We start from the raw sequence: 56,571 nt of genomic DNA, 5'->3' as shown, positions 1-56,571 counted from the left end.
TGCGTTCATCGAGAATATCGTCGGCTTCAAGGCGCATCTGGATCCGTGCCCGATGCTGCTGGTGCAGCCCAAAGACGAGGCGGTCGAGGCGTTCAGTAAAGAGCGGATCACGCCGTTGATCCGGTCGACGCCCGCCCTGCGGAAGCTGATCGGATCGAAGAAAAGCCGGTCGGCCGACGAGACGTTGACCTACAAGGCATTTCCGGGCGGCTTCCTCGCGATGGTGGGCGCGGGGTCGCCGGACAATCTGGCGCGCCGGCCTGTCGCGGTGACGCTGTACGACGAAACCGACAAATATGTCATCACGCGGGAGGGCGATCCGATCGGCCTGGGCGACGAGCGCCAGGCCACCTTCGCCAATTACCTGTCGGTGCGCGCCTGTTCGCCGACGATCGAGGGCGAAAGCCGCATCGAGACCTCCTATCTCGATGGCGACCAACGGCAGGCGTCGGTCGAATGCCCGCACTGCCAGCACCGCAATTTCCTCGAATTTTTCCGCCATGTCGAATGGGACAAGGACGCCGACAGTGGCATCCATTTCCCGAAGACCGCGCAGATCTACTGCGAAGCGTGCGGGACCGGGTGGAGCGAAGGCCAGCGACTGAAGGCGCTGGCGACCACGCGCTGGCATCAGACGCGGCCGTTCCTGTGTTGCGGCAAGCATCAGGACCCAATGGCCGCCTATGAGGAGGCGTGGAAGGCGCCGGCGGAACAGCGACCGGCGGATCCGGTGGCCATCGTGTGGGACTGGTGGGACAGTCATCGGCACGGCGTTTATCGCGCACGTTGCAACGATTGCGGCAAATGGGTGGTCGACAATGAGCACGCCAGCTTCACGGCCGGCAAGCTGTTTTCGCCCTGGCCGAAGGATGCGCCGTCCAAGCAGGCAGCCAAGTGGCTTGCGGCGAAAGATGATCCGGACCTGCGTGTTGTGTTCGACAACACGCAGCGCGGCAGACCGCACAAGCGGGCGAACGGCAAGGACCTGAAGGCAGACGTGCTGGCGGCGCGTGCCGAGCACTGGCCCGGCGAGGTGCCGGACGGCGTCGGCATCATCACCGCCGGCGTCGATACGCAGGACGACCGGTTCGAGATCGAATTTGTCGGCTGGGGCGGGAATGAGGAAAGCTGGACGCTCGGCTATGTGATCATTCCCGGCGATACGTCGACCGACGAGATGATGGCGCAGCTGGATACGCAGCTGCTTCGCTTGTTCCGGCGGGTGGATGGCCGCGAGTTCGCGGTCGAAGCGGCATGCATCGATTCGGGCGGTCACCGGACCAACGAGGTCTATCGCTTCGCCCAGGCGCGGCTCGGCCGCAAGGTGTGGGCGATCAAGGGCGCGTCCGAACGGAACGGCACGCGCGCGCCGGTGTGGCCATCGGTCAAGCCAAAGGCACGCGAGAGGTCGAAGTTCAAGCCGGTGCAGATCGGCACCAATGCGGCGAAGGATACGATCCGATCGCGCCTGGCGCTGCTGGAGCCGGGGCCGGGCTTTTGCCATTTCCATGCCCGGCGCGAACTCGCCTGGTACGAACAGATGCTGTCCGAGCGGCTGACGCTAAAGATCATGGCGGGGAAGCGGTTCACCGTGTGGGATTGCCCCAAGGGCAAGGCCAACGAGGCGCTGGATTGCCGGGTTTACGCCTATGCGGCCCTGCAGGGCCTTATTCATTTTGGCCTTCGCCTGAACGATCGCGTCGCGGAAGTCGCGGTGCGGTGGAATCCTGAACCCGTCATTGCCGAACCCGAGCACGAGAGCTGGGGCGAAAAGGGCGGCGGCTGGATTGGTGGCGGCGAGGGTAGCTGGCTTTAGGAGGAATAAATGACCGACCCACGTCGTAGTCATGAGCTGATCCTTCAGATCGGCGCCGACACCAAGCGAGACCTCGTTAATGCGCTTCGTCAAATGGCGCTGGAAATCGACATGGATCAGCTGACGGCGGGCGTAAGCGGCGGTTACTCGTCGGGCGCGATCTATGCCTATCAACATGACCCTGCGATCACGCATGATGCCTATTTCGCAGCGCTTGAACAGAAGCTTAGAGATGCAGGCGCTCGCTGATGCCATTTTCCCAGTCCGACATCGATCAGCTCAAGACCGCGATCGCCACCGGGGCGATGCGCGTGCGCTATGCCGACGGGCGGGAGGTGCTGTATCGCACGCTTGCTGAAATGCGCGAGACGCTGCGCATGATGTCGGACGAGGTCGGCGCCGCCAGTTCGGGCGGCGCGCGCGGGTTCCTGGCGAAGTTTTGACATGACCTGGCTGGACAGCGCGATCAGCTGGCTTGCGCCGGTTTCAGGCGCGCCATGCGCTGGAGATCGTGCGCGCCTATGACGGGGCGAAGCGCGACCATCGCACGTCGAGCTGGCAGGCGACCGGCACGAGCGCCAACGGCGAAATCGCGTCTGCCGAGGAGATCGTCCGCAATCGATCGCGCGATCTGGTGCGCAATAATGGCTATGCCTTGCAGATCGTCGAGACGATCGCGGATCATGTGGTGGGCACCGGGATCGTCTCCGCGCCGCAGGGCCTGAAAGGCCGGAACCTGCAAAAGGCGAAAGATCTGTGGACCGCGTTCATCGAGACGTGCGACTGGGACGAGGATCAGGATCTTAATGGCCTGCTCTGGTCGGCCGAGAAGGGCCAGCGGGAAAGCGGGTCCGCGATCATCCGGTTCCGGCGCCAGCGTTTCGACGGGTCGACCAAGCGCGCGCCGCTGAAATTACAGCTGCTGGAACCCGATTTCATCGACACGATGAAGACCGGCACGACGCCGGGGGGCGGCTGGATCGATCGCGGGATCGAATATGACAGTGAAGGCCGTCGCGCGGCCTTCTGGCTGCTGCCCGCCCATCCCGGCGACGTCGCGACCTGGCGCGCCTTTTCGATGACGAGCGAGCGGGTGCCGGCGAACGAGCTGGCCTATCTGTTCGACAAGCTGCGCCCCGGTCAAGATCGCGGCATGCCGGTACTGGCCCCGGCGATCATGACGCTGCAAAATCTGCGCGGCTATTTCGAGGCCGAGCTGGTGCGCAAGCGCATCGCCGCCTGCATGGTGGGTTTCATCACCAGCCAGGACGAGAATATCAACGTGACGGCCCAGCACGAGGGTAAGACGAAGGACGGCGCACCGACGCAGAAGATGGAGCCGGGGCTGCTGCAGCGTCTGCGGCCCGGCGAGGATATCACCTTCAACTCGCCTCCCGGTGATTCAGGCGTCGATGCGATGGCCACGCAATATCTGCGCGAAAGCGCAGCGGCGGCGGGCGTCATGTTCGAGCAGGCGACGGGCGATTTCAGCCGGATCAACTATTCCAGTTTTCGCGCCGGCGGGCACGGCTTCAAGCGGCGGACCGAGCGGCGGCAATGGGCCTTCGTTCATAAGGTCAGCAATCCGGTGGCCGCACGCTTCACCGAGGCGGCAATGGCGGCGGGGCTGCTGCCGGCGGCGATCGGTAGCTGGCGGCACACGCCGCCCGGCTTTATTTCGGTCGATCCAGACAAGGATGCCAAGGCCGACCTCGCCAATCTGCGCATGGGCAAGGTGGCGCTGAGCGAGCTCGTAGAAGAGCGCGGTTGGGATTATGTCGAGCATCTCGACCGCGTCGCGGCCGATCTGGACGCCGCAGACAAGGTGCTGAAAGGCGCGATGTTCGATGGCGATCCGCGCAAAGTGCTGAACCAGGCGAAACCCGAGAGCGACGCCAAGGACAGCAAGCAGGACGACGCCGCGCAGGCGGCCTGATCTTCTGGAGATATCATGACCGACAAACCGAAGGCGCCGCCGGTGTCCGCGCGGACCTGCGCGCCCAACGTCACCCTAGACGGACGCCCCGTTGGTCGAATCGACATTCTCGACGTCGGCCGCGATCGGGCGATGCGCGCGCTGCTGACCCGCAGCCCTGCACCGGAGGGCGGCGACCCGGAGGAGCGCCGCCAGCCCATGGTCGGCGGGCGCGGGGTGCGCAGCCTGTCGGTGTCGCCGGGCAGCTATGACGCCGCGGCGCGCACGGTCGAGGCGATCCTGTCGGCGGGCACCGCCGTTCGCCGCTACTGGTTCACCGAAGAGCTGGAGATCAGCGACGAGGCGATCGACAGCGCGCGCGTCGCCGGTGGCGTCTGCCCGTTGCTCGACACGCACAATCAGTATCAGCTCGATGGCGTCATCGGCCGCGTTCTTTCCGTTCGGATCGAAGACGGTCAGCTGATCGGCGTTCTACACTTTTCCGATACGCCAGCGGGTCGCGACATCGAGGCGCGCGTCGCCGCCGGGGAGATCCGCGCGATCTCCATCGGCTATCGCGTCATCAAATGGCAGATCACCGCCACCGACGACACCGACCACGAGACCTGGCGCGCCGTCGCCTGGGAATTGCTGGAAGCCAGTTTCGTCCCCGTTCCCGCAGATCCGAACGCCGTGGTTCGATCCGCACCGCAGGACCCTTCGCACGGAAATCAAGAGGAAGACGATATGCGACGCAACCTGACCGGTGGCGCGGCTGCGCCCGCGCCTGCCGCCACGACTGCAACCGAACCCGCTCCGGCGACCCGCTCCGAACCCGCCGCGCCCGCCGCTGCTCCCGCACGTTTGCCCTTGATTAACGGGCGAAGCGATTTGGTCACTGCGGCCGGGCTCTTCACCTCGTGGCCAATCCCATCGGCATAAGCGTAGATCTCTTCGATCCGCTGCCGCAGCCTCTTTGCAGTTTCGACCGCTCCGCACGCTTCGATCGCCTTCAGGCGCTGGAGCACCATTGCCTTTGTAATCTGGCTCAGCGGCACCGATCCCAAATGCGGGAAAATATCCTTCTCCAAGCTCGCCCTCACTCCGTGCGCGTGTTTGCCGCTCCACCGGGGGCGCTGCTCTTCGAGCCAAGCTTCGGCCATCGACCGTAAGGTGGCCGCTGAATCGACCAATTGCGCAGCCGCCCGTTGCTTCTTCGCTATGGAAGGGTCGATTCCCTTCGCGATCAACCTGCGCGCCTCGTCGCGCGCATCCCGCGCCTCCTGCAACGTCATGACGGGATAGCTGCCCAACACAAGGCGCTTTTCACCTTGGCGATCCAATATCCCAAACGCCATGAGCGATGGCCGGTCTTGGAAACATAGAGATAAAGGCCCAAAGTATCCGCAAGACGGTAAACTTCGCCTCGCGCGACCGCTTTCCTGTTTCCTGCAGGCGAGATCGCTCAACATTTGACGATGACCCCGCGTTTCGCGCCCGGTGTCCCGAGCGTGCCCCCAAATTGATCGCGCTTGCTGGCACCACCATGCTACAGAATGCGACACTAATATCCTCGCATTGGCACGGTTTTCGGTCGAAATGCAACGACTTGCATCGTGATGCTACAGCAGATTGGCGGAAGAGGTGGGATTCGAACCCACGGACGGGTTGCCCCGTCGCCGGTTTTCAAGACCGGTTCCTTAAACCACTCGGACACTCTTCCACGCCGTTTCGGGGCTGGCAGCTTACGACAGGCTTATGGGCGAAACTGCCCGGCAAACCTGACCTGCACTAACCCCTTGTAACCATACTCCTATTTCCGCGCACAGGCCACAAGCTCCGGTAGCTTTCAAGACCGCGGCAATCGGCATTCCGCTACCCTTCCGCCAGGCGCTAACTAGCGAAGCCGCCCAGCAAGCCAAGCATAAAATCACGCGAAGGGGAACGGTGCGAGCGGTTCGGGAGTGCGTCCCCCGTCACAAGGGATGACGAGGGACGCATCCGGAGGGCTGTCGGGCGCTCTGGACCAGCGTTCCCTAGGGTCAACCGGAAAATTTGTCATCCCCTATTTCGGCTAAAACTATGAACTTTCGGTCACATTGTTTCAATATAGGCAACGGCTCCATGCTATGCCTAATGTGCATTAACCTTTGTTGTCGGATAATTTCAACCGATTGAAATTATCTGTTAACGACGGCAATGGTCCGCCGGAACTCGGCGGCGCCCGGCTTCCCCCGGTCCTCGCTTCGTCGTTCGAAATGAATAAGGCAATTCACCTTCCCTTACGCCTGTGCGAGAACGGGCGGCAGGGAGATTCTTGATGCGTTCGCCGATCCTGTTTCTGTTGCTGGGCATGGCCGCCCTATCGGCCGGCGGACTGGCGACCCACAGCGTCATGGCGCAGGAAGGTGGCGATTTTCGCTCTTATCTGGAGTCCCTACGTTCCAAAGCGCGCGCCATGGGCATTCGGGATGCGACGCTGGATGCGGTTTTTCCGACGCTCACGCTCAACCCGCGTGTCGTGCAGCTCGATCAGACCCAGCCGGGCGGGGGGGCTTATTCGCCGATCCCCAATTTCGAACCTTATCGCAGGCAGCATGTCGACGCCGCCCGCATCGCGCGCGGCCGCACCGCCTATCTCGCCAACCGGACCCGGCTCCAGCGGATCGAGGCGCAGACCGGCGTGCCGGAGGAGATCATGGTCGCGATTTACGGCCATGAGACCAATTACGGTTCCTATACCGGGGATTTCGACCTTATCCGTTCGCTCGCGACGCTGGCGCATGAAGGTCGCCGCCGCGCGCTGTTCGAACCGGAACTTCTGGCGACGCTCAAGATGCTGGACGATGGCGTGCCACGCAGTCGGCTCGTGGGCAGTTGGGCGGGGGCGACCGGCTATCCCCAGTTCCTGCCATCAGTATATCTGCGCGTTGCCCGAGACGGAGACGGCGATGGGCGAGCGGACATCTGGACCAGCGAGGCCGATGCGCTGGCGTCGATCGCCAATTATTTCGTCAATGCCGGGTGGCGGCGCGGCGAGCCATGGGGCGTCGCGGTGTCGGTGCCGGCCGGTTTCGACCGGGCGCGGGTGTCGGCTCGCACGGACCCCGCCCGCTGCCCGCGCGTGTTCAACCGTCATAGCCGCTGGCTGACCATGGCGGAGTGGCGCAAGCTGGGCCTGTATCCGGCAAGGGGTGCCTGGCCCGGCGATATGATTATGGCGACCTTGCTGGAGCCGGATGGGCCGGGCAAGACCGCCTATCTGTTGACGGGCAATTATCGGGCGATTCTCGACTATAATTGCTCCAATTTCTATGCGTTGTCGGTGGGGTTGCTGGCTGATGCGATCAAGCAATAAAATCATGCGGCCTCTGTTCGGCCTGTCCCTGTTCCTCGCCCTGCCGGGCGTCGTGCAGGCAAAAGGGCCGCCTCCGCACGCCGCAGCCGGGCAGGGCGGCGCGATGGTGGCTGACGAGCCGGTGCAGATCGGCGCGCCCTATCAGGTCGGGAACAAGACCTATACGCCGGAGGATACCGCCGGTTATGACGATGTCGGCCATGCGCGCATCTATACCCCCGATACCGCAGATGAGACGACAGCCAATGGCGAGCGTTTCATCGCGGACGGGATCACCGCCGCGCACCGGACATTGCCGTTGCCCAGCTATGTCGAGGTGACGTCGCTCGATACCGGCAGGACCATCCTCGTGCGGATCAATGATCGCGGACCCATGACGGGCGAGGGGATCATCGCCCTGTCGCCGGGCGCAGCGGAGCAACTGGGCATGGCTGGTGACGCATTCGCGCCGGTACGCATCCGCCGGGTCAATCCGCCCGAGCAGGAACGCGCCGTCCTGCGCGCTCATGGCCGCGCCGCCGAGCGCATGGACACGCCTGCGTCTTTGCTCGTCGTGCTGCGTCAGCGTCTGGCTCCGCCAGCCCTTGCCGCCGCACCCGTCGCCAGTACGATTGCGCCACGGGGCAAGCCCCGCCCCGGCGCCACCTTTACGCCGCCGCCCGTCCGGTCCTCGCCGCCCGTCGCCGCGCCGAAACCGGCGCAGGCTGCGTCCGACCCGTTCGTCGTCGAAGGGGAGGGCGCGTCACCGCCTTCGCCGTCGCACGCGCCAGCGCCAGCGCGGATTTCTCCACCCGCTGCTCCCCGGACAAGTACGGGCAGCTACGTGGTTCAGGTCGCCGCCTTCTCGACGCAGGCCCGCGCTGAGGCGCTCGCCCGCAAGGTCGGCGGAAGCACGACACAGGCAGGCAAAATCTGGCGCGTGCGGCTCGGTCCCTTCGCAACGCAGGCTGCGGCGCAACAGGCTGTGCGCTCTGTTGCCGCCAAGGGTCTTGAGAATGCCCGCATCATGGCTAATGACACGCCATAAGCATCCGCGTCCTGTGCGAATCCATCCCGTTTTGAAGGCAGTCCCATGAACAAGACCCTCGCCGCAGCCCTTGCCCTCGCAGCCATGGCCCAGCCGCTGACGGCCGCCGCGCCGCCCTATACGAGCGAGGCGCCGATCGCTTATATGAAGGACCTGTCGTCGGGAGCGGTGCTCTATGACAAGGGCGGCGAGACGCGGATGCCGCCGGCGTCCATGGCCAAGATGATGACCGCCCATGTCGCCTTCCGCCTGATCCAGCGCGGCGAGCTCAAGCTCGACACCAAATTCACGGTGCGCCCGGAAACCTGGAAACAGTGGCACGGGCCGCAGGCGGGATCCACGATGTTCCTTTCCGTGGGCGAGCAGGTTTCGGTCGAAAATCTGCTGCATGGCATCGTGACCTTGTCGGGCAATGACGCTTGCGTCGTGCTGGCCGAGGGGATTGCCGGGACCGAACAGGCCTTCGTCGCGCAGATGAATGAGGAGGCCAAGCGCCTCAAGCTGACCAACAGCCATTTCGGCACCAGTAATGGCTGGCCCGATGAAGGCGTCACCTATGTCACGGCCGAGGATCTTGCCCGGCTGGCGCAGGCGACGGTCGAGGAAACGCCGGAACTCTACAAGAAATTCTACGCCACGCCTTCCTTCACATGGGGCAAGACCATGGGCGGGACGGACATCCAGCAGGCGAACCGCAACCCGATCCTGGGCAAGATTCCCGGCGCGGATGGCCTAAAGACCGGACATACCGAAGAGGCCGGGTTCGGCTTTACCGGATCGGCGGAACAGGATGGCCGGCGCATCGTGATGGTGGTCGCGGGCCTGCCCACGTTCAACAGCCGCATCAGCGAATCCGTCCGCTTCATGGACTGGGGCTTCAAGGCGTGGAAGGCGCAGCCCCTGTTCAGGAAGGGTGCGACCGTCGAAACCGCCGAAGTGCAGCAGGGCAGCGCCAGCACCGTCTCGCTCGTCGCGCCGCAGAATATGGCGGTGACTTTGCCGCGCAGCGCATCATCCAACATCTCGGTCAAGGTCGCCTATACCGGCCCGATCAAGGCGCCCATCGCCAAGGGGCAGAAGATCGCCGAACTGATCGTGTCCACGCCCGACACCCCGCCGCAGGTCATGCCGCTGGTCGCCGGGGAAGATGTCGCCGCCGCTGGCGTATTCGGCCGGCTCTGGAACGGTTTCAAGTCGCTGTTCGGGTGACGCCGGGCCGTTTCATCACGCTGGAAGGGGGCGAGGGGGCCGGAAAATCGACCCAGCGCGCGGCGCTGGCGGCTGCTTTGCGGGGCCATGGGCTTGAGGTCGTGGAAACCCGCGAGCCGGGGGGCAGCACTGGCGCGGAGGCAATCCGCGAGCTGCTGCTGACGGGGGTCGCGGATCGCTGGAGTCCCCGCACCGAAGCGCTGTTGTTCGCGGCCGCCCGCGCCGATCATGTCGAACGAACAATCCTGCCCGCGCTCGGTCGCGGGGACTGGGTCGTGTCGGATCGTTTTCTCGACAGCAGCCGCGCCTATCAGGGCATGGGCGACCTGACCGATGCCGATATTCTAACCCTGCATCGCATCGGCAGCGCGAATGTGCTGCCGGATCGAACGCTGGTCCTGACCCTGCCCGAAAATGAGGCGGAGGCCCGCGCCAATGCGCGCGATGGCAACGCCGCCGACCGGATCGGCGGACGGGATCGCATCTTTCATCGCCACGTCGCGCAGGCTTTCGGCCAGATCGCCGCGATGGAGCCGGAGCGGGTGAAGATGATCGACGCGGCGGGGGAGGCGACGGCGGTTACGGATCGCCTGCTTGATGCGTTGGCCGATCTTCTGCCATGACGGCGCTCATAGGCCATGACGCACAGGCCCGCATGCTGCTGGCCGCGGCGGCGGGCGATCGTCTGCACCATGGCTGGATATTGAGCGGGGCGCGGGGCATCGGCAAGGCCGCTTTCACGCGCTCTATGGCCATGCGCCTGCTGGCCGACGCAGCCGGGCCACAGGTTACGGGCGAGGGGCTGGAGGTGCCGGTGGATCATCCGGTTCGTCGCCTGATCGAAGCGGCGGCGCATCCCGATTATGCCGAGCTTGCGCCGCTGGAAAAGGACGGCGTGACCGCCCGGAACATCAGCGTGGATCAGGTGCGGGGATTGGGGCGGCTGATGCAATCGGCGCCTTCGCTATCGAACCGGCGGATCGTCGTCATCGACAGCGCCGACGATCTGGAGCGCGGGGCGGCCAATGCGCTGCTCAAATCGCTGGAGGAGCCGCCCGCCGGCATGTTGTTCCTGCTGGTCAGCCATGCGCCGGGGCGATTGCTGCCGACCATACGGTCACGCTGCCGTTCGCTGCGGTTCGATGGCTTGTCCGACGAGGCGATGGACGCCATCCTGCGCGCGGAGGCGCCTACGCTGTCGACCGCGGAGATCGAAGCGCTCGTCCGTGCGGGCGAGGGCTCGCCGGGTCGTGCGCTGCGTTATGCAGGTCTCAGCCTCGCAGAGATCGAGAAGGCGCTGCTTGCGCTTGCCTCGCACGGCGATGCGGACAATCGCGAACGGCTGGCCCTGGTCAAGCAATTGTCGCTCAAATCGGCACGCCCGCGTTATGAAGCTTTTCTGGAACGCGCACCGGCCTTTATCGCGCAGGCGGCGCGACACAGAACAGGCGCCGCGCTGGGACAGGCGCTGCACCATTGGGAGGCGGCGCGGAAACTGGCCTCAGGCGCGGTGATTTTGGCGCTGGAGCCGGGAGCGGTGATATTTGAGCTGGCGGGGCATGTAGCGGCGCTGGCGCGTGACGCTGGTTGAACTGAAGCCGTCGCGCGGGCGCGACGCGGGCTGAAAAGCGGCTTTGCGCTGCTGGCTTCTGCCGCTAGGGATGGGCCATGTCAGAGCCATTCACGATCACCACCGCCATCAGCTATCCCAATGGCCGTCCCCATATCGGTCATGCCTATGAGGTCGTCGCCACCGACGCCATCGCCCGATTTCAGCGGATGATGGGCCGGGACGTATTCTTCCAGACTGGCACCGACGAACATGGCCTGAAAATGGCGCAGGCTGCGCGTGGGCGCGATATGGAACCGCGCGCTCTCGCGGATGAAATGTCGAGCCATTTCAGGGAAATGAACGAGAGGTTGAATATCAGCCATGATCGTTTCATCCGCACGAGCGAACCCGATCATCATCGCGCGAGCCAGGCGATCTGGCGGGCAATGGAGGCCAATGGCGACCTGTATCTCGGTCGCTACGAGGGCTGGTACTCGGTCCGCGACGAAGCCTTTTATGATGAAAAGGAAATTGTGGACGGAGAGGGCGGCGCAAAGCTGTCGCCGCAGGGCACGCCGGTCGAATGGACGATCGAGGAAAGCTGGTTTTTCCGCTTGTCAAACTATCAGGAAAAACTCCTGCAACTCTATGAAACTCAGCCTGATTTCATTCGACCGGAAAGCCGCCGGAACGAAATCATGCGCTTCGTCGAGGGTGGACTTTCCGACCTCAGCATTTCGCGCACCAGTTTCGACTGGGGCGTCCCGGTGCCGGGCACAGATGGCCATGTCATGTATGTGTGGGTCGATGCGCTGACCAATTATCTGACCGGCTGCGGCTATCCTGACGACGACGCGCGGATGGCGCGCTACTGGGCCGAGGGTGGCGACATCACGCATATCATCGGCAAGGATATCGTGCGTTTTCATGCCGTTTACTGGCCAGCTTTCCTGATGAGCGCAAAGCTGCCCTTGCCCCGGCAGATATTCGGCCATGGCTTCCTGCTGAACCGGGGCGAGAAAATGTCGAAGTCGGTCGGCAACGTCGCCGATCCGATCGCGCTCGCTGACCGTTTCGGCGTCGACCAGCTCCGCTATTTCCTGTTGTCCGAAGTCACTTTCGGCAATGACGGCAGCTATAGCGCGGAGGCGATCGTGCAACGCTCTAACAGCGACTTGGGCAACGCTTTTGGCAATCTGGCGCAACGCACGTTGAGCTTCATCGCGAAGAATCTGGAGGGGCGGCTACCCGCAATCCATGGTGCCGATCCGGCCGATGCTGATTTGCTGGCGCTGATCGATCGCGTCGTGCGGACCGATATTCCCGCCGCCATGAACGATCTGGCGCCGTCGATCGCGATCGACGCCTGGTTGCGCGCGGCCTTCGCCTGCAATCAATATATCGATGCGCAGGCGCCCTGGGGCCTGCGCAAGACCGATCCGGAGCGGATGGAAACCGTGCTGGCGACGCTCTATATCGCCATCGCCCGGCTGGCCGTGGCGATCCTGCCCATCATCCCGGCCAGCGCCAGCGCCCTGCTCGATCATATGGGCGTGCCGGCGGCGCAGCGCGGCTACAGCGCGATCGGCGATGATTGGTACGGCCCGCTTCGCGACAGCGGCTTTACGCTGGCCCCACCCAAGCCGCTATTCCCGCGTCTGGAACTGACGGAAGCGGATGCCTGATCCGATGTTGCCTGACCCGATATTGATCGACAGCCATTGTCACTTGAATTACAAGGGCTTGGTGGAGGATCAGCAGAATGTGCTGGAACGTGCGCGGCATGCCGGCATCGGCCTGATGCTGAATATCGCCACGCGCGAAAGCGAATGGGACGCGGTGCTGGCAACGGCGGTGCGCGAACCCGATGTCTGGGCCACGGTCGGCATCCACCCGCATGAAGCGGACGAGCATCCGCACATCGACACCGCCAAGCTGGTCGAGCGCGCCACCCATCCCCGCGTCGTCGGGATCGGCGAGACCGGCCTCGATTATTATTACAACCATAGCGACCGGGACCGGCAGCGCGGCAGTTTTCGCGCCCATATCGCCGCCGCACGCGAAACCGGCCTGCCACTGATCGTCCATACGCGCGAGGCGGAAGAGGACACGCTGACCATCCTGCGCGAAGAAATGGGGAAGGGGACCTATAGCGGCGTCATCCATTGCTTCACCGCGAGCGGGGCCTTTGCCGACGGCGCGCTTGACCTTGGTTTCTACATCAGTCTTTCAGGGATAGTGACCTTTAAAAGCGCGAAGGACCTTCAGCAAACGGCCGCGCGCCTGCCACTCGACCGGCTGCTGGTGGAAACGGATTCGCCTTTCCTCGCGCCCGTGCCGCATCGCGGCCGCCCCTGTGAACCCGCCTATGTCGCCGACACGGCTCGCTTTCTCGCCGGTTTGCGGGGCGAGAGTGTTGACGAACTGGCGGCGGCGACCTCCGCCAATTTCCACACGCTGTTCTCCAAAATTGGAGGAGGGGCGCGCCGATGAGCTTCAAGCTCACGATTTTGGGCAGCGGCACATCCTCCGGGGTTCCGCGCATCGGCAATGACTGGGGCGATTGCGATCCCACCGAACCGAAAAACCGGCGCACCCGCGTCTCGATCCTCGTCGAAAGCCCGACCACGCGTATCCTGGTCGATACGTCGCCCGACATGCGCATGCAGTTGCTCGATGCCGATATCATTCATATCGACGCGATCCTGTGGACCCACGATCATGCCGATCACAGCCACGGGCTGGATGATGTGCGCCAGCTTTATCATCACCGCCGCGCGCCGGTGCCCGGCTATGCCCGCGCCGAAACGCTCGCGCTCCTGCGGCAGCGCTTCGCTTACGCCTTCGATGGGCGCAACGGCTATCATCCGACGATAGAGCCGCATATCCTGCCCGACGGCCTGCGCATCGGCGATATCGACATAAGCTGCGTCGATCAGCCCCATGGCGATATCTATTCCACCGGCTTTCGCTTTTCCCACAAGGGCCGCTCGATCGGCTACGCGACCGATTTTCACGCCCTGACGCCGCAGATGCTGGCGCTGTATGACGGGCTGGACATATGGGTGGTCGATGCGCTGCGGATGAAGCCGCATCCCACCCATCCCCATCTGGCGCTGACCCTCGATGGCATCGCCGCCGCGCGCCCCGGCCAGGCGATCCTGACCCATATGGACCAAAGCATGGATTATGCGACGCTGCGGGCCACATTGCCGCCGGGCGTGGAGCCGGGATATGACGGCATGGTCGTCGATCTGGCCACGGCGGAGGGCCGCGGCTGATGGCGACGGATCAGACGATGTCGAGCCTCTGGTACATATTGGCGCTCGTTATCGTCGGCTCGGCCTTGATCGGGCGCAGGATGCCGCTGGGCGGATTGTTCCGCATGGCGCTGCTGTGGGTCGTGATCTTCGGCGCTTTGTTCGGCCTGTTCACGCTGGGGCAGAAACATGGGTTTTTCCCGGCCGACAGGATGGTCGACCGGGGTGAACCAAAGGATGGGCCACCAACAGTCATGCCGCAAGCGCGGGCGCTCGGGCAGGCACTGCGCATTCCGGTGGCGCCCGACGGTCACTATTGGGTCGAAGCCACGGTCAATGGCGCGCCCGCCCGTTTTCTGATCGACAGCGGCGCCAGCATCACGGCCCTGTCCGTCAACAGCGCGCGGGCGGCAGGTCTCAATTTCGATCTCAATGCACCCGGCGTGCCCATGTTTACCGCCAATGGACGGGTCGACGCCAAGCGTTCATCCATATCGACGCTCACGATGGGGCCGATCGGGATAAGCGACCTCGATGTGGTGGTGTCGCCCAGCTTCGGGGAGGTCAATGTGATCGGCATGAACATGTTGTCGCGGCTGAAAGGCTGGGGCGTGCAGGATGGCCAGATGGTGCTGACGCCGTGACCCCCACCGATGCGGTGCCCGCGCCCAGCCAACGCCAGCGGCTGAAAGCGATTATCGGCGGATCGACGGGCAATCTGGTCGAATGGTATGACTGGTATGCCTATTCGGCCTTCACCCTCTATTTCGCCCCGCATTTTTTCCCGAGCAAGGATCGTACCGCGCAATTGCTGAGCGCGGCGGGGATTTTTGCAGTGGGCTTTTTGATGCGACCGATCGGCGCGTGGCTGATGGGCGTCTATGCCGACCGGCATGGTCGCAAGAGCGGCTTAACCCTGTCGGTCGCGCTGATGTGCGCGGGGTCTTTGCTTATCGCGGTGACGCCGGGCTACGAACTGATCGGGGTAGGGGCGCCGGCACTGCTCGTACTGGCGCGCCTAATGCAGGGGCTTTCCATCGGGGGCGAATATGGGGCGAGCGCCACCTATCTCTCCGAAATGGCGGGGCGCAATCGGCGCGGCTTCTATTCCAGCTTTCAATATGTGACCCTGATCGCCGGGCAACTTGTGGCGATCTGCGTGCTTCTGGCGCTGCAATCGATCCTGGCCCCCGCGCAACTCGATGCTTGGGGCTGGCGGATTCCGTTTCTGATCGGCGGAGCGCTGGCTGTCGTGGTGTTCTGGCTGCGGCGCGGCCTTGCCGAAACGCAAAGCTTCCACACGGCCAGGGCCGCAGGTGCGCCAAAATCGGGGTTCGTCGAACTGGTTACCAAGCATCCGCGCGAGACGATGACGGTGATCTTACTGACCGCCGGGGGCACGATCGCCTTTTACGCCTACTCCATCTATATGCAGAAATTCCTCGTCAACACGACCGGCCTTAGTCGAGAATCGGCGTCGGAAATTAATGCAGTAACACTGTTTATTTTCATGCTGTTGCAACCTTTGGCGGGAGCCTTGTCCGACCGGATCGGGCGAAAGCCGCTGATGATCGGCTTCGGGATATTGGGCATGGCCTTCACCTATCCGATCTTTTCGGCGCTGGCGGTCGCAAAGGATGCTGTTACCGCAGGTCTGCTGGTGATGGCGGGCCTGATTATCGTGACCGGCTATACCTCCATCAACGCGGTGGTGAAGGCGGAGCTTTTTCCGGCGCATATCCGGGCCTTGGGCGTGGCTTTGCCGTATGCGCTGGCCAACACGCTGTTTGGCGGCACGGCGGAATTTGTCGCTCTGTGGTTCAAACAATCCGGCATGGAATCGGCTTTTTACATATATGTCAGCGCGATGATCGGCATATCGCTCATCGTCTATGTCCGCATGCGCGACACACGGACGCATAGCCTGATCCAAGAAGATTGAGGTTCAGCGACACCACGCGACGAATAATTTAACATAATATATATTATCGAACATTATTTAATAATGATCCGAACTTGCCGCCCTCCGATCAATGTTCATAGAATATGCGACACAAGAGATGCATATGGCGACAGATGAGCCGTTCGACTCGGGAAATTACTCGGTTCACGGACGCGCCCGCTTCGCCGTAATGGAGAAATGACGTGCCCGAGTTCGTAATTGACGAGCAAAAACAACTGGTTCGGGCGACGCACCTTCAGGACGGTCTGCTTACGGTGGATGATGTCCAACGGTTCAACACCAATTTCGATCAGTTGATCGCCGTTGCAGCAAAGCGTTTCCCGAGGCTCCTGCTGCTTATTGATGCCAGCAAAATGTCCGTGCAACTGCCCGAAGTCATGGAACATTTTACCCGGCCGGAGCGGATGCTCAGGGGACCCGACGATCGTTTTGCGCTGGTCGTCGGATCAAATCTCGCCAAGCTTCAGGCGCGCCGCGTTCTGGGCGACGATAGCCGCCTTGGGGCCTTCCTTACCCCGGAAGAAGCGGAAAACTGGCTCCGGATGGCAGGCTGACGGCTAATCACCCGGCGCTGGCCGGCCCCTCACGCCCCTGTCCTATCACGACTTTCATTATCAACGCGCGTTTCCTGTCTATTTCGGTCGGCCGCCTCAAAATGAGCGATCTGATCAGCCGAGGCCTTCTTGAATGCAGCACGGCCCGTCACGCGCGTGACATAAGCTTCGGTCGCGGGTCGGTTGCCTACAGCGCGGACGTCCGTAATGCGCAGCGTATCCGCCATCACCAGATCTGCGACGGTAAAGCGCGCCCCAGCAAGCCATTCCCGCTCGCCGAAAATTCTTTCCATATGGTCAAGGCGCTGCCCCATCCACTCGGTCAGGCCGTTATGAGCGTCGCCATATAGCTTCAGAAACCACCACGGCACGGTAACCATCTCGATCGAATTGAGCGCCGCGATCGTCCATTGCAATGTCTCGGCCTCTCCGACGGGATCGCGCGGCATCAGGGTGTCGCTTTTCCGCGCTAGGTAAAGCAGCCCGGCACCGCTTTCGAATATCTCTACGTCCCCGTCCTTCAGAAAGGGGACCTGGCCAAATGGCTGATCCGCCAGATGATTGGTTTCGCGGCCATCGAACGCAACCGTTCGCACCACATAGGGAAGGCCCGCTTCCTCACACGCCCATCTGAGTCGCAGGTCGCGCACGAAACCACGCGCGCCTTGAGGAACCCAATCGAAGGTCCAGATGGTAAGCCCGCTCAAAGCCCCTTCCTTTCGGTTCCGGATGACGACAATTTCGTCAGATGATGAACGCTAGCGTAACGAGTTATACTCATCTGACGGAAGGAATTTGGGGCGCAAATTGTTCCACGGGGATAAGAATAATAAGGGAGAGACCCATGCAGCAGGCGACGCCTTATCGATTGAAGCCAGAGTGGCGCAAGGAACGGCGGCAATCTGCGAGCATCTCATGCACCGTTCTGTGGGACGGCTTGTACGAATACGCCACGATTCGAGATATTTCCATCTATGGCGCTCAGTTGGAGGGTTTCTGCTTCCCGCCGGTTGGCACCCGCATATCGATCATCGCCGAGGGGCTGGAGATATGCGCCACGATCATCTGGCTGGGCGACAATAAATGCGGCGTTTTGCTGGCGCGTGAGGTCGATCCGGTGGCGTTCATTCGCCGCCATTCCATTCGCGAAATCTCCCCGCGCGAGCCGTCACCGGTAAATATCACGCAGATTTCGTTCCGGCGATATGCCTAGCGTACCAGCAACTGCGCACTATGCTCCTTGGTTACCGGGCTTCAAACAGTATATAGGACCTAGGGATTTGCACGCACGTGCGATGGGTCTATAGCGTCGCATCGTCGAGAGCGCTCGCGGGTGAGTCCGGTTAGCAAAGGAATATGTCTCTATGAACGCCTATATCGTGTCTGCTGTTCGAACCGCTGGCGGACGGCGCAATGGACGCCTGTCTGGCCGCCATCCGGTTGAGCTGGCCGCCGAGGTTTTGAACGCCGTGGTCGCGCAGACAGGCATTCCCCCCGAAGTCATCGATGACGTCATTCTGGGCTGCGTGACGCAATATGGCGAACAGTCGCGCCAGATCGCGCGCTTCGCCGTGCTCGCCTCGAAACTGCCGGACTCCGTGCCGTCGGTGACGATCGACCGCCAGTGCGGCTCGTCGCAGCAGGCGGTCCAGTTCGCGGCGCAGGCGATCATGTCGGGCACGCAGGATGTCGTGATCGCGGCCGGGGTCGAGAGCATGAGCCGCGTCCCGCTGGGCGCCGCGACCAACAGCGCCGAAGGCAAGACGCCGATGGTGCAGGCGATTCGCGACCGCTATGGTGTGAAGGATTTCAGCCAGTTCGGCGGCGCGGAAATGATCGCCAAAAAATGGGGCTTCACGCGCGAGGATCTCGATGCGTTCGGGCTGGAAAGCCACAAGCGTGCGATGGCTGCGACCACCAGCGGCGCCTTCGACGCCGAAATCGTGCCGATTGCGATTACCCTGGCGGATGGATCGGCGGACATCCACGTCAAGGACGAAGGCATTCGCTGGGATGCGTCGCTTGAAAGCATGGCCACGGTAAAAACGGTTCTGGACGGCGGCCTGATCACGGCGGCCACATCGTCGCAGATCACCGACGGCGCTTCGGCGGTCATGATCGTGTCGGAAAAGGCGTTGAAGGAATATGGCCTGACGCCGATCGCGCGGATCGCGAGCTTCACCGTAACCGCGGGCGACCCGATCATCATGCTCGAAGAACCGCTCTATGCGACGGACAAGGCGCTCAAGCGCGCGGGCATGCACATTAATGATATCGACCTGTTCGAGGTCAATGAGGCGTTCGCGCCCGTGCCACTCGCCTGGCTGAAGCATACGGGCGTCGATCCGCTCAAGATGAACGTCAATGGCGGCGCGATCGCGCTCGGCCATCCGGTGGGCGCTTCGGGTGCGAAGCTGATGGCGACCCTCGTGCATGCTTTGCGTGCGCGGGGCGGCAAATATGGCCTGCAAACCATGTGCGAAGGCGGTGGCCAGTCGAACGTCACGATCGTCGAAGCGCTGTAATGCTATGCAGGCCAGCGTCCGCGCAATGGATCGCGGACGCTGGCCTGTACCATGAGTGATGCCCGGTTATCGATGAGTCGTCCCCTAAGCCGGGATTTCCGATCCGATGACCCAAGGCTACTGCTCCTCTTGCGCGAAAGGCTCGCCGGTCGCGGATGCCAGCCTTCGTTCAGCATCGCGCGGCGCGCGGCTTCCAGGCCGTGATCGGCAAGAAGCTGACGCGCGACCTTCGGAATTTACGCGCTATTTTCCAGGGCATTCCCTCGCGCCTCTCGGGCTTGCGGGCTGGTCATAGCGGTCTCCTTGCATAACGGAGACTCTCTCCATATGGCCGCGATCAGCGGAGACCATCTCCTAATTTCAGCGGCGTTGCTGCACGCGTAAATGCGTTCGGAACAACGCGGCAGCCAATGCCTCAGGATATTTCATGTCGAAAAAACAAATGCTTATCGGTATGCACCTTGGCAATGGCTATGGTTCTCAGCCCGGCGCGTGGCGCATGCCGGGGGTCGATCCCAAAGGCTATACGAACTTCGACAATGTCGTGCGCTATGCGCAGGCGGCCGAAAGGGGAAAGCTGCAATTCCTGTTCCTGCCCGATTTCCCGGCGTTGATGGGCGATATCGCGACTGAAGCGCCGATGGTTACGCTCGATCCCATGCTGACATTTGCGGCGATCGCGCGCGAAACTGCGCGAATTGGCCTGGTCGCCACAGGATCGACCACATTCACCGAACCCTATAATCTCGCGCGACAGTTCAAGGCGTTGGACATTATGAGCCACGGACGGGCCGGCTGGAATGCCGTGCCGACCGGCGATCCGATCGCCGCCGCAAATTACGGCCGGGACCTGCCGCCGCGCGCGGAGAAATATGAGCGGCTGCACGAGACCATTCAACTGGTGCAGGCGCTGTGGGGAAGCTGGGGACAGGACGCCTGGATCCATGATGCCGCTTCGGGGCGGTTCGCGGACCCCGGCAAAATTCAGCCCATCAATCTGCGCGGACGTCATGTCGGGTCGCGCGGCCCCCTGCCCCTGCCCCCATCCGAGCAGGGCCAGCCCGTGATCTTTCAGGCCGGCGGGGGCGCGAACGGGGCGGAGGTTGCGGGCCGCTATGCCAGTGGCGTCATCGGCGCGACCTATACGATCGAGGATGCCCGCGCCCAGCGCGCCACACTTCGCGAGGCCGCCGCACGGGTGGGGCGCGACCCGGACCAAGTCAAATTCTTTGCCGGCGTGATGTCGACTATAGCCCCCACAAAGCGCGCGGCGCTGGATCGGCGGATTGCGCTCACCCAGCAGACTTTCCCGCAGCGGATCGCCTATCTCGGGCAGATGCTCAGCCTCAACCTCGATCATCACGCGCTGGACGAGCCGCTTTCGCAGCCGCAGTTGGCCGCCGCCCGCCCTTCACCCTTTGATCCCCGTTCGGCCAATGCCTTGGAAATCGCGCGGCAAGGCTGGTCGCTTCGCGATATTCTCGCGCATGGCGTGATCGATTATCACCCGGCCATCACCGGCCCCGGATCCGATGTCGCGGACCATATGCAGCAATGGTTCGAAGCGGGCGCGGTGGATGGTTTCTGGATTTCGGTGGATGTGTATGAGGACGGCGTCGACGCTTTCGTCGACGAAGTGGTGCCGATCCTTCAACAGCGCGGGCTGTTCCACGGCGATTATGAGGGCGCGACTTTGCGCGACCATCTGGGCGCGAAACCGCAATATGGGATCGATCCGCGCATTCAGCGCTAACGGATGTCCGCGCAGGGGGGGGCAAGCGCGCTTGAAATGCGCCTGCCCCCTGCCCCTGCCGATTAGCCTCGCCGCCTATCGGTAGCTATCGCCGTTTCACTCCGCAGCCTTGACGTCTTCCGGCGCGAAGGATTTGCGCAGCGTCTTGTGCGCGATCAGCCAGGTGCCGTCGATCTTCACATACTCATCTTCATATTTGACGTGAAAACGCAGCCGCTCGCCACTTTTGCGCTGAGTCTCGACCAGGGCGAAAGCAGTGCCGCGTGCTGTCGTCGGCGTGAGATCGACGACGATCTGGTTCGTCATAAGATGGACGATAGTGTCGACATTGGCCACGAGTTTCTCGCCATACGCCCGGATCGCATCGCGGCCCTCAAAGCGTGCATCGGCAAAAAAAGCGCTTTCGTCGAGAACGCCGTTCGGCGCGAATATGTTGGCCCAGTTCTCCGGCTCGAAACTATCGACATAATAAGCGTATTTATAGTTCAGCTCTTGGATCGCCAGGCGGTCATCTGCGCTCATCTTCACCTTCTCCTTAAATTCCTGTTCTTGCGTCAGGCGCCGTCAAGATGGCTACCGCTCAATGGAGCGCCAAGGCAGCGAAAACGCATTAGATATTCCGATCTGGTTGCTGCGGGCGCGCCGCCGGCAAGCAAGTGCCTATCTGACCCGGCTAAATGCATTTCTATCGACGTCGAGAAGCTCCTCAACCGCCTCATGCAGCTTGGAAATATATGTCTTGCTCGCATAGGGCTGAATAAGGCTGATATGATGAATGCAACAGTCATAGATCGCGATCAGGCCATCACAATTTTCATCATGACCTGATCTCGCGGCGCCCAGACGGTTCACCCAGATAGCCCACATATTCTCGCCCAGTATCTTCGGGCTGTTGGGAGCGGTAAATGGCGAAATTTCGCCACAGGCTATCGCATCCTCGATCCGCTGGATGGAGCCGGAGATCGCGGTTGCCATGATCCTGCGATAGCTTTCGGCAAGATGAGGATCGGTCGCCGTAAAGTAGGTGAGCGATTCAAAGAAGAAATGATAGCGCCACATCAGGCTGAAAAGCTGCACGATATATTCCGCCAGCGGCCGGGCGCCCGGCACGCGAGGCGCTGCGAACACCTGCGCCGCCTCGATTTCCAGACGATCTATCAGCGAATAGATGATGTCCTGCTTTTTGGCGAAATGATAGGTCAGGTTTCCAGGGCTGATCCCCAGGTTCGACGCGATCTTGTAAATGGCGACGCGGTCCACGCCGTTGCTGTTGAAAAGCTTAAGCGCGGTCGATAAAATGCGTTCAGGAGTGGATTCGCCGCTCAACCAATTATCCCGTCGCGGTTAGTGTTTAGGACCTAGTCATATCATACGCGCCCGGCGCGTCAACCAGAGGGTAGCGGCGGCTGGCGGTTGCGTAAAGGTCGTCTCATCGAAACAATATTGAACGGACGCTCTTAGAATTCTAGGGAAGAGGAATGGCCCCGCTCCTCGCGCGACGCGACGGTGATCGGTGGTTTGGATTTCATGGTGGAGAGAATGCCTGTGGCTAAGGTGTATAGATTTTCAGGATATCATCAGGGCAAGGTCAACGGGAATATCGAGGACGTTTGGGCGCTTGTGACCGACTGGGGCAGCCTCGCCTGGTATGAAGACGACACCAATCCCGACCATCTCAAGATGATGGATAGCTGGCTGGAAGGCGAGCCAGGCGCGGTGCCACGCACGCGGGTCATGTCGCGCGGTGAAGGCGCGGTCAAGAATGGCGGGCCGGAAGAAAATCGCGAAGTCCTGCTGGTCGAAGACAAGGTTGCGCATAGGCTCTATTATGACGCGACCGACGATTTCGTACCGGGAATTCGCAATTATATGGCGACCTGGGCATTTGACGAAACGGACGATGGCGGTTGCATGATGACCATCTCTTCCAATTTCGACGTCATTCCGGCCGAAAATGGCGAGTTGTACGGCTCGACGTTGCAGGGTGTTTATGTCTCGATCGCCAACAGTCTGGACAAATATTTCACGCGCGCGAAGGCCGCGAAAAGCGCCGCCTGAGGCGACTTAGCCGATCAAAGTTTTTCAGAGCGAGAGGATGTGGCCCGATCGGATCGGACCACATCCTGTAAGTGCCGGAATTTGAAGATGGATAGTCGTTCCGGCGAAATCGCCGAGCTATGTGATCGTCAGCAGATTATCGACGTCATTCATCGATACTGTCGGGCGGCCGACAGGCTGGATATTGCTCTTTTCAAAACCACATTCTGGGACGAGGGCAGGTTTCACGGCGGACCGGCCGAAGGACCCGCGCTGACGATAATACCGCATCTGTTTGAAACGCTGATCCCCAATATGCGGGAGGCGAGCCAGCACAGCATTTCCAACATTCTGATCGAATTCGCGGGGGACACGGCGTTCGTCGAATCCCATTTGACGGCCTTTCATCTATCCCATCCGACCCATGAGAGCCGCGCAGCCCTGATGGGTGAAGCCAATGCGCTAGCCGCCGGTTTTAAAAATGATGACGTGATCGAATTTACGTTCGGCGGTCGCTACATCGATATCTTCGAACGCAGGCAGGGCGAATGGCGCATCATGGAGCGCAAGATCGTCCCTGAATGGAACCGGGCGTTGCTGTATACCGGGATCAGGCACAGCGGGCAGTATGACCTGCTGCAACACCGCTCATCCAGAGACAGGAGCGATCCGGTCTATGCGCGGTAACGGCTGAATCGAACGGCCGTATCATTACAGGAAGATGACATCTGCGCTTGTGACCGCCCTGTCAGACAGAGCGTAATGCGCGGGTGCCCGTCGATAGCAACACCAACCGCAGAGACATCTCAACCACCGAGCAGATAAGCCTGGCGCTCTGACGGGCGGGGGACGAAAGACCGTGACGACGGCCCTGCCCTCGCCCGCGAGGAACTATTGAGCCGTCAGCCCGCCATCGACCGGAAGAGCTGCGCCCGTCACGAAGCTGGCCGCGTCCGAGGCCAGGAAGGCAAACACACTGGCGATTTCAGACGGCTCAGCGCCACGATTCAGCGGCATCCGGGCGATGAAAGCGTCCCCGTCCGCCCCCAACCGGCTCATCGTGTCCCTGACCATCGGCGTCAGCACCACCCCGGCGTGAACCGAATTGACCCTGATCTTCGATGGCGCGAATTCGATGGCGGCGGCCTTGGTCATGCCTGTCACCGCGAATTTGGAAGCGCAATAATCGAGATTGTTGGCCGCTCCGACCAGCCCATAGCCGGAAGAATTGTTGATGATGGAGCCGCCACCCGCGCGGATCATCGATGGCAGAACCAGCTTCATGCCCAGGAATACGCCGTCCTGGTTGATCGCGCACACCAGGCGAAATTCTTCCAGCGCCAGTTCCGACGCCGGCTTCCAATGACCCGAGTGACCCGCATTGTTTACCAGAACATTCACCGGCCCAAACGCCGCTTCGGTTTCCTCGATCGTGCGTTCCCAGTCGGCTTGCTTGCTGACGTCCAGGCGCGAAAAACGGACCCGGTCGCCCAATTCGCTGGCGAGCGCCTCGCCAGCTTCGGTCTGGATATCGCCCAGGGTGACGCTCGCACCCAATTCGTGGAACATGCGGACCGCAGCCGCGCCGATGCCGCTCGCACCGCCGGTGATGATCGCAACCCTGCCTGTAAGATCGAACATGGACGGCCCTTTTGTAATTCAGTTCTGATTATGGATCTTACTTCGCGGTAAACCCGCCATCTACGACCAGCGCGCTGCCGTTGCAGTAGAGCGCATCCTCCGACGCAAGAAAGGCGATCGCCGCCGCCATGTCCGATGCCTGGCCCAGACGGCCAGCGGGGATACTGTTGACGACATCAGCAAAATGGCCTTCGTCGGTCGCGTCCCCCAACATGGCCGTCGCGGTATAGCCAGGGTGCACCGAATTGACCCTGATGCCATGTCGGGCCGTTTCGATCGCCAGCACCTTGGTCAACATCTCAACGGCACCCTTGCTCGCGCAATAGGCGCCGCCGGTTTCGCCCGCCACGATCGACGCGGTCGAGCAAACGTTGACGATCGCACCCCGCGTTCCGGTCGCCTGCATTTCGCGCGCGGCCATCCGGCAACCCAGGAAGGTCATGCCGCCATTCACGTCGATTATGTGGCGCCAGTCGTCCAGAGTCGTGTCGACGATCGGACTGACCTTGCTGATCGCAGCGTTGTTTACGAGAATATCGAGCGCACCGAATTCGGCCTTGGTCGCGCGCAGCACTTCATCCCACGCGGCTTCATCCGTGGCGTCATGGGCCAGCCCAATCGCCCGGTGGCCTGCCTGCTGCAATTCGGCCGCCCGCTTCATCACCTCGGCATGATTGATGTCGGTCAGGACGACGCGGGCGCCCTCCTCGGCCAGCCTGGTCGCGGTGGCAAAGCCCATCCCGATGGGAGACGCCGCTCCGGTTACTATCGCTACCTTATCCCGCAAGCCACGCATGGTCGATCCTCTTCCATATTGTTCTGGCCGCTGGCCATATGCTTGCCAACGACGGTCTCGAAGCCATCTTCCCGCCTGCAATAGTATGCGTGTCCTAGTCAAGTCAACACCATTGCCTTGCGGACCCGAGCGACGGTTGCCGGGCCGCTTGACACTATCGCAGCGGGCTTAGTAATCCTTCCTCCGACGTTGGCCGTGCCTCCGGGCGAGCGACGAATTTAATGGCCGCGGTGGGACTTTTGATTGCTGTCCTGGGAGATCGCGGCGGCCCCATAAAATGGAGTTGTGGATTGAAGATCGGCCTATCCATTCCCAACAACTGGGGTATCGCCGACGTCAGCGAACTGATCGAGATCGGCGTGCTGGCGGAACAGCAGGGGTTTCACTCGCTCTGGACCTCGGAGCATCTCACCAACGTCAGCTATGTGCGTGATCGCATCGGCGAGGCTCCCTATTACAGCGCCTTGTCTGTCCTTTCCGCTTTAGCGGTGAAAACGTCCCGTGTGATGCTCGGCACCTCGGTCCTCGTCATTCCATTCCATAGTCCGTTTTTCGTGGCCAAATATTTTGCCACGCTCGATCACCTCTCAAAAGGACGCGCCATCCTCGGCGTGGGCATCGGCAATGTGCCGGAAGAATTTGAGGCGCTCGGCATCCCCTGGAACAAGCGAGGCGCGCTGACCGACGAGGCGATCGCCATCATGCAAAAGCTGTGGTCGCAGGAATCCGCCGATCATGCGGGTAAGAACTGGGCATTTTCGGATGTGCATAGCTCGCCCAAACCTTATGGCACGGCCATACCGATCTGGGTGGGCGGGATCAGTCCAGCCGCCTTGCAGCGGACGGCGCGCGTCGCCGAAGGGTGGCAGGGGGTCGCCGTCACCCCGGACGAATTTGGGCGCATGCTCGGGGAAATCCGGGCACAAGCCGCCGCGATCGGCAGGCCAGCGGACTCGATCGCGGCCAGCATGCGCATCAATATCGCCTTTGCGGACGAAGGCATGACCGAAAGCGAACGGAAAGCAGCGATCGACGTCGACCGGCCCGGCGATATCGAGCAAGTGGTCGAACATTATCAGGCGGCGGGCGCGACCGAAATTATCTTCGCGCTCAATTGCCGCAGGCCCGGCGCCGTCAAGTCGGCCATCATGAAAATCGCCGACGCCCTCGCGCACTGCCTGTACCATGGAGCAGCATCATGACAGTTTCGATCAACGCCACCATTGCCGCCCCGCTGGACGATGTGTGGGCCATGATATCCGACTTCCCCAATCTGCGCCGCTGGCATCCGCTGGTCGAGCGGTGCGACACGGAAGGAACCGGAGAAGGCGCCGTTCGGACGGTTCATTTTGCCGACAGCTGGGCGGCCGAGCGGTTGGAGCGGCTCGATAATGACCAGCATATCCTCCATTACGCGGTCATCGATGGCAGCAACCCGTCAGCGATCGGTCTCAATGGCGCCATCAGCCTGATCGCGGCGCAGGACGGGTCCACCGAGCTGGCTTGGACGTCCGGGGTCGATCCGGCCCGGCCCGACGCGAAGGCGCTGGACGACTATCTGGAGCATTATTATCGCGACCGGATCGAACATCTCAGAGCGGCAGTCGGCGCGACTGGCTGATCTGTCTGGCTCCGCCTATCGGACGCTCAGGACGCTTCTCTGATAAACGGATTGCGGCTCAGTGGCTTGCTGGGCAGGATTTCAATCCTGCCCCCCCGGACCCGCGCATCGAAACGGCGGAGCGGCTCCACAGCCGGACCCACCACCGCATTGCCCGTGCGAATGTCGAAACGCGCGCCATGCTTCCGGCAAATAATATCCGATCCGATCTGCCGCCCGCCTTCGAGCGGAAAATCGAGATGGGTGCAGCGATTTTCCAGCGCGAACACATCCGGATTGATCCGAAAGATCAATATGGACAGACCATCGATCGTGAATGCGCGATGCTTGCCGTTGGGAATGTCCTCAAATGCGCAAACATCGACGTAGGCCGTCATATTTTAGGCGCACCGGCATTCTGCACGAACAGCACGATATCCTCGGTCTTTGAACCCGCGCCGAATACGCCGGCGACGCCCATATCCTTTAGCTCGTCAATATCATCAGGGTGGATCATGCCCCCCAATATGACCGGAATATGACCCACGCCCTTCGCCTGCATCGCGGCGATCAACTGGCGGGTATATTCGACATAAGCCGCTGACGAGAAGCTGACACCGACGATATCGATCTTTCGATCGGCCACCGCGTCCGCCATGCCTTCGACGCTATTATGTTCGCCGATATAATCGACATCGATGCCGCCAGCCTCATCCAGCAGACGCGCCAGCGTGCGGATGCCTTTCGAATGCACGTCGGTGCCCAGCATGCCGAGCATGCAACGAACGGTATTGGGTCTGCTCATGAATAACTCAACGGTGCCTGGAGGTGCCCATAGGGATCGAACGGATGTCCGTTGGCGACGCGAACGGTGCCCCAAATCTCGCCGATGCTCGCATCCGCGATGAATGCGTCGATCATGGCCTGCATGGGATTATTGCCGTCACGCACGACATTATAGACATTTTTGAGCGACGCCGACCAGTTGCCCTGATCGCGCTGCTGCTTCAGTTCGGAAAAGCGGCGGATATGCGCATAGGTGTTGGTGCGGTCGAATTTGAACCGGGTCGGAGCCGGCTCATCTTCGGGCACGAACTGGTTGACGCCGACGATGACGCGCTGGTTATCGTCCAGCTCGCGCTGAAGGTCGAAGTTGAAATCGTCCATCATCTGCTCGATCTTGCCGCTATCGATGGCTTCGATCAGGCCGATTTCCTCGATCCGTGCGAGCATCGCGACCGCTTCGGCTTCCACCTTGTCGGTCAGCGCCTCGATATAATAGCTGCCGCCGAACGGATCGGCGACGCGCGCTGCGCCGACTTCATTGGCGAGGATCTGCTGCTGGCGCGTGGCCAGTTCGCGCGCTTCGTGGGTCGGTACGCAGACCGGCTCGTCAAAGGTACAGGCCTCCAGCGACTGAACGCCACCGCACAGCGCCGCCAGACCCTGAATCGCGGTGCGGGTCAGGTTGTTGAGCGGCTGCTTGTAAACCAGCGACTTGCCCGAGGTGTGGCAGGCGATGCGCAGGCGCTGTGACCGCATATCCTGCGACCCGAAGCGTTCTTTCATCGTCCGCGCCCAATAGCGGCGCAGCGCCCGGAACTTCGCGATCTCTTCGAAGAAATCAATGTCCGAGGTCGAAACCCAGGCCAGGCTGGGCGCGACCTGATCGACATGCAGACCGCGATCGATCAGATCTTCCATCGTCTTGTTGATGATCGCCATGCCAAGCGCGATCTCGCCGGCGGGCGACAGGCCGCGTTCGCGCAGATCATAGGCCTGCGGCATGCCGAGCGCCCATTTGGGGCTGTTGCGGACGCTGAACTCCACTTCGTCCACGGCGATGCGGTGGCCGAAATCGGCTGGCACCAGATGCTTGCCCCAGCCGCACAGCGTCTGTTGCAACATATCGGGCATGTTGGACCCCTGGAGCGTGGCCAACGGCTGGCCGCGCTTCACATGGAGCGAAGCCACCAGCGGATAGGCCATGGCGGCCCAATGCCAGGCGGTGTCCACCTTCGCCAGATCGACGCCGTCGAGCAGCCGCTCCATATCGCGCGTGGTAGGAAGCGAACAGCCTTCCAGCCCGACTTCCGGTCCGAAGGCCGGATGATCGGGATCGACGCTCTGCGTCGTCAGCGGATCGGGCACGATGCTGACCCCGGTCCCGCCGGACGCCAGCACCATTTCCAGACCCTGCCGCGTATCCTCCGGCGATCCATATCCCACGATGTTGCGCAGCGTCCACATGCGGCTACGATACATTTGCGGGTACGCGCCCCGCGTGAAGGGATAGCTTCCCGGATCGCCCAGTTTTTCCTGATAAGCGGCATCGCGCTCTTCGGGGAAGTAGGCTGGATCGGTTTCCAGACCGCTCCATGTCTTGGTCCGGGAAAGCTTGATCTCGACGTTTTCGACGCTTTCGAACAGATTGGCTGTTTCGCTCATACTATATCCGCTCAGCCTCGCCCTATCAGCCGGTCGAGTTCCGCCAGATAATGACGGATCCGATTTTCCGATTCAGACAGAACATATCCGTCGAACGCGGCCGACTCGATCCCCTTCTGAACCTCGGGCACACGCACCGCGTCCTGCGCCAGCACGGAGCCGAAATCCGCCAGCGTCTGCGGCACGATCTTCTCTGGGCGGATCGACCCGTCCCAGCCCGGAGGCGACACCGCTTCCGGACCGAACTGGCCCGGATCCATCACCATATCCTGCGATCCGCCAACCGGCAGGCACAGCGAAATGGCGCGATAATGGCTCTTGCGCGGATCAGTCGCGTGGGGGGTGAAGATCTGGAGCAACAGGGAGTCGCTGAACGCATTGATCGTGACGTTCGGGAATACGAAATAATTCCAGTCATCATTGACCTGATCGTCGGTCAGATCCTTGAAATGATCGTAACCGTGCCGTTCCGCCCATTTGCGGCGCGTCGCGGCGAACGCCTTGTTATATTCATGGCCTTGCAGATGCAGGAAATCATCCGGGTTGCCGCCATAAAATTGCAGGAACGCCTTCATGCCATCGGGGACGGTCTCGCGATCCTCGAAGCGCACCGGCACGCTGCCGATCGGGATGATCATCCGGCTGTTGCCATTGCCATAGAGATCATATTGGCAGCCCAGCGTCTCGGTAAACGGCGCGACCTGCGGGTGCACATCGTCGGCGTGGTAGAATTCGATGAACGCGTCGAGCGCGGTTTTCCAGTTGGCGTCCCAGCACGTTTCGATATCGCGCAGCACCCGATATTTTTCGAACGGATATGGGGCCAGATGTTCAGGAAGGACATCAAGATGTTCGAGCAGCGACTTGCTGTCGGGATCCATGTTGATGAAGACCAGGCTGTTCCAGACGCTGCACTTGACGGACTTCAAGCCCGGCCGGTGCGCGATGGTTTCCTTACGGAAGATAACTTCATCGCGAATTTCGGCATTCTTGCCGTCCAGCCCGAACTTCCAGCCATGGAAATCGCAGGTGAAGACACATGCGCCTTCGCCACCGCTCGCGCTGCCGAAATCGGTATGCACGATCCGGTTGCCGCGGTGGGGACAGACGTTGAAATGCGCGACGATACCGTCATCGCCCTCGCCGGTCCGCACGATGACGAACGACTCTTTGCCGTAGTCCGATTTGAACCAGTCGCCGATCTCGGGAAGGTCCTGGGTCAGGCCGACAAAAAGCCAGCTCTTCGTCCACATCTTGTCCCATTCCAGCGCGGCTTCCTCGCTGCTGTAGAAACGCTTGGGATCGACGCGAGCCGTGCCGTAATCGATATAAGGCGCCTTGGCAGCGGGACTGCCCGGTTCAGCGTCAGGGTAAGTGATGAACCCTGTCCGGTAATCGTAATCCATGGCATCCCTCATTATGTTCGAAAACAGTATGTAGGACCTAATACTTCGGGTAGCCAAACGCAATCCGTTTATCGCCCGCGCCCGATCTCAACGCGCAAGACGAAAACGGCGCTGATGGTCGGCGCGCCGGGACCCGTGATCCGTACGGAATTATGCCACATATATGGCCGGGATGAAAGAAACGGATGGAGGGCGGCCATCGAGATATGACCGATCGACATGCGCAAAAAGATGGCGCGCTCAGCGTGGCTGCGCGTCGAAATCACCTTCTTCTATCGGCAGCCGGATCGAAACATCATCTTCGGGGAGCTGGCTGCTGTCATCATCGCCAACATGATCGAGTCCGGCCATGTCTCCGGCAGTTTCCTCGTCGTCAGCCTTGCTTTCGCGTCCTTGATCGCCCTGCATGATGAGTCTCCATTCCAGGCATCAACCCGGAGGCCTGCGCGTTAGTTCCTGACTAAGCGGTCCCGATATCCCTGTTCGTGGCGAAAACTTGTCTTTACTGCGGGCTACTCGCTAATAGGGGATATGCCTTAAATCTGATCCGGGCGGACCCATTTCACAGGAGATAACAATCATGCCGGTCAAGCCAACGCAGTCGGGAAAGATACTGTTGATCGGCGCATCGGGCGGCGTCGGGCGAAGCCTTATGCGCCAGCTTTCGGACGCAGGATATCAGGTGCTTGGCTCCGCCCTGAACCAGCCCGATCTCGACAAGTTGGTCGCCGACGGGTTTCGCGAGACCGACCTATTTGTAGCGGATTTTTCATCGGCTGAAACCGGCGTTGCACAGGTGCGGAACGCGCTCGATCGACGCGATGAACCGCTCGCCGCAGTCATCAGCTGCATCGGCATCAACCCCGCCGGCGCGCTGGAGACTACGCCGCTGGACGTGTTCCGCCGCACCATGGAGATCAACACTGTCTCCAACCTTGCGCTTTATCAGGCGACCATGCCGCATTTGAGGGAAAATAAGGGACGCCTGATCCTGGTCGGCTCGATGTCCGGGAAAATCGCATTTCCATTGCTTGGCTATTATACGGCCTCCAAATTCGCGCTGGAGGGGCTTGCCGACACGATGCGGCTTGAGGCTGGCCAATGGGGCGTGCCGGTCTCCCTGATCGAACCGGGCGCCATCGCGACTGCGATGGTCCATGGATTCGGCGCTGTTCTGGACAACCGATTGGCTGAGCTGGACGAACAGGGCAGGCAAAATTACGGCGACTATTTCGCCCAGTTTCGCGCCATGTCCCAGGGTGACGACACATCGGCCGTCTCGCCGGATGTGGTCGCCAGAGTGATCATTGACGCGCTGGAGGCGGCGGAACCCCAAAGTCGCTACGCCGTCGGCAACGCCGTGGACCTTCTGGAAATTCGGCGATCATCGACCGATCGGGAAATGGACTCGGTGTTCAACCAGATGTTTCCGGGAATTCGGCCCGTTCCCCAACCGGCCTGAGCCATATTTGAAATCGGGACGAACGTTTACGGTTCGTCCCGATTTCCCTTACCTTAATTCAGCAAGGCTCCGAAATCGAGCGCGGCATAGGCTTCGGGCGTGATCCGCTCGCAAGCCTTGAACAGCCTTGTGCGCAGCAATGTCGTCGTGCCGTCGTCGTTGTGATCCTCCAGCAGCTTGTCATTCCCCCTGCCCCCGATCAGCGTCGTGAGAAGGATGGCCCCCTTGTCGCGCGTGATCGGCTGGTGAACCTCGACCGTCGTTTCAAAGGCCACGTCGCCTTCGCGAAAGCAGAGATCGTCGTAAAACCACTCACCCTGCAATGTGTAGGCCGTGGCGGTGCAATGATGGGAATGCACCGGAGTCACCGTCCATGGCGGCATCTTGAAATTGAGGATGACGATGTTGCTCACCTCATCCACCTGCAACACCCGAAAGAAGGTGTTGGGTATGAGCGAGTAGGGCAGCCATGGCACCTCGTCGGTCGCAATACGCTGGACGGGTTGCTCATCGGCATGGGCGATTGTGGCGCCTGCTGTCATGGTCCTGTTCCTCCTTTAAAACCGATAGGCCAGCGAACCGCCGAACGTGCGCGGTGCCGCGGCAGATCCCGCCACCCCGAATGCGGAAGTCGGCACATCGAGATAATATTGCGCTTTCATCACATTGTTAACAAAGACGCGCGCTTCCAGCCCCGCCTGCTCATTTTCGAATGACAGACCCAGTGTCACGAAATGATACGCCTTCTGGCGGCTGAGGCCCAGCGGGCCACCGGCGCCCGGCAACAGATCATAGGAACTGGTGTAGCGATCATTGGCGGTGAGGACGCCCTTCCAGTCGTCGGTGATCGGAAACTGATAATCCGCTCCGATCGAGAAGGACAATTCCGGCGCGCGCGATATCCGGGTGCCGGACAGATCGGCCGTCCCGCCAGCGAGGCCGGGTTTACCGCTGGGCGCGGGGCATCCGGGATAGCCCGGCGAGGCCGAGGACGCCGGACAATAGATCACGGCCCCTTCATAATCGCGGAAGCGTGCGCGTTCGATAAGCCCGCCGCCATGCACCGAGAAAGCGTCGGTCAGTTGCATCGACCCGTTCAGTTCCAGCCCGTAGATGCGGGCGCTCGCCGCATTTTGCGCGCCGATGCTCCCGGTCGCCGAATTGACGTAGCTGACCTGAATATCCTTATAGTCATAATAGAAGCCGGCGGCGGAGACATGGAGCCGTCCGTTCAGGCCATTCGCCTTCAATCCTACTTCATAGCTGGTCAGTTTTTCCGGACGAAGCGGATCGAGCGGCGCAAAGGCCGGGGTGTTGTAACCGCCGCTCTTCGCACCTTTGCTGTAGCTCGCATAGATCGTGCTCGTCGCGGTTTCATGCGACAACATGATGCGGGGCGTGAAGGTGCGGAACGTAACCTGCTCGTCCACGCGGGGCACGGCCCCGAACGCGATCACACTGCCTGCATTATTGATACCGCGCAGCTTCTTGGTATCGATATTGTAGCGCCCGCCTACCGTCAGCTTGAGCGCATCCGAAAATTTGACATAGGCCTCGCCATAGGGCGAGATCGACGCGAGTTTGACCCGCGTCGTGCCCCCGGCATCCTGAAGCGGGCCGAACGCGCTGCCGAACACGCGCACCAGCAGGCTGTCCTTGTCCAGTTCGCCGCTCAACCCCGCGATGAAGTTGAATGGCCCGTCAAAGTGCGTCCGGACATAGGCGTCCTGCGTCAGCGTCGTGCCAAATTCCTCGGCGCGACTATTATAGAGGTCGCCGCGTGCGAAATCCTGATCGACATAGATGGAATAATGAAATTTCCGGAAGCCCGTGACGCTGATGACGTCGAAGCCATCACCTTCATATTTAAGGTTCAGCGTGCCCGCGATATAATGGATATCCGTCTTGCGGGTCGCGGTCTGGTCCACCTGATAGAAGTCGGTCGGCGGCGTCGTGCCATAGACGGCGCAGGACAGGCAAAGCGGCGCGTCGACCAGCGTCCGGCGGGCCAGCGGGTCATTCAGTTCCTTGTGATATTCGACCGAAGCGATCGCTGTTAACCGGCTGCCCGGCGTCCATTTGAGCTTGGCGCGGACGGTGCCGCTATCCGATCCGCTCAGCCGGTCGCCATTCGCGAGGTTGCGGGTGTAGCCGGCCAGATGCGAATATTTCCCGGCGATCCGAAACGCCAGATCCGGACCGAGCGGAAGGTTCAGCATCGCTTCTCCGCCCAGGCGGCCGAAATTGCCGGCTTCCACCCCGACCTTCCCCTCAAACCGTTGCGAGGGATCATTGGTGTTCACCAGCACCACGCCGCCGGTCGCGTTGCGCCCATAAAGCGACCCCTGCGGCCCGTTGAGAACGTCGATGCTCTTGAGGTCGACGACATCGACCGACGCCCCCACCTGCCGCTGAAGATAGACGCCGTCGATATAGGTGCCGATGCTCGATTCAAGCCCGGCATAGGCCGAATTGGAACCGATGCCGCGGATGTAGATCTGCGCCGAACCGCCGCTGTCATTATAGACCACCGAAGGCAGCAACACCTGCGCATCGCGAACGCTCTGCACGTTCAGCCGGGCCAATTGCGTCGTATCGATCGAAATCGCGGAGATCGGCGCTTTGTCCAGGCTCTGCCCCGCCTTGGTGGCGGTGACAATGATTTCGTCGGTGGGCGCTGGTTGCTGGGATGCCGGTGCATCCTGCGCCATTGCCGGACCCGCCACGACCAGCGCCAGCAGGCTAACCCCCAAAATATGCTTCATGCCCCTCTCCCTCAGATCAAATTCATTATTCTCGAGCGGCGCGATAACGAGTCCCGCCACCGCTTGCCGATCGTTGCAATTGACGGAAATTGAGCCTGCCCGGCAACTTTACAATTGGGGTCCGAAGCGCCAAAAACAGTGCGCAGAATGCCAAAAGGCACTGCGGATATCGGGAGGAAACAATTCATGCTGGTCGCACCCACCAAGCTACGAGGCGATCTGCTCAGCCTGGCCGAGATGGGTCTGGACCCTCGCCTGTGCCTCAAGGATGCGGGCGTCAGTCTGGAGGCGATATTGGCGCAGGCGCCCGTCCCGCACACGATGCTGTCAGCACTATATGACGCGGTGGCGGCGATAGCGCCCGACGATTTCGCCATTTCCTGCGGCCGTTCGATCAAAATGCAATATCTGGGCCTGCTCGGTTATCGCCTGAGCAATTGCGCGACGGTTGGCGATCTGCTCGCCGACTGGACCGAATTTTCGGGCTATATCGGATACCCGCTGAGCGGCGCGATGGAGATATCGGACAGTGACTGGCGCATGACCTATGTCCCGCGCTACCCGCTTTCGCCAGCAGCCGAAAATTTCTGCGTCACCTCCACGCTCGCGGGCTTCACCCAGTCGGTTTTTAACCTCAGCGGTCACCATATCCGGCTCCGGCGGATCGGCTTCCCTGGTCCCATGCCGGATCATCTGGATGCCTATGCACAGCTTGAGGCCGACCAGCTTCTGTTCAACTGCGCCGTGCCATTCGTCGAGGGCGCGCGCGCGGATCTGGACCGGCGGATCGCAACCGCCGACGACAATCTGCTCAAGGTTTGCGAAGATATGTGCCGCCAGGCCTGGGGCGGGGAAAGCGGCTCGCTCGCCGAACGGCTCGGCACCCTGTTGCGGGCGGAAGGGCCGCTCGATCTGCCTCGCGCCAGTCATCTGCTCGGCATGAGCGTGCGCTCGCTCCAGCGCCATCTGGCGACGGAAGGCAGCGGCTATCACGAAATACTGGATGATTACCGGCAGGTGCGCGCGTCGCTGCTGCTGCGTCAGGGGCAGCGCAGCAAAGCGGTCGCCCATCTGCTGGGGTTCGAGGACGATAGTAGTTTCCGCCGGTCGTTCCGGCGCTGGACGGGCGCGTCGGTATCGGAATGGCGCAAGGAGCATCTGGCGATACCCGCCTGATCCCCACGGTTATATCAGCCGCTTCATCTCATCGGGCGCAACCCGGCAGGCCGCACGATAATCGTCCGGCGTGTCGATATCATGGGACAGCCCGGCGCGGTGGACAATAGCCGCCCGCCCCTGACCTGCGTCAATATGCCGGGCAAAGCTGCCGATGCCGAACTGAAAGGGAAAACCGGCGGGATCGACCAGCGCGAGAGCGTTGGTGCCGGTGCCGCCGCGATCCGGCGAGATCGCGAGGGTGGCCCGGTCGGCCTCCCGCGTCAGGGCCTCGATATCCTCCGCCCTCACCAACGGCAGATCGGCGTGGATGATGAGCAATCGCTGTGTAACCCGCGCCGTGGCGAGCGCCGCCAGTTCGGCGTTAAGGCCCCGCCCTTCGTCGTGGATGAATGCCCCGGCCCAGCCCTGCGCCGGGGCGTCCGAAAGCAAAGCCACTTCATGGATAGCGTCACAGGCGGTGAGGATGTCGCGCACATGGTCGAACATGCGCTGGCTGAAATCACGGCGCTGATCGGTTGAAAACAGGTCCGCGAGCCGGGTCTTCCGCGCAGCCGTACCCTTGAACGGGATGACCGCCGTCCAGTTCATCGCGGCCGTTCGACCGTCACCGGAACAGGTCCTCCTCCAGCGGGCGAACGAGCGTCGACGCGGGCCGGTCCGCTTCGGCCCAGCTTAGCCCCCGGATGAATGCGGCGGGGACGCCCTCTGCCCCTTCGCCCATGGCGAGACCGGCGGCGCTCGCCGCCATGTCCGCAAGCGCGATCTGGGTCACTTCCAGCACGCGTCCGTCGCGATCCGTTTCGCCCCGTTTGTCCTGCAGCGCCGGCAGGCCGCTCGAACCGAGCGCGACGCAGACCACGCCCATGCGCCACGGACGCCCGAAACTGTCCGATATCACCACGGCCGGGGCGTCGCCAAACCGCGCCGACAAGGCTGCGCGGATTCCTTCGGCAGAGGCGTCGGAATCTTGCGGCAGCAGCAGCGCATATTCCCCGCTCCGCCCGCCGATATTCGATCGATCGATCCCGGCATTCGCCATGATATGCCCGGTCCGATGCTGCGTAATCAGCACATGGGGTACGGCCCGCAGCACCGCTTTCGATTCGGACAGGACCAGTTCGACCAGCCGGGGGTCCTTGCGCGTGATCTCCGCCAGCCGCAGGGCTTCCGGACCCGGTTCGACCTGCGCCACATCCACGAAACGGTTTTCCGCCTTGGACACAATCTTCTGGGTCACGACCAATATATCGCCCGCCCTGAAAGGCGAAAGGCCGAGCGCCTCGATCCGGTCGGCGAGAAGGGCCGCCAGCGGCGCGTGCGGTTCCACCTCGCCGATGCCGGTCAGCGGTTTGATCTCAATCATCTGCGAAATTGCCCCGATTTCGTTCTGCGCTACTCGGCCGCCTGCAACACACGCTCGGCCACCGAACCATAAAGCGTCGAGCGCTGCACCGCATAGCGTCCCGCTTCCCTGGCATAATCCGCCATTTGCGCCGGATCGCATAGCTGGCCGTTAAGGCCGCCAGCCGCGCGCGTGATCGATTCATCCATCAGCGTGCCACCGAGATCGTTGACCCCCGCGCGCAGAGCCGCAGCCACACCGCTTGCCCCCAATTTGACCCAGCTTAGCTGGATATTCGGGATCACCGGATGCAGCACGAGGCGCGAGACCGCGTACATCAGCATCGTCTCACGGAAACTCGGTCCCGACCGCGCCTGTCCCTTGCGCCAGATCGGCGCTTCCATGTGCACGAACGGCAATGGCACGAATTCGGTGAAGCCGCCGGTCTCCACTTGCAGATCGCGAATGCGCAGCAGGTGCCGTGCCCAGTGCCGATAGCCCTCGACATGACCGAACATCATCGTCGCCGTGGTGCGCAGCCCGACGCGATGAGCGGTGCGCATGACGTTGAGCCATTCCGCCGTGTTCAGCTTGTCCGGGCAAATGATGTCGCGGATCTCGTCGTCCAGTATCTCGGCTGCCGTGCCCGGCAGGGTCGAAAGCCCGGCGTCGCGCAACCGCGTCAGATATTCTTCCAGCCCCAGCCCCAGCGTCGTCGCGCCATGCGTGACCTCCAGCGGCGAGAAGGCATGAATATGAATGCCCGGCGCCGCCGCCTTCACCGCTTCCAAAACCGAAAGATAGGTGTTGCCGTCATAGTCCGGGTGAATGCCGCCCTGAAGGCAGACTTCGGTCGCGCCCCTGTCCCATGCTTCCGCCGCGCGCCTGCCGACTTCCTCAAAATCGAGGCGATAGGCCGGACCGCGCATCGCTTTCGTGCTGCCCTTGGAAAAGGCGCAGAACCCGCATTTATACAGGCAGATATTGGTATAGTTGATGTTGCGGTTGACGACGAAAGTCACCGCCTCCCCCGCCACGTCCTGCCGCAACTGGTCGGCCGCCTGCGTCAGCAACGCGACATGCGATCCATCGGATTCGAACAGGCGCACGATGGTCTCTTCATCGAGCCGCTCGCCCGCACGGGCCTTCGCGACGATCGCTTCCAGTTCGGCCGTTCCCGCCGTTTCGCCGCTGTGCGCCAGCACCGGCGCGAGCGCATCCGCGCCCGCATGCCAGCCGTCCGTAACCGGCAGTCCGCGCGCGTCGATCGACCGGCGTACCGTCCTGGCGATCGCTGGTTCAGCCCAGCGTTCCGCGTCGAGGGCAAAGGCCGGCCCGATCGCAAGCCGTTCGCGCAGCACGCGCCCGGCCGCCGCCGTCGCCTGCTCCAGCAGCGCAAGATGCGGCCACGGCGCCTCCGGGTTGACGTGATCCGGCGTCACTGGCGACACCCCGCCCCAGTCGTTCACGCCCGCCCGCAACAACGCGGCCAGTTCATCCGGCGCATGGAGATTGGGCGGCGCCTGAATGACCATGTCTGGCCCGAGCACCAGCCTCGCAATCGCGATCGTCCAGAGATGCTCGTCCAGCGAGGGTTCGGGATGATCGACCATCCGCGTGCCCGGTTTGGCACGGAAATTCTGGATGATGACTTCCTGAATATGGCCATAGCGGCGATGCATATCGCGGATCGCGATCAGCGCCTCGATCCGCTCCGCGCGGGTCTCGCCTATGCCGATGAGCAAGCCCGTGGTGAACGGCACGGCAGCGCGACCCGCAGCCTCCATCGACGCCAGCCTGAGCGCCGGCTCCTTGTCAGGCGATCCGTGATGGGGTCCGCCTTTCTCCGAAAGCCGGTCGGAAATCGTTTCGAGCATCAGGCCCATCGATGCGGAGACCGGACGCAATGCCGCATAGTCCGCATCGTCCATCAGCCCGGCATTGATGTGCGGCAAAAGGCCGGTCTCATCCAGAACGGCGCGGGCCATTTCAGCGAGATAGGAAAGCGTGGACGGATGACCGAGTCGGTCCAGCGCCTCGCGTGCGGCGGCATAGCGGGCTTCGGGCCGATCGCCGAGCGTGAACAGCGCCTCGCGGCATCCCGCCGCGGCCCCCGCCCGCGCAACCGCCAATATCTCGTCCCGCCCCATATAGGCGGTGTCGACCCGCGAAGGCGTCGAAGCGAAGGTGCAATAATGGCAAACGTCCCGGCACAGCTTCGTCAGCGGGATGAAAACCTTGCGCGAATAAGTGACGACAGGCCCGAAGGCAGCCAGCGTCATGCGCTCGGATCGCGCAATCAGTTCATCCAGCGGACCAGCCGCCAGCGCGCTCACTTCTCCGTCGAGAAGATCTTCATAGTGACCGGGCATCGCAATGCTCACTCCGAAAGGTACAATCGATCAGCCCGCTATTAGCGACCTTGCGATCAGATTGCGCTGGATTTCATTGGTGCCGCCAAAGATAGACCAGCAGCGGCCGTAAAGATATTGATGACCCATCAAACTGGCGCGCTGTGACGGTGAAAACTGTCCGAGCGGCGCGAGATGCAGATCATGGGGATCATGCGCCGCGCTCAGCGGGCCTTCGATTTCCAGCGCGATTTCCGACAGCAATTGCAGAATTTCCGTGCTGCGGACTTTGAGCACGGAGGCTTCCGGCCCATCGCGCGACGCGCCTTCGGCCCATCCCGACACATAGCTTTGTTCCATCGCGCAAAGCGTCAGCAACTGAATTTCCGCGCCCGCGAGCTTTTCGGCCAGACGCGTGCGCGATGGCGATGGCGGCACATCCCTGAGCATCGCCTTGATATTCTGAGCCAGGCGCAGCTTAGGCCCGGTATCTGCAATCGCCACCCGTTCGTGCGACAGCAGGAATTTGGCGATGGTCCAGCCCTGTCCCTCTTCCCCGACCAGATTTTCCGCTGGCACGCGGACATTGTCGAGAAACAGCTGATTGGTGTGATGCTGGCCATCGATCGTCACGATCGGCCGGACTTCGATGCCCGGCGAATTCATGTCGATCAGCAGCATGGAAATGCCGCGCTGCGCCTTCACCTCGCGGTCGGTGCGGACGAGGCAGTGCATCATGTCCGCCCAATGCGCCTCGGTCGTCCACATCTTCGTGCCGTTGACGATATAATGATCGCCATCGCGCACCGCGCTGGTTTTCAGCGACGCCAGGTCGGAGCCCGAATTGGGTTCGGAATAACCCTGGCACCACCAGGTATCGCTCGACAGGATGCCGGGCAGATATTTGGCGCACTGCTCGGCGTTGCCGAACTCCTGCAACACCGGCCCGATCATGTTGACGCCATAGGGTATGATCATAGGGGCATTGTTGAGCGATGATTCCTGCAGGAAGATCAACTGCTGATCGATGCTCCAGTCGGCGCCGCCATGCTCGGCAGGCCAGCCCGCGCCGAACCAGCCCTTTTCGTGCAGGATCTTCTGCCACCGGACATAGTCGTCCTTGTGGATTTCAAGGCCAAGCGCGCCCTTGCGGGCAATATCTTCAGGCAAATTCGCCTGTACGAAGGCGCGCACTTCCGCCCGGAATGGCGTTTCCTGCACCACGTTGACGCCAAGACCGGCAAACCGCGCGCGATGCACATCCGCGCTGCCCAGTTCCGCGCGAATGGCCGCGAGCCTGCGCATATAATGGCTGACATCCAGCTCGTCGCTGACACCCATGCCGCCGTGCATCTGCACCGCTTCATGCCCGATCTTGCGCGCGGCATCGTCCACCAGCGCTTTGGCCGCCGACGCCAGCGCGGAGCGATCCGATGCGTCCGAATCAAAGGATTCGATCGCTCTTTCGGTCAATATTCGGGCTTCTTCGGCGGCGGCGTACATGTCGGCCGCGCGGTGCTGAAGCGCCTGAAAGCTGGCGAGCGGCAAGCCGAACTGCTTGCGCGTGCCCAGATAGGCAAAGGTCGCCGCGTTGAGCGCCGTTATGATGCCCACAGCTTCCGCCGCGAGCGCAACGACACCGCGCTCGACCGCCGCGACGATCTGGTCGCCGCCACCGATCCGGCGCGCGGCCACCTTCGACAACTCGACAGTCGAGGCGGACGAGCCGTCGATCAGCCGATAACTGTCAAGCACGAGGCCATCCGCACCGGCTTCGACCAGATAGATGCCGGCCTCGCCGTCGAGCGTTGCCGTGACCAGCAACTGATGAGCAAGATCCGCATGGCGCACGGCAAGCTTACGCCCGGTCAGCCGATAGCCCTCGCCGTCTTTGACCGCTGTGGTCTCCGGCAGGGCGAAAGGATCATACCCCTCGCTATGGGCAAGAACGACGATCTGCTCACCACCGATCAGCGTCGAAATATCGTCGCCGCCGGTATGCAGAATGACACCGGCAAGTGCGCTCGCGAGTACCGGCTCCACCACCAATTTGCGGCCGACCTGCTCCATGATGACGGCCAGATCGCGCATGCTGCCACCAAAGCCGCCCGCTTCTTCCGGCAGGGTCGCTCCCAGAATGCCCTGTTCCGCCAGCGCCGGCCACAGCGCCAGCCGATCCGGCGTCTCTTCCGCCAGCCGCCGCCGCCGTTCCTCGAAGTCATTTTCCACGTCGAGGAGGCGGCCCAGCATATCGCCAAACATCTGTTGCGTGTCAGTCCTGGCGAAGGTCATTATTCCGGGCCTCTCCTGGCGTAATCATGTGTTTGGTCGAAAATGCGTATCGATGATGAATGTGGCGGCGATCATCCGGACGACAGATGCGCCGTGCCGTCTTTTCATTAACCCCCGGCTGAGTGAAGGAGCGGATTGCCCGCCCCCTCATCTGCTCATTTGCGCCCTCGAACCCTCATGCGCTTTGCCTGCTATAGCGGCCAGAGCGACGACGGTCCGACGGCGCCAGGGATTATTCGATCGTCCCGAGAATCGTGCCGACCTCGTACATCTCGCCCGTCTGCTTCAAAATCCGCAGCGTACCCGATGCCGGAGCCTCGACCTCGTTGACGGACTTGTCGCTCTCCAGCGAGAATAAAGGCTCGCCCTCGACGGCCTGGCCGCCGTCCGCCACCAGCCATTCGGCCAGTTGCCCTTCGGTCATCGAAAAGCCGAGCTTGGGAAGTATGATATCGACTGCCATTTAGGATTCCTTTCAGGCCAGAAGGCCGCGTACTGCGTTCTCGATGTCGGCCACCTGCGGCGCGAATGCGGTTTCGAGCGGCTTGGAATAGGGCACAGGGCAGAAGGCGCCGCCGACGCGGCGTACCGGGGCCTTGAGCTTGCCGAAGAAATGATCGCCAAGGTCGGCGGCGATTTCGGCACCGACGCCGAATTCCTTCACCGCTTCATGCACGATCAGCGCGCGACCCGTCTTGCCGACAGAAGCGCGCACGGTTTCCTTGTCCCACGGCGCGATCGTGCGGAGATCGACGACCTCGACATTGATGCCTTCGCCCGCAAGCTTTTCCGCCACCGCCAGCGACGGGGCTACCATCGATGCGTAGGTCACGATCGTCAGATCGCTGCCTTCGCGCGCAACCGCCGCCTTGCCCAGCGGAATGATCTCGCGCGTGACGGGGCCGGCATTCCAGTAACCGGGCAGGTTCTCGATGAAGATGACGGGATCTTCATCCTCGATCGCGGCCCGCAACAGGCCATAGGCATCCGACGGGTTGGAAGGCGCGACCACCTTGATCCCCGGTGTGTGGGCGAACCAGGCTTCCAGATAATCGCTATGCTGGCCGCCGTTGGACATGCCCGATCCGGTCATCGTGCGGATCACGATCGGGACGTGGGTCTGACCACCGGACATGAAGCGCAACTTCGCGGCATGATTGACGATCATGTCCATCGCGACGGTGGTGAAGTTCATCAGCATGATCTCGGCCACCACGCGATAGCCGCCGAGGGAGGCGCCGATCGCCGCGCCGATGATCGCCTGTTCCGCGATCGGCGTGGACTTTACGCGATCGTCACCGAACGCCGTCGAAAGCCCCTTGGTGACGCCGACGACGCCGCCTTCTTCGCGATCGGCGACATCTTCGCCCAGCACCAGCATCCGGGGATCGGCGGCCATGGCGTCATGGAGCGCGAGGTTCACGGCCTGGATGGTATTCATGGTCTGCGTTGTCATAATCTTGATTCCTCAGGCCAGTTCATAGGCGAACACGTCGCGCTTCAATTCGGCGACATCGGGCAGATCGGCGCTGAACGCAGCTTCCACCGCGACTTCGATGCGCGCCTTGATATCCGCGTCGATCGCGTCGAGTTCGGCTTCGCTGGCCGCCCCGTCGGCAAGCAGGCGCTTGCGCAGGGTTGCGAACGGATCCTGCTCCTTCGCCGCCTTCATCTCTTCCTTGGGGATATAACCGGCGGCGTCGCCGATCAGATGGCCGTTGAAGCGGAATGTGTTCGCCTCGATGAAGGTCGGCCCCTCACCGGCACGAGCACGATCGACCGCGATCTTGGCCGCGCCATACATTTCGTCGACGTCATTGCCGTTGACCGTTACGCCCGCCATGCCATAGCCGAGCGCACGCTTCGACAGCTCGTCGACGGCCGTCGAATTGGCGAAGCTCGTATGTTCGGCATAGCGGTTGTTCTGGCAGATGAAGATCACCGGCAGCTTCCAGAGCGACGCAAGATTGAGCGATTCGTGGAACGCGCCGATATTCGCCGCGCCGTCGCCGAAATTGGCGACCGCGACATGGCCCTTGCCGTCGAGCTTCGCCGCCCAGCCAAGGCCGGTGGCGATCGGCATGGACGAACCCACGACCCCGGTCGTCACCATGCATCCGCTTTCGGGATGGGTAAGGTGCATCGTGCCGCCCTTGCCCTTGCAGCTGCCGGTGACGCGGCCGGCCAGTTCCGCCCACAGCGGTTCAAGCGGAAAGCCCTTCGCCAGCATGTCATGCGTGCCGCGGTAGATGGTGCAGATCGTGTCGCCGTCGTTCAGATTGACCGAGAGCGCGGACGGAATGATCTCCTGTCCGGCCGGAGAGTAATAGGGCGTAACCAGCAGGCCGGCCTTCATCGCCTTGATAACCCGGAGGTCATTATGGCGGATCAGCGATGCTTTCTTGTAGATTGCGACCAGCGTCGCGGCGTCCGCCTTGGGTAGGTTCGACATCCTATGCTCCTTAATCAGCGTCCGGCCGAGAACAGGTCACGGCCGATAATCTGCTTCATCACTTCCGTCGCGCCGCCTGCGATGCGCGCAATACGTGCATCGATGAAGGCGCGGGCTATCGGATATTCGGTCATATAGCCATAGCCGCCGAAAAATTGCAGGCACTCGTTGACGACCTTGTTGTGCAGGTCGGTGACGAGCAGTTTTGCCTTGGCGGCGTCGACCGGACTGAGTTCGCCCTTGAGATGCGCTTCAATGCACCAGTCGGTAAAAACCCGCAACGCCGTCGTCTCGGCCGAAAGCTGGGCGAGAACGAACTGCGTATTCTGGAAATCCGCAATCGTGTGGCCGAACGCCTTTCTTTCCGCGGTGTAATCGACCGTCCACTGGATCGCGGCCTCGCACACGCAGATGCTGCGAATGGCCTGGGTCAGCCGCTCCTGCGACAATTTGGTCATCAGCATCGAAAAGCCGCGACCCTCGTCGCCAAGCCGGTTCGCAACGGGCACCCGCATATCCGCGAAGAAAAGCTCCGAGGTATCCTGCGCCTTGAGGCCGATCTTCTCCAGATTGCGGCCGCGCTCGAAGCCGGGTGTTGCCGCGGGCGACAGGATGATGCTGACGCCTTTCGCACCGGCTTCGGGATTGGTCTTGCAAGCCACCAGCGCGAAATCGCAATTCTGGCCGTTGGAGATATAGGTTTTCTGACCGTTAATCAGATAATCGTCATCTTCCCGGACCGCGCGCGTGCGAATGGCCTTCAGGTCGCTGCCGGCATTCGGTTCGGTCATGGCGACCGCGCCGATCGCCTCGCCGGTCACCATCTTGGGCAACCAGGTCTGCTTCAGTTCTTCGGAACCCCAGGCGAGAATATAGGGGGCGACCATCTCCGAATGGACCATGAAGCCCGGCCCGGACATGCCCGCCTTCGCCAGTTCCTCGATCACCACCACATTGTAGAGCCAGTCGGCGCCAAGCCCGCCATAGGCTTCGGGAATGTCGCAGCACAGCATGCCCGCTTCGCCGGCCTTGAGCCAGACTTCGCGCGGCACCCGCTGCTGCTTTTCCCACTCGCCGTGGAACGGCGCCATTTCCGTTTCGACAAAGCTCCGCACCGTGTCGCGGAACATCTCATGCTCAGAGGAGAATAATGTACGCTTCATTAGCTCAGTCCCAGGATCGAGATGCAGGCAATGCCCTGATAAGGCACACCGCCCAGATTATGGGTCAGACCCATGGAAGGCGAAGGCAGCTGTCTCTCACCGGCCCGACCCAGGAGCTGGTTGTAGACTTCGTAGGTCATGCGCAAGCCCGTGGCGCCGATCGGATGACCGAAGCATTTGAGGCCGCCATCGATCTGGCACGGAACCTGACCGTCGGCATCATAGAAGCCGTCGAGAATGTCGCCGACCGCCTTGCCTTCCTGCGAAATGAAGAGGTCCTCCATCGTCACCAGTTCGGTGATCGAAAAACAGTCATGCACTTCGATCAGGTTGAGCTGGGTGCGCGGATCGGTGATGCCCGCTTCCTTATAGGCACGGGTCGCGGCGTTGCGCGTATTGCGCACATGGCTGCCATCCCAGGTGTTCATCTGGGATTCGATGCCGGAACTGATCGCCAGCTGGATCGCCTTGACCGTGACAAGGTCCTTCTTGCCCAGCGCGCGGGCGATTTCCGGCGTGGTGACGATGGCGCAGGCCGCGCCATCCGACACGCCGCAGCAATCGAACAGGCCGAGCGGGTCGGAAATCATCGGCGCGTTGATGATCGTTTCCATGGGGATCGCCTTGCGCAAATGCGCCTTGGGGCTGCGTACCCCGTTTTGATGGCTCTTCCACGACACATGCGCCATGCCGCGCTTCAGCTCGTCCTTCGCAATGCCATGCTTGGCGCGATAGCCAGCCGCGAGCTGAGCGAAGCCCGCCGGCGACGATCCCATCGGCAGCCACATGTCGTTGAAAGTGCCCTTGAACGGGATCGGCAAGCCGCCATAGCCCGTATCCTTGAGCTTTTCCGCCCCGATCGCGACGGCGATATCCACGGCTCCCGACGCCACGGCATAAGCCGCGCCGCGCAACGCCTCGGTCCCCGTAGCGCACATATTTTCGACGCGGGTGAAGGGAATGCCGTCAAGCCGCAGCGCGGTCGATGCCGGGATGGGCGAATTGCCGACATTCACATTGTCGAGCGCGCTGCCGTACCAGCCAGCTTCGATCTGCGAACGCTCGATCCCGGCATCGGCGAGCGCCTCGTCAAACGCTTCGCGCATGAGGGTGGAGGAATCCGCGTCCCAGCGTTCGCCGAACTGCGAGCAGCCCATGCCGAGGATCGCTACCTTGTCCTTGATGCCTGTCGCCATGATTATGCTCCTGCCGCGCCGGTGGGCGTAGCTTTCCAGAAATAGCGGTTATAGCCGCGCGCGCGGTCCCGCTCCTTGATACGATAGGTCAGCTTGAGCGGCGTCCCCACATCAAGCCCGTCCGGCCCGACATCGACCACTTCCATCAGGATTCTCGCGCCATTGTCGAACTGCACGAAGCCCACATAAAGCGGCGGCGCGGGGTGGAAGGACAGCCAGTCGGCGGTGTAGGTAAAGACCTGCGAGGGTTCATCGACCAGCGAATAATCCTCGAACTGGCTCGCGGGTGCGTTACATTCCGGATTGACGCAATATTCAAGCTGCGGAAACTGGATCGTGGCGCATTTCCCGCACTTGCCTGCCGTCAGGCCGCTGATCTGATCGTCCGAGCGATATTGCTCCGTCAAAGCGGTCTTGCTGATCTTTTCCGACCGCATGCCCCATTCCAGCTCGACGCCGTCATAGAAGGACAGCATCCGCATATAGCTGTCGGTCGCGATCCCGTTGGCGATCGCCCCGGCCACGCCATTGCGCGGCCTGGCTTTGGTGATCGCGTCGGTGACTTCGAACACCAGCGCATCGGCGCCCTGGCCAAAGCCGACGAGCAGGATCTTGTCGCCCGCCGCCGCCTGTTCCAGCACATTGGCCAGCATGAGAAGGGCGTGCGCCGCACCGGCATAACCGACGCCATTTTCCAGGCCGTCGGCCGGCTTGCCCGCAAAACCGATCTTCTTGGCGACGGCGTCGGCCGCGCCGCGCTGCATCGATGGCATGACGAAATGGGTGATGTCGCCGATGGCCACCCCGGCCTTCGCAAGCGCCGCCTTGATCGCCGCGGGGGCGAGCTTGCCATAGCCCTCGTCACGGACCCAGCGTTCTTCCCAGAAATAATCGTACCGCGCGTTGGACGCGCGGAAATGATCGACAAAGGGCGCCGTCACGCTGGCGGAACCCAGCAACCGCGCCGCCACATCTTCCGAACCCAGCAGGAACGCCGCGGCGCCCGCGCCGTAGCTCAGTTCCTGCGTGCTGGCGGCCTTGGCGACCGGCGCATCGCTCGCGATCAGCAACGCGTTCTCGCCAGCCTTGAGCGCCTGCAACAGACCCGATGTCCCGGCGCGCTGCGAATGGCCGATGTCGCTGCTGGCGATACCCGCAGGCAACCGCAAGGCGCTCGCCACCAGCGCGGCATGCTGAAGATCGGCATAAGGCAGGCTGGTCGAAGCCAGATGAATGGCTTCAAGTCCAGCGGGCGCGCGTCCGTCGAGACAATCGCGAGCAGCTTCCACGGCCATGGTGACGGCGTCTTCGTCCCAGCTCAGGAACGCGCGGGACCCCTTCGCCTGACCACGCAGGCCGGGCGCCATCCACTTATGCGCGTCAGCGATATGCGACCGATCTAACCGCAGGCGCGGCACATATCCGCCGAACAGCTTAATACCAAAGTCTGCCATCGGAACTCCACTCATCTTGCTGGTGGTCATTAAACCTGGGCGGCGCGCCGACAAACAGAATCAGACTGACGCCAATGATCGACGGCCGGAAATCGAGGGGCGGCGCATAACCAGATGACGCCGCCGCTCATCATTGCGCCGCTGACGGGAAGCTGGCCTGCCGCTTTTCGATGAAGGCGCGAACACCTTCCTCGAAATCCGGCGTGCCGACGGCCTCGACAATCCCGTCGCGTTCCGCCTTCAACTGGGCGGTGACCGACAGTTCGCTGCTCGACGCGATCAGCGCCTTGGCCTGGCGCACCGCTCCGGCAGGCGCGCGGGCAAACCGCTTCGCCTGCGCGCCGGCTTCCGCCGCCAAATCGCTCGCCGCGACGATGCGCGTGGCGAGTCCGAGCCGGAATGCCTCATCCGCGCCGACCTTGGCCGCGGTGAGGATCAGTTCCGCCGCGCGCCGTTGACCGACAACGCGGGGCAGCAGCAGGCTGACGCCACCATCCGGCGGCAACCCGACCCGCTGGTGCGAAAACAGGAAGTTCACCGTTTCGTCGGCAAAGACATAGTCCGCGCCCAGCGCGAACATCAGGCCCGCCCCGGCCACTGCGCCCTGACAGGCGGCAACGACCGGCACGTCGATCGAGAGATAGGCCTCGACCATGGCCAGAACCGCATTCAGGCGAGACGCGAAATCGGTGCGGCGCGCCTCGACCGGCTGTTCGATGGCGCGTGCGAAACTTCGCACGTCCCCTCCGGCCGAGAAATGCGCACCCTCCCCCCGAACCAGCAGGACCCGCACGGACGGATCGCTGGAAATCGAGGAGAAAAGCGCCGTCAACAGCGGCACGGCTTCCTGCGGGATCGCATTGCCCTGCGCCGGACGATTGAAGCTCAGCGTGAGAACCCCGTTCGTCCGGTCGACCAGATATGGCGCGTCGTCGCCCATAGGGATCAGAACGGATCCCAGGTGAAGACGTGCGACGAAATGTCGAGCGGGTAGAAGCTCGGCTTCATCGCCGGCAGCACATGGCTGACGATCGTTTCGGGTGTCCAGCCGTCCGAGGTCTGCGCGGTGCGGATCGGGCGCGGCTGGCTGAACAGGATCGCCTCGTTCATGCGCGACGAGAAGATCTGGCCGCTGACGTCGGCGGCGCCATCGCTGACGAGACCGACGGCGAGCGGAGCGATCTTGTCCGGCGTCATGCGCTTGGCGATTTCGAGACGCTTGCGGTTCGCTTCGTCATTGGCCGGGATCGTGCCGACCATGCGGGTGAACGCGAACGGCGCGATGCAGTTGGAACGCACGTTGAAGCGCTGCATGTCGATGGCGATCGACTTGGACAGGCCGGCGACGCCCAGCTTGGCGGCGGCATAGTTGGCCTGGCCCATATTGCCGATCAGGCCGCTGGTCGAGGTCATGTGCACGAACGCGCCGCTGCCCTGCTCCTTGAAATAGGGAGCCGCCGCGCGCGACACATAGAAATAGCCGTCCAGGTTGACGGCGCGGACCAGATCCCAGTCCTGCGCGGTCATCTTGTGGAAGATGACGTCGCGCAAAATGCCGGCATTGTTGATGACGGCGTCGATCTTGCCGAACGCCTTGATCGCGTCCTGAATGATTTCCTGAGCGGACTCCCAGGTCGCGATCGAATGGAAGCTCGGGGCGGCGACGCCACCCGCAGCCGTGATTTCGTCGACGGTGCGCTGCGCGGGCGTCGTATCGGCGCCACCACCTTCAGCCGCACCACCCAGATCGTTCACCAGGACGCTGGCGCCGCAGGCGGCAGCCATCTTTGCGATTTCCGCGCCCACGCCGTTGCCGGCGCCCGTGACGATAACAACCTTACCTGCAAGCATATCCGATTGAGCCATGTTCCATCCCATCTTCTTTTAATAGCTAAGCGACTACAGCCTTAGCAATTAGTGTCAATATACTAATTCGTTGCGCCTGCGATATGGGCGCTCGCGCGGTCCAATACCACAAGGTCGCGTTCCACCGAACGGCAACGGAAGCGGACCGTGTCGCCCTTGGTGTAGAATTCCACCCGAATTGTCTCGCCCGGAAAGACGGGCTTGCTGAAGCGGACTTCCATCGAGCGCAAACGCGCCGGGTCGCCGTCGCACAACTTGCTGATGACCGCGCGCGCCGCCAGACCCATGGTGCAAAGCCCGTGCAGGATCGGCCGGTCGAAGCCCGCCTTGCGCGCCGTCGAAGGGCTGGCGTGAATCGGGTTGAGATCGCCGCTCAGGCGATAGATCAGCGCGATCTGCGGCATGGTCGGAATATCCATGACCATATCCGGCTCGCCTTCGGGAAGCGGGGTCAGGCCCGGACCGGGATCGCCGAATCCGCCCTGGCCACCGTCGCCGCGCAGGAACAGCGTCTGGGTGACAGTCGCACAAAGCTGGTCATTGTCACGATCGTAGAGGCGCTTCTGCATCTTCATGATCGCGCCCTTCTCGGCGCCCTTGTCTTCGATGCTGAGAATCGAATAATCGCCGCGCATGTGGCCTTCCACGGGGATCGGCGAATGAATTTCAAAGGCCTGTTCCGCGTGCAGAACCTTGACCCAGTCGATCTCCAGCTCGGGCCGGTCGATCCAGAAACCGGGATGCGCGATGGTATTGCACATCGCCGGGACAGCCTTCAGACCCTTTTCATAAACGAACGCCAACTGTTCTTCGTCGGTCGGATCGCTGCCATAACCCAATCCGAGCGCGTACAGAATCGTCTCGCTCGCTTTATAATCATGATTCTTGTCGTCGAGCTTGAAACGCTGCAAAAGGTCCAGATTCACGATCGGTGGCTCCCCAACTGGCTTTAATGTTGACTTCGCCTTAGACCATTTAGGATTTAGGAACAAGAAAGGCGAGAAAGGTCGGGCATCGGCGTTGCCAGTGCCATATCGGCCTCTCCCTGCTTTCATGTTCCAGTGATCCGGAGAGTACAGGATCGCGATGGGCGGGGCCGGAAAACGCAACAATCGGGACGGTATATGAACGAGATTATCGACAGTGCGGAAATCGAAGCGCGGGCGTCGGCGCACGGGCTTGGCATGCGCCTCGCCCTCGCCCGGTCGATCCGGTCGCTGCTGGACGAATTTTCCTGTTCCATGGCCCCGGACGAGGTGTTGGCGGAAGCCGCGGCCAGTGTTCGTCGGGCGGCGCAGCTACTGGCCGATCAGCCAGGCAAGCCGGCCTATGTCCGCTCGATCGAGGGCGCGCTGACCGGCATGGGGACCCTGAGCGAACTTGGCCCGTTCACCGGCCGCCTTCACCCATTGACCCCGCCGTTCAAACTGATCCTGAGCGGCGACAGGGCGGAAGCCTTTACCACCTACAGCCATCCCCATGAGGGCGCGCCCGGCCTGCTGCAAGGCGGCTTCATCGCGGCGACGTTCGATGAATTGCTAGGCGTGGTGCAGTCTGGTGTGGTACGACTGACCGTCGATCTTCAGATTAGCTATCGCGCGCCCACGCCGCTCTATAAAGAACTTCGCTATACCACCTGGCTGGACAAGATCGACGGTCGTAAAGCCTATGTGAACGGGACGTTGCATGATGGCGATCGTCTTTGCGCCGAAGCGCGAGGATTATTCGTAGAGCCGCGAACATTGCCGTTTTGAATGATAATATGGCGGCGAACCGCTGCACCGCTGATGAGAGGATTGAGGATGACGACGCATACGACATATTGCCGCAATTGCGCCGCGGCTTGCGGCCTCCTGGTCACTGAGGAAGCGGGCGTCATCCAGGATATCCGGGGCGATCGCGATCATCCCGTCTCGCAGGGCTATTTCTGCATCAAGGGCGCCGCCACCCGCGATTTCCACAATGGCGAGGACCGGCTTTTGAGCAGCCGCCGCCGCAATGCCGACGGATCGTTCGAGGATATCGCCGCCGAAACCGCGATGGACGAGATTCATGCGAAGCTCAGCGCGATCATCGCCGAACATGGCATCGAGTCGGTCGCGCTCTATTATGGCACCGGCGCGAACTGCAATGTGCTGAGCGTACCGGCGGCGAAGGCGTGGATGGACGCGATCGGTTCGCCCTATCTCTTTTCCAGCATGACCGTCGACCAGTCCGCGAAATGGGTGACGGCGGGCCGCATGGGCGTCTATCTGGCGGGCAAGCCGCGCATTCCCGATATCGATGTGCTGATGATCGTCGGCACCAACCCGGCCGCCTCCCATGCCTGTTACGGCCTGCCTTCGGCCAATCCGATCAAGCATGTGCGCGATGCCCGCAAGACGGGCACGAAATTCATCGTCGTCGATCCGCGCAAGACCGAACTCGCGCGATCGGCCGACCTTCACCTGCCCGTGCGGCCGGGACAGGACCCGGCGCTGTTCGCGGGGATGATCCGCATCCTGCTGGAAGAGGGGCTGGAGGATAAGGCGTTCTGCGCCCGCTTCACCACCTCGGTCGACCGGCTGCGAGCCGCCGTCGCGCCATTCACCCCCGATCATGTCGCCGCCCGCACCGGCATCGATGTCGACACCCTGTATGAAGCGACGCGCATCTTCGCGAACGCCTCGCGCAAGGCGGCCGTCACCGGCACCGGCTCGGCGATGGCGCTCAATTCCAATCTGTCCGAACATCTGATCGAAGCATTTACGGCGCTCTGCGGCGGTTATCGCAAGGCAGGTGATCCGGTGCGCAACATGGGCTATTTCAGCGGCGACACGGCACCGGCCGAAGGCGTCATGCCGCCCAGCCGGACATGGGAATCGGGCGTCAAATTGCGCTCGGTCGATATCGGGCCACTATGCGGCGAATATCCGACCTCGCAGATTCCGGGCGAAATCATCGGCAATGATAAGGGCCGCATCCGCGCGCTCATCCATGTCGGCGGCAATCTGGTCAAGGCGCTGCCGGAACCCGATCGCACGATTCCGATATTGAGCCAGCTCGACCTGCTCGTCTCGCTCGACATGCGCGACAATGTGACGAGCCGGATGGCCGATTATGTCATCGCGACCAGCGGCCATTACGAACATCATGATTTCAACATCGCGCTCGAATATATGCTGCCCACGACCTTCGCGCAGATCGCCGAGCCGTTCCTGCAACGTCCCGCCGGCGTGATCGACGACTGGGAATTCTTCCGGGGCATGGCGGGCCGGATGGGCAAGCCGATGCACGTGCGGCGGCCGATCTACGGCCTCGCCCATCGCGATATTCCGGGGCCTGAACTGGAAATCACCGCACAGACCGAAGCGGAGGATATCCTGCGCTGGCTGGCGGACGGGGGCCGCAGCAGCTTCGACGCGCTTCAGGCCAATCCGGGCGGCGTGCACTTCGGCGATGCCGAAACGATCGTGCAGGCCGCCGCGCAGGACGATGGCGCCCGGCTGGACCTGTGTCCGCCCGATGTAGCGGCCGAAATCGCGGCGGTCTATGCCGCGACCGACGAGATTGCGGACTATCCCTATCGGCTGATCCCCCGCCGCCTGATCGAAGTCATGAACAGCGCCTATACGCAGGCCAGCCAGACGCGACGGCGCTTCCCGACCAACCCGATCTACATGAACGAACAGGATATGGCGCGGCTGGATCTCGCCGATGGCGGCGAGGTGCGGCTGACCGGCCGCACGGGTGGCGTCGTGATCGGCCGCGTGCGCAGGGATTCGGGGCTTCAGCCCGGCGTCATCTCGATGTGCCATGGCTGGGGCAACCCGGAAGTGTCGGGAGAACAGGACCCGGACGCTTTTTCGGGCCGCCTGGTGTCGCTCGACCGGGACCTCGAAGCCATCAACTTCATGCCGCGACAAAGCTCCGTTCCGGTCCAGGCGCAGAAGCACAACGCCTGACGAGCGCGTGATTGTGGATCGAATAGATATTTCGGATCAGATGGATAGCGTATGAAGTTCGGAATTTGTGGCAATGCATTGCTCGGTCATAACCCGACCGCTCGCGAGGTCATCCAGGCGGCGCAACTGGCTGAAAAACTCGGCTATCATTCGATCGTAGTTGGGGATCATGTCCTGACCCCGAACCAGTTCGACGATTCCAATTATCCGGCCGGAACGTTCGATTCCGCAGTGCCCTGGTATGATGTGTTCATCTTCCTCGCCACGATTGCGGGCGCGACGACGACCATCCGCCTCGGCACCGGCATTGCGGTCGTTCCCTATCGCCCGCCCGTCCAGCAGGCGCAGACCATCTCTACGCTGGATTTCCTGAGCGAAGGCCGGTTTTTCTATGGGGCCGGCGTCGGCTGGATGCGGGAGGAATTCGAAGCGCTCGGCATTCCGTTTCAGGAACGCGGACCGCGAACGGACGAATATCTGGAGGCGATGAAATCGCTCCTGTCGGGCACCGGCGAAGGATTTAACGGCCAGTTCGTTCAGTTCCCCGGCGTCCGCCTCAGCCCCCTGCCCGCCCAGAAGCCCCATCCGCCGATCATCATCGGCGGCGAGACCCAGCCCGCGATGCGGCGGATCGCGAAATATGGCGATGGTTTCTACATAAACTGGAAAACCGTGCCGGAACTGGAACGATTTCTCGCAGAACTGGCCGTCCATATGGCGACCAAACAGCGAGACATGTCGAGCCTGTACAAGCAGGTAGCGATCACCGACATCGCCTCCATCCGTGCGGAAAAGGACAGGCTGTCCGAATATGGCGCGATGGGTGTGGACGAGCTGATCTTCGTCCCCAAATGCCACTCCCCGCAAGAGGGACTGGACGTCATGAAAGCCTTTGCCGACGAATTTTTCTGACTTCCCGCCTCGCGGGCCGATGGAAATTTTATGCTCGCTTTACGGCGCTCGCCTCCTTTCCCCTTGGCGATCTAACGCTGCCTTCCCCTAATTGAGACGCTTCGATCCATTCGGAGCTTCATCATGCAGGACTTATACTGGCTGGCGCTGACCGGCGCGTTGCTGCTTTTCAGCGTCGGCTATGTCGCGCTCGCGGACCGGGCCTGAGCCATGGGCATCGACCTGTGGCTGGGCGCGCTGACGGCGCTGGGGCTTCTCCTCTATCTGATCGCGGTGCTGTTGCGCCCCGAACGCTTTTAGGAGGGCCAGGCGATGACTGTTGCCGGCTGGGCGCTGATCGGCGTCTTCATCCTGATCCTGCTCCTCCTCACCCGACCGATGGGGCAATGGCTGTTCCTGCTGTACGAAGGGCGGCGTACGCCCCTGCATGCCGTGCTTGGCCCGGTGGAGCGCGGTCTCTACCGGCTGTCGGGCATCGACCCGCAGGCCGAACAAAGCTGGCGGCGCTACGCGCTGCACATGCTGTTGTTCAACGCGGTGCTGGCGCTTTTCACCTACACACTGTTGCGCACCCAGACCTGGCTGCCGCTGAACCCGCTGGGTTTCGCCAACCTGCCCCCGCATCTGGCCTTCAACACCGCGGTCAGCTTCACCAGCAACACCAACTGGCAAAGCTATGCCGGGGAATCGACCATGTCGAACCTCAGCCAGATGCTGGCGCTGACCATCCATAATTTCACCAGCGCCGCCACCGGCATCGCGCTGGCCTTTGCATTGTTTCGCGGGTTCGCGCGGCGGCAATCCGCGACGATCGGCAATTTCTGGGCCGATATGACCCGCGTCACGCTGTATCTGCTGCTGCCGCTGTGCCTGATCTACACCCTGTTCCTGATCGCGAACGGCGTGCCCCAGACCCTGGCCGGATCGGTCGATGTCACGACGCTGGAAGGCGCGAAGCAGATCCTCGCCATCGGGCCGGTCGCCAGCCAGGAAGCGATCAAGATGCTCGGCACCAATGGCGGCGGTTTCTTTAACGCCAACAGCGCGCATCCGTTCGAAAATCCCAATGCGCTCGTCAATCTGGTCCAGATGCTCTCGATCTTCGTGATCGGCTTCGGCCTCGCCTGGTGCTTCGGCAAGGCCGTCAACAACACCCGGCAAGGCTGGGCGATCCTGAGCGCGATGCTGACGCTGTTCCTGATCGGCGCGACGGTCGCCTATTGGCAGGAAGCGGCGGGCAACCCTGTGCTGCATCATCTGGGCGTCGCTGGCGGCAATATGGAGGGCAAGGAAGTGCGCTTCGGCATCGTCGGCTCCGCCCTCTTCTCCGTGG

At 62.1% G+C, this 56,571-nt stretch carries 55 protein-coding genes, 1 tRNA gene and 2 pseudogenes (2 of these 58 running past the window's edge); 31 read left to right on the top strand and 27 right to left on the bottom strand.

The window, feature by feature from the left end; genetic code table 11:
- The 5 genes in view from ACODSN_RS09975 to ACODSN_RS09955 are tightly spaced (at most 32 nt apart) and all read left to right on the top strand, a layout consistent with a single transcriptional unit that may run on beyond the window.
- Positions 1 to 1,816: the 3' portion of a phage terminase large subunit family protein gene (locus ACODSN_RS09975; protein ID WP_489055034.1), read on the top strand. The gene continues 260 nt to the left of window position 1, outside the view; the window shows 1,816 of its 2,076 coding nt (coding positions 261–2,076); its start codon lies off the left edge, out of view; the stop codon is at positions 1,814 to 1,816.
- A 9-nt stretch (positions 1,817 to 1,825) separates the two neighbouring features.
- The gene (locus tag ACODSN_RS09970) at positions 1,826 to 2,065 is read left to right on the top strand and encodes a hypothetical protein (protein WP_489055033.1); all 240 of its coding nucleotides are present in this window, start codon (positions 1,826 to 1,828) and stop codon (positions 2,063 to 2,065) included.
- Positions 2,065 to 2,259, top strand: a complete 195-nt coding sequence (locus ACODSN_RS09965; RefSeq protein ID WP_489055031.1) for a phage head-tail joining protein — start codon at positions 2,065 to 2,067, stop codon at positions 2,257 to 2,259. The genes ACODSN_RS09970 and ACODSN_RS09965 overlap by 1 nt, the downstream gene beginning before the upstream one ends.
- Before the next feature lie 32 nt (positions 2,260 to 2,291).
- Positions 2,292 to 3,752 (top strand): phage portal protein, encoded by a 1,461-nt coding sequence (locus tag ACODSN_RS09960; RefSeq protein WP_489055030.1) that lies wholly within the window; start codon positions 2,292 to 2,294, stop codon positions 3,750 to 3,752.
- Between the two features lie 15 nt (positions 3,753 to 3,767).
- Positions 3,768 to 4,673: an HK97 family phage prohead protease gene (locus ACODSN_RS09955; protein ID WP_489055029.1), complete on the top strand. Its 906-nt coding sequence runs from the start codon at positions 3,768 to 3,770 to the stop codon at positions 4,671 to 4,673.
- Positions 4,674 to 4,687: 14 nt separating this feature from the next.
- Here ACODSN_RS09955 and ACODSN_RS09950 read toward each other — a convergent pair.
- Positions 4,688 to 5,089 (bottom strand): annotated as a pseudogene (locus ACODSN_RS09950) (tyrosine-type recombinase/integrase); the annotation flags it as partial.
- 275 nt (positions 5,090 to 5,364) lie between these two features.
- A tRNA-Ser gene (locus ACODSN_RS09945) sits at positions 5,365 to 5,454 on the bottom strand.
- A gap of 597 nt (positions 5,455 to 6,051) precedes the next feature.
- Between ACODSN_RS09945 and ACODSN_RS09940 the strand changes: the two genes are divergently transcribed.
- From ACODSN_RS09940 to ACODSN_RS09885, 12 genes and pseudogenes are all read left to right on the top strand, one after another.
- Entirely contained in the window at positions 6,052 to 7,089 is a 1,038-nt protein-coding gene (locus ACODSN_RS09940) for a lytic murein transglycosylase (RefSeq protein ID WP_489055027.1), read from the top strand.
- Positions 7,046 to 7,498 (top strand): annotated as a pseudogene (locus tag ACODSN_RS09935) (septal ring lytic transglycosylase RlpA family protein); the annotation flags it as partial. The gene ACODSN_RS09940 and the pseudogene ACODSN_RS09935, both read left to right, overlap by 44 nt.
- A 117-nt stretch (positions 7,499 to 7,615) precedes the next feature.
- The gene (locus ACODSN_RS09930) at positions 7,616 to 8,116 is read left to right on the top strand and encodes an SPOR domain-containing protein (RefSeq protein ID WP_489055091.1); all 501 of its coding nucleotides are present in this window, start codon (positions 7,616 to 7,618) and stop codon (positions 8,114 to 8,116) included.
- Between the two features lie 45 nt (positions 8,117 to 8,161).
- Positions 8,162 to 9,325, top strand: coding sequence for a D-alanyl-D-alanine carboxypeptidase family protein (locus tag ACODSN_RS09925; protein WP_489055026.1), 1,164 nt, complete (start codon positions 8,162 to 8,164; stop codon positions 9,323 to 9,325).
- Positions 9,322 to 9,948, top strand: a complete 627-nt coding sequence (gene tmk / locus ACODSN_RS09920) for a dTMP kinase (protein ID WP_489055024.1) — start codon at positions 9,322 to 9,324, stop codon at positions 9,946 to 9,948. Before ACODSN_RS09925 ends, tmk begins: the two co-directional genes overlap by 4 nt.
- Positions 9,945 to 10,916 (top strand): DNA polymerase III subunit delta', encoded by a 972-nt coding sequence (locus ACODSN_RS09915; RefSeq protein WP_489055023.1) that lies wholly within the window; start codon positions 9,945 to 9,947, stop codon positions 10,914 to 10,916. Before tmk ends, ACODSN_RS09915 begins: the two co-directional genes overlap by 4 nt.
- Before the next feature lie 77 nt (positions 10,917 to 10,993).
- Positions 10,994 to 12,562: a methionine--tRNA ligase gene (gene metG / locus ACODSN_RS09910; RefSeq protein WP_489055021.1), complete on the top strand. Its 1,569-nt coding sequence runs from the start codon at positions 10,994 to 10,996 to the stop codon at positions 12,560 to 12,562.
- Positions 12,563 to 12,581: 19 nt separating this feature from the next.
- Positions 12,582 to 13,370: a TatD family hydrolase gene (locus tag ACODSN_RS09905; protein WP_489055090.1), complete on the top strand. Its 789-nt coding sequence runs from the start codon at positions 12,582 to 12,584 to the stop codon at positions 13,368 to 13,370.
- Entirely contained in the window at positions 13,367 to 14,158 is a 792-nt protein-coding gene (locus ACODSN_RS09900) for an MBL fold metallo-hydrolase (RefSeq protein ID WP_489055019.1), read from the top strand. Before ACODSN_RS09905 ends, ACODSN_RS09900 begins: the two co-directional genes overlap by 4 nt.
- Positions 14,158 to 14,781 (top strand): retropepsin-like aspartic protease family protein, encoded by a 624-nt coding sequence (locus tag ACODSN_RS09895; RefSeq protein ID WP_489055017.1) that lies wholly within the window; start codon positions 14,158 to 14,160, stop codon positions 14,779 to 14,781. Before ACODSN_RS09900 ends, ACODSN_RS09895 begins: the two co-directional genes overlap by 1 nt.
- A complete protein-coding gene (locus tag ACODSN_RS09890) occupies positions 14,778 to 16,079 on the top strand; it encodes an MFS transporter (RefSeq protein ID WP_489055016.1) in 1,302 nt (433 codons plus the stop codon). Before ACODSN_RS09895 ends, ACODSN_RS09890 begins: the two co-directional genes overlap by 4 nt.
- A gap of 203 nt (positions 16,080 to 16,282) precedes the next feature.
- Positions 16,283 to 16,654 carry a hypothetical protein gene (locus ACODSN_RS09885; protein ID WP_489055015.1) on the top strand — a complete coding sequence of 124 codons (372 nt, stop codon included), beginning with the start codon at positions 16,283 to 16,285 and terminating at the stop codon, positions 16,652 to 16,654.
- A gap of 29 nt (positions 16,655 to 16,683) precedes the next feature.
- Here ACODSN_RS09885 and ACODSN_RS09880 read toward each other — a convergent pair whose 3' ends face one another.
- Entirely contained in the window at positions 16,684 to 17,361 is a 678-nt protein-coding gene (locus ACODSN_RS09880; protein ID WP_489055013.1) for a glutathione S-transferase family protein, read from the bottom strand.
- Between the two features lie 137 nt (positions 17,362 to 17,498).
- Between ACODSN_RS09880 and ACODSN_RS09875 the strand changes: the two genes are divergently transcribed.
- The 3 genes from ACODSN_RS09875 to ACODSN_RS09865 all read left to right on the top strand — a co-directional run bounded on the left by ACODSN_RS09875 (position 17,499) and on the right by ACODSN_RS09865 (position 20,932).
- Positions 17,499 to 17,867, top strand: coding sequence for a PilZ domain-containing protein (locus ACODSN_RS09875; RefSeq protein WP_489055012.1), 369 nt, complete (start codon positions 17,499 to 17,501; stop codon positions 17,865 to 17,867).
- 151 nt (positions 17,868 to 18,018) lie between these two features.
- Complete coding sequence (locus tag ACODSN_RS09870) at positions 18,019 to 19,179, top strand: acetyl-CoA C-acetyltransferase (protein WP_489055011.1); 1,161 nt, start codon at positions 18,019 to 18,021, stop codon at positions 19,177 to 19,179.
- A 427-nt stretch (positions 19,180 to 19,606) separates the two neighbouring features.
- Positions 19,607 to 20,932 carry an NtaA/DmoA family FMN-dependent monooxygenase gene (locus tag ACODSN_RS09865; protein ID WP_489055010.1) on the top strand — a complete coding sequence of 442 codons (1,326 nt, stop codon included), beginning with the start codon at positions 19,607 to 19,609 and terminating at the stop codon, positions 20,930 to 20,932.
- 96 nt (positions 20,933 to 21,028) lie between these two features.
- On the opposite strand, the gene ACODSN_RS09860 is transcribed toward ACODSN_RS09865, so the two are convergent.
- Together ACODSN_RS09860 and ACODSN_RS09855 are read right to left on the bottom strand one after the other, a co-directional pair.
- Entirely contained in the window at positions 21,029 to 21,454 is a 426-nt protein-coding gene (locus ACODSN_RS09860; protein ID WP_489055008.1) for a nuclear transport factor 2 family protein, read from the bottom strand.
- Between the two features lie 138 nt (positions 21,455 to 21,592).
- Entirely contained in the window at positions 21,593 to 22,258 is a 666-nt protein-coding gene (locus ACODSN_RS09855) for a TetR/AcrR family transcriptional regulator (RefSeq protein ID WP_489055006.1), read from the bottom strand.
- A 219-nt stretch (positions 22,259 to 22,477) separates the two neighbouring features.
- On the opposite strand from ACODSN_RS09855, the gene ACODSN_RS09850 reads away from it, so the two are divergent.
- Together ACODSN_RS09850 and ACODSN_RS09845 are read left to right on the top strand one after the other, a co-directional pair.
- Positions 22,478 to 22,990, top strand: a complete 513-nt coding sequence (locus tag ACODSN_RS09850; RefSeq protein ID WP_489055005.1) for an SRPBCC family protein — start codon at positions 22,478 to 22,480, stop codon at positions 22,988 to 22,990.
- A gap of 87 nt (positions 22,991 to 23,077) precedes the next feature.
- A complete protein-coding gene (locus ACODSN_RS09845; protein WP_489055004.1) occupies positions 23,078 to 23,656 on the top strand; it encodes a nuclear transport factor 2 family protein in 579 nt (192 codons plus the stop codon).
- Positions 23,657 to 23,860: 204 nt separating this feature from the next.
- On the opposite strand, the gene ACODSN_RS09840 is transcribed toward ACODSN_RS09845, so the two are convergent.
- A complete protein-coding gene (locus ACODSN_RS09840; protein ID WP_489055002.1) occupies positions 23,861 to 24,610 on the bottom strand; it encodes an SDR family NAD(P)-dependent oxidoreductase in 750 nt (249 codons plus the stop codon).
- A 37-nt stretch (positions 24,611 to 24,647) separates the two neighbouring features.
- Positions 24,648 to 25,406: an SDR family NAD(P)-dependent oxidoreductase gene (locus ACODSN_RS09835; protein WP_489055001.1), complete on the bottom strand. Its 759-nt coding sequence runs from the start codon at positions 25,404 to 25,406 to the stop codon at positions 24,648 to 24,650.
- A gap of 290 nt (positions 25,407 to 25,696) precedes the next feature.
- Here ACODSN_RS09835 and ACODSN_RS09830 point away from each other — a divergent pair, with 290 nt between their 5' ends.
- Together ACODSN_RS09830 and ACODSN_RS09825 are read left to right on the top strand one after the other, a co-directional pair.
- Positions 25,697 to 26,608 carry a TIGR03619 family F420-dependent LLM class oxidoreductase gene (locus ACODSN_RS09830; RefSeq protein ID WP_489054999.1) on the top strand — a complete coding sequence of 304 codons (912 nt, stop codon included), beginning with the start codon at positions 25,697 to 25,699 and terminating at the stop codon, positions 26,606 to 26,608.
- Entirely contained in the window at positions 26,605 to 27,027 is a 423-nt protein-coding gene (locus ACODSN_RS09825) for an SRPBCC family protein (RefSeq protein WP_489054998.1), read from the top strand. The genes ACODSN_RS09830 and ACODSN_RS09825 overlap by 4 nt, the downstream gene beginning before the upstream one ends.
- Positions 27,028 to 27,053: 26 nt before the next feature.
- Here ACODSN_RS09825 and ACODSN_RS09820 read toward each other — a convergent pair whose 3' ends face one another.
- From ACODSN_RS09820 to ACODSN_RS09800, 5 genes are all read right to left on the bottom strand, one after another.
- Positions 27,054 to 27,404 (bottom strand): Rieske (2Fe-2S) protein, encoded by a 351-nt coding sequence (locus tag ACODSN_RS09820; protein WP_489054996.1) that lies wholly within the window; start codon positions 27,402 to 27,404, stop codon positions 27,054 to 27,056.
- Complete coding sequence (locus ACODSN_RS09815) at positions 27,401 to 27,811, bottom strand: cobalamin B12-binding domain-containing protein (protein ID WP_489054994.1); 411 nt, start codon at positions 27,809 to 27,811, stop codon at positions 27,401 to 27,403. The genes ACODSN_RS09820 and ACODSN_RS09815 overlap by 4 nt, the downstream gene beginning before the upstream one ends.
- On the bottom strand, positions 27,808 to 29,454 hold the full coding sequence (locus tag ACODSN_RS09810; protein WP_489054992.1) for a methylmalonyl-CoA mutase family protein: 1,647 nt from the start codon (positions 29,452 to 29,454) through the stop codon (positions 27,808 to 27,810). The genes ACODSN_RS09815 and ACODSN_RS09810 overlap by 4 nt, the downstream gene beginning before the upstream one ends.
- A gap of 11 nt (positions 29,455 to 29,465) precedes the next feature.
- Positions 29,466 to 30,860, bottom strand: a complete 1,395-nt coding sequence (locus tag ACODSN_RS09805; RefSeq protein WP_489054991.1) for an aromatic ring-hydroxylating oxygenase subunit alpha — start codon at positions 30,858 to 30,860, stop codon at positions 29,466 to 29,468.
- A 240-nt stretch (positions 30,861 to 31,100) separates the two neighbouring features.
- A complete protein-coding gene (locus ACODSN_RS09800; RefSeq protein WP_489054990.1) occupies positions 31,101 to 31,268 on the bottom strand; it encodes a hypothetical protein in 168 nt (55 codons plus the stop codon).
- 172 nt (positions 31,269 to 31,440) lie between these two features.
- Here ACODSN_RS09800 and ACODSN_RS09795 point away from each other — a divergent pair, with 172 nt between their 5' ends.
- Positions 31,441 to 32,322, top strand: a complete 882-nt coding sequence (locus ACODSN_RS09795) for an SDR family NAD(P)-dependent oxidoreductase (RefSeq protein WP_489054989.1) — start codon at positions 31,441 to 31,443, stop codon at positions 32,320 to 32,322.
- Between the two features lie 53 nt (positions 32,323 to 32,375).
- Here ACODSN_RS09795 and ACODSN_RS09790 read toward each other — a convergent pair whose 3' ends face one another.
- Both ACODSN_RS09790 and ACODSN_RS09785 read right to left on the bottom strand, forming a co-directional pair.
- Positions 32,376 to 32,864, bottom strand: coding sequence for a cupin domain-containing protein (locus tag ACODSN_RS09790; RefSeq protein ID WP_489054988.1), 489 nt, complete (start codon positions 32,862 to 32,864; stop codon positions 32,376 to 32,378).
- 15 nt (positions 32,865 to 32,879) lie between these two features.
- Entirely contained in the window at positions 32,880 to 35,087 is a 2,208-nt protein-coding gene (locus ACODSN_RS09785) for a TonB-dependent receptor (protein WP_489054986.1), read from the bottom strand.
- A 186-nt stretch (positions 35,088 to 35,273) separates the two neighbouring features.
- Here ACODSN_RS09785 and ACODSN_RS09780 point away from each other — a divergent pair, with 186 nt between their 5' ends.
- A complete protein-coding gene (locus ACODSN_RS09780) occupies positions 35,274 to 36,263 on the top strand; it encodes an AraC family transcriptional regulator (RefSeq protein WP_489054984.1) in 990 nt (329 codons plus the stop codon).
- Between the two features lie 9 nt (positions 36,264 to 36,272).
- On the opposite strand, the gene cofC is transcribed toward ACODSN_RS09780, so the two are convergent.
- The 13 genes from cofC to ACODSN_RS09715 form a co-directional block, all read right to left on the bottom strand.
- Positions 36,273 to 36,854: a 2-phospho-L-lactate guanylyltransferase gene (gene cofC / locus ACODSN_RS09775; protein WP_489054983.1), complete on the bottom strand. Its 582-nt coding sequence runs from the start codon at positions 36,852 to 36,854 to the stop codon at positions 36,273 to 36,275.
- A gap of 16 nt (positions 36,855 to 36,870) precedes the next feature.
- Positions 36,871 to 37,629, bottom strand: a complete 759-nt coding sequence (gene cofE / locus ACODSN_RS09770) for a coenzyme F420-0:L-glutamate ligase (protein WP_489054982.1) — start codon at positions 37,627 to 37,629, stop codon at positions 36,871 to 36,873.
- A 29-nt stretch (positions 37,630 to 37,658) separates the two neighbouring features.
- Entirely contained in the window at positions 37,659 to 39,980 is a 2,322-nt protein-coding gene (gene cofH, locus ACODSN_RS09765; RefSeq protein WP_489054981.1) for a 5-amino-6-(D-ribitylamino)uracil--L-tyrosine 4-hydroxyphenyl transferase CofH, read from the bottom strand.
- 30 nt (positions 39,981 to 40,010) lie between these two features.
- Entirely contained in the window at positions 40,011 to 42,251 is a 2,241-nt protein-coding gene (locus ACODSN_RS09760) for an acyl-CoA dehydrogenase family protein (RefSeq protein WP_489054979.1), read from the bottom strand.
- 232 nt (positions 42,252 to 42,483) lie between these two features.
- On the bottom strand, positions 42,484 to 42,714 hold the full coding sequence (locus tag ACODSN_RS09755) for a biotin/lipoyl-containing protein (RefSeq protein ID WP_489054978.1): 231 nt from the start codon (positions 42,712 to 42,714) through the stop codon (positions 42,484 to 42,486).
- Positions 42,715 to 42,726: 12 nt separating this feature from the next.
- Positions 42,727 to 43,707 carry an alpha-ketoacid dehydrogenase subunit beta gene (locus tag ACODSN_RS09750; protein ID WP_489054976.1) on the bottom strand — a complete coding sequence of 327 codons (981 nt, stop codon included), beginning with the start codon at positions 43,705 to 43,707 and terminating at the stop codon, positions 42,727 to 42,729.
- 12 nt (positions 43,708 to 43,719) lie between these two features.
- Positions 43,720 to 44,703, bottom strand: a complete 984-nt coding sequence (locus ACODSN_RS09745; protein ID WP_489054974.1) for a thiamine pyrophosphate-dependent dehydrogenase E1 component subunit alpha — start codon at positions 44,701 to 44,703, stop codon at positions 43,720 to 43,722.
- Between the two features lie 14 nt (positions 44,704 to 44,717).
- On the bottom strand, positions 44,718 to 45,866 hold the full coding sequence (locus tag ACODSN_RS09740) for an acyl-CoA dehydrogenase family protein (protein WP_489054972.1): 1,149 nt from the start codon (positions 45,864 to 45,866) through the stop codon (positions 44,718 to 44,720).
- Entirely contained in the window at positions 45,866 to 47,062 is a 1,197-nt protein-coding gene (locus tag ACODSN_RS09735) for an acetyl-CoA acetyltransferase (RefSeq protein WP_489054970.1), read from the bottom strand. The genes ACODSN_RS09740 and ACODSN_RS09735 overlap by 1 nt, the downstream gene beginning before the upstream one ends.
- Before the next feature lie 2 nt (positions 47,063 to 47,064).
- Positions 47,065 to 48,516 (bottom strand): 3-oxoacyl-[acyl-carrier-protein] synthase III C-terminal domain-containing protein, encoded by a 1,452-nt coding sequence (locus ACODSN_RS09730; RefSeq protein ID WP_489054968.1) that lies wholly within the window; start codon positions 48,514 to 48,516, stop codon positions 47,065 to 47,067.
- Between the two features lie 130 nt (positions 48,517 to 48,646).
- Positions 48,647 to 49,456 (bottom strand): enoyl-CoA hydratase/isomerase family protein, encoded by an 810-nt coding sequence (locus tag ACODSN_RS09725; RefSeq protein ID WP_489054966.1) that lies wholly within the window; start codon positions 49,454 to 49,456, stop codon positions 48,647 to 48,649.
- Between the two features lie 5 nt (positions 49,457 to 49,461).
- Positions 49,462 to 50,382 (bottom strand): SDR family NAD(P)-dependent oxidoreductase, encoded by a 921-nt coding sequence (locus tag ACODSN_RS09720; protein WP_489054965.1) that lies wholly within the window; start codon positions 50,380 to 50,382, stop codon positions 49,462 to 49,464.
- A gap of 62 nt (positions 50,383 to 50,444) precedes the next feature.
- Positions 50,445 to 51,308: a MaoC family dehydratase gene (locus ACODSN_RS09715; RefSeq protein WP_489054964.1), complete on the bottom strand. Its 864-nt coding sequence runs from the start codon at positions 51,306 to 51,308 to the stop codon at positions 50,445 to 50,447.
- A gap of 198 nt (positions 51,309 to 51,506) precedes the next feature.
- On the opposite strand from ACODSN_RS09715, the gene ACODSN_RS09710 reads away from it, so the two are divergent.
- The 5 genes from ACODSN_RS09710 to kdpA all read left to right on the top strand — a co-directional run.
- Complete coding sequence (locus ACODSN_RS09710) at positions 51,507 to 52,136, top strand: PaaI family thioesterase (protein WP_489054963.1); 630 nt, start codon at positions 51,507 to 51,509, stop codon at positions 52,134 to 52,136.
- 48 nt (positions 52,137 to 52,184) lie between these two features.
- A complete protein-coding gene (locus ACODSN_RS09705) occupies positions 52,185 to 54,326 on the top strand; it encodes a molybdopterin-containing oxidoreductase family protein (protein WP_489054962.1) in 2,142 nt (713 codons plus the stop codon).
- Between the two features lie 51 nt (positions 54,327 to 54,377).
- The gene (locus ACODSN_RS09700; RefSeq protein WP_489054961.1) at positions 54,378 to 55,238 is read left to right on the top strand and encodes a TIGR03619 family F420-dependent LLM class oxidoreductase; all 861 of its coding nucleotides are present in this window, start codon (positions 54,378 to 54,380) and stop codon (positions 55,236 to 55,238) included.
- A 210-nt stretch (positions 55,239 to 55,448) separates the two neighbouring features.
- Positions 55,449 to 55,538, top strand: a complete 90-nt coding sequence (kdpF, locus tag ACODSN_RS09695) for a K(+)-transporting ATPase subunit F (RefSeq protein ID WP_489054959.1) — start codon at positions 55,449 to 55,451, stop codon at positions 55,536 to 55,538.
- 12 nt (positions 55,539 to 55,550) lie between these two features.
- A protein-coding gene (kdpA, locus tag ACODSN_RS09690) for a potassium-transporting ATPase subunit KdpA (protein ID WP_489054957.1) crosses the window boundary here: on the top strand, positions 55,551 to 56,571 show its 5' portion. Its footprint extends 683 nt past the window's final position; only the first 1,021 of its 1,704 coding nucleotides appear in the window; its start codon is at positions 55,551 to 55,553; its stop codon lies beyond the right edge, outside the window.

This window comes from Sphingobium sp. FG11, assembly GCF_057809915.1.
This window is presented reverse-complemented; position numbering and strand designations above follow the sequence as displayed.

Bases quoted from the DNA above. Each gene is read 5' to 3' on its own strand.
- ACODSN_RS09930 (WP_489055091.1), top strand. From the start codon at position 7,616: ATGGACACGCCTGCGTCTTTGCTCGTCGTGCTGCGTCAGCGTCTGGCT.
- ACODSN_RS09970 (WP_489055033.1), top strand. From the start codon at position 1,826: ATGACCGACCCACGTCGTAGTCATGAGCTGATCCTTCAGATCGGCGCC.
- ACODSN_RS09730 (WP_489054968.1), bottom strand. From the start codon at position 48,516: ATGGCAGACTTTGGTATTAAGCTGTTCGGCGGATATGTGCCGCGCCTG.
- ACODSN_RS09955 (WP_489055029.1), top strand. From the start codon at position 3,768: ATGACCGACAAACCGAAGGCGCCGCCGGTGTCCGCGCGGACCTGCGCG.
- ACODSN_RS09835 (WP_489055001.1), bottom strand. From the start codon at position 25,406: ATGCGTGGCTTGCGGGATAAGGTAGCGATAGTAACCGGAGCGGCGTCT.
- ACODSN_RS09780 (WP_489054984.1), top strand. From the start codon at position 35,274: ATGCTGGTCGCACCCACCAAGCTACGAGGCGATCTGCTCAGCCTGGCC.
- ACODSN_RS09785 (WP_489054986.1), bottom strand. From the start codon at position 35,087: ATGAAGCATATTTTGGGGGTTAGCCTGCTGGCGCTGGTCGTGGCGGGT.
- ACODSN_RS09755 (WP_489054978.1), bottom strand. From the start codon at position 42,714: ATGGCAGTCGATATCATACTTCCCAAGCTCGGCTTTTCGATGACCGAA.
- ACODSN_RS09860 (WP_489055008.1), bottom strand. From the start codon at position 21,454: ATGAGCGCAGATGACCGCCTGGCGATCCAAGAGCTGAACTATAAATAC.
- ACODSN_RS09720 (WP_489054965.1), bottom strand. From the start codon at position 50,382: ATGGCTCAATCGGATATGCTTGCAGGTAAGGTTGTTATCGTCACGGGC.
- ACODSN_RS09825 (WP_489054998.1), top strand. From the start codon at position 26,605: ATGACAGTTTCGATCAACGCCACCATTGCCGCCCCGCTGGACGATGTG.
- ACODSN_RS09725 (WP_489054966.1), bottom strand. From the start codon at position 49,456: ATGGGCGACGACGCGCCATATCTGGTCGACCGGACGAACGGGGTTCTC.
- ACODSN_RS09795 (WP_489054989.1), top strand. From the start codon at position 31,441: ATGCCGGTCAAGCCAACGCAGTCGGGAAAGATACTGTTGATCGGCGCA.
- cofH (WP_489054981.1), bottom strand. From the start codon at position 39,980: ATGCCCGGTCACTATGAAGATCTTCTCGACGGAGAAGTGAGCGCGCTG.
- ACODSN_RS09900 (WP_489055019.1), top strand. From the start codon at position 13,367: ATGAGCTTCAAGCTCACGATTTTGGGCAGCGGCACATCCTCCGGGGTT.
- ACODSN_RS09965 (WP_489055031.1), top strand. From the start codon at position 2,065: ATGCCATTTTCCCAGTCCGACATCGATCAGCTCAAGACCGCGATCGCC.
- ACODSN_RS09915 (WP_489055023.1), top strand. From the start codon at position 9,945: ATGACGGCGCTCATAGGCCATGACGCACAGGCCCGCATGCTGCTGGCC.
- ACODSN_RS09790 (WP_489054988.1), bottom strand. From the start codon at position 32,864: ATGACAGCAGGCGCCACAATCGCCCATGCCGATGAGCAACCCGTCCAG.
- ACODSN_RS09865 (WP_489055010.1), top strand. From the start codon at position 19,607: ATGTCGAAAAAACAAATGCTTATCGGTATGCACCTTGGCAATGGCTAT.
- ACODSN_RS09760 (WP_489054979.1), bottom strand. From the start codon at position 42,251: ATGACCTTCGCCAGGACTGACACGCAACAGATGTTTGGCGATATGCTG.
- ACODSN_RS09740 (WP_489054972.1), bottom strand. From the start codon at position 45,866: ATGAAGCGTACATTATTCTCCTCTGAGCATGAGATGTTCCGCGACACG.
- ACODSN_RS09735 (WP_489054970.1), bottom strand. From the start codon at position 47,062: ATGGCGACAGGCATCAAGGACAAGGTAGCGATCCTCGGCATGGGCTGC.
- ACODSN_RS09925 (WP_489055026.1), top strand. From the start codon at position 8,162: ATGAACAAGACCCTCGCCGCAGCCCTTGCCCTCGCAGCCATGGCCCAG.
- ACODSN_RS09820 (WP_489054996.1), bottom strand. From the start codon at position 27,404: ATGACGGCCTACGTCGATGTTTGCGCATTTGAGGACATTCCCAACGGC.
- kdpF (WP_489054959.1), top strand. From the start codon at position 55,449: ATGGGCATCGACCTGTGGCTGGGCGCGCTGACGGCGCTGGGGCTTCTC.
- ACODSN_RS09810 (WP_489054992.1), bottom strand. From the start codon at position 29,454: ATGAGCGAAACAGCCAATCTGTTCGAAAGCGTCGAAAACGTCGAGATC.
- ACODSN_RS09750 (WP_489054976.1), bottom strand. From the start codon at position 43,707: ATGACAACGCAGACCATGAATACCATCCAGGCCGTGAACCTCGCGCTC.
- ACODSN_RS09870 (WP_489055011.1), top strand. From the start codon at position 18,019: ATGAACGCCTATATCGTGTCTGCTGTTCGAACCGCTGGCGGACGGCGC.
- ACODSN_RS09710 (WP_489054963.1), top strand. From the start codon at position 51,507: ATGAACGAGATTATCGACAGTGCGGAAATCGAAGCGCGGGCGTCGGCG.
- metG (WP_489055021.1), top strand. From the start codon at position 10,994: ATGTCAGAGCCATTCACGATCACCACCGCCATCAGCTATCCCAATGGC.
- ACODSN_RS09840 (WP_489055002.1), bottom strand. From the start codon at position 24,610: ATGTTCGATCTTACAGGCAGGGTTGCGATCATCACCGGCGGTGCGAGC.
- cofE (WP_489054982.1), bottom strand. From the start codon at position 37,629: ATGATTGAGATCAAACCGCTGACCGGCATCGGCGAGGTGGAACCGCAC.
- ACODSN_RS09745 (WP_489054974.1), bottom strand. From the start codon at position 44,703: ATGTCGAACCTACCCAAGGCGGACGCCGCGACGCTGGTCGCAATCTAC.
- ACODSN_RS09700 (WP_489054961.1), top strand. From the start codon at position 54,378: ATGAAGTTCGGAATTTGTGGCAATGCATTGCTCGGTCATAACCCGACC.
- cofC (WP_489054983.1), bottom strand. From the start codon at position 36,854: ATGAACTGGACGGCGGTCATCCCGTTCAAGGGTACGGCTGCGCGGAAG.
- ACODSN_RS09800 (WP_489054990.1), bottom strand. From the start codon at position 31,268: ATGCAGGGCGATCAAGGACGCGAAAGCAAGGCTGACGACGAGGAAACT.
- ACODSN_RS09805 (WP_489054991.1), bottom strand. From the start codon at position 30,860: ATGGATTACGATTACCGGACAGGGTTCATCACTTACCCTGACGCTGAA.
- ACODSN_RS09815 (WP_489054994.1), bottom strand. From the start codon at position 27,811: ATGAGCAGACCCAATACCGTTCGTTGCATGCTCGGCATGCTGGGCACC.
- ACODSN_RS09895 (WP_489055017.1), top strand. From the start codon at position 14,158: ATGGCGACGGATCAGACGATGTCGAGCCTCTGGTACATATTGGCGCTC.
- ACODSN_RS09940 (WP_489055027.1), top strand. From the start codon at position 6,052: ATGCGTTCGCCGATCCTGTTTCTGTTGCTGGGCATGGCCGCCCTATCG.
- ACODSN_RS09875 (WP_489055012.1), top strand. From the start codon at position 17,499: ATGCAGCAGGCGACGCCTTATCGATTGAAGCCAGAGTGGCGCAAGGAA.
- ACODSN_RS09705 (WP_489054962.1), top strand. From the start codon at position 52,185: ATGACGACGCATACGACATATTGCCGCAATTGCGCCGCGGCTTGCGGC.
- ACODSN_RS09845 (WP_489055004.1), top strand. From the start codon at position 23,078: ATGGATAGTCGTTCCGGCGAAATCGCCGAGCTATGTGATCGTCAGCAG.